Source organism: Luteibacter sp. Sphag1AF, from assembly GCF_014192715.1.
Taxonomy (GTDB): domain Bacteria; phylum Pseudomonadota; class Gammaproteobacteria; order Xanthomonadales; family Rhodanobacteraceae; genus Luteibacter.
In genome coordinates, this window is the sequence record NZ_JACHYH010000009.1 from 1 (window position 1) to 57,143 (window position 57,143).

General features: G+C 63.3%; 51 protein-coding genes, 1 tRNA gene, 1 other RNA gene and 1 riboswitch (1 of these 54 running past the window's edge). Of the genes, 18 read left to right on the forward strand and 35 right to left on the reverse strand.

Features of this window, described 5'->3' with window-relative positions; genetic code table 11:
• Positions 1–74 precede the first annotated feature (74 nt).
• The 12 genes from FHW69_RS16820 to ald form a co-directional block, all read right to left on the reverse strand.
• Positions 75–1,250 (reverse strand): DUF6538 domain-containing protein, encoded by a 1,176-nt coding sequence (locus FHW69_RS16820; RefSeq protein ID WP_183424266.1) that lies wholly within the window; start codon positions 1,248–1,250, stop codon positions 75–77.
• Between the two features lie 86 nt (positions 1,251–1,336).
• Positions 1,337–1,426: transfer RNA gene (locus FHW69_RS16825), tRNA-Ser, on the reverse strand.
• 51 nt (positions 1,427–1,477) lie between these two features.
• Positions 1,478–2,758 (reverse strand): serine--tRNA ligase, encoded by a 1,281-nt coding sequence (gene serS, locus FHW69_RS16830; protein ID WP_183424267.1) that lies wholly within the window; start codon positions 2,756–2,758, stop codon positions 1,478–1,480.
• A 90-nt stretch (positions 2,759–2,848) separates the two neighbouring features.
• Positions 2,849–3,268: an SRPBCC family protein gene (locus FHW69_RS16835; protein ID WP_183424268.1), complete on the reverse strand. Its 420-nt coding sequence runs from the start codon at positions 3,266–3,268 to the stop codon at positions 2,849–2,851.
• Between the two features lie 56 nt (positions 3,269–3,324).
• Positions 3,325–3,906, reverse strand: a complete 582-nt coding sequence (locus FHW69_RS16840) for a hypothetical protein (protein WP_183424269.1) — start codon at positions 3,904–3,906, stop codon at positions 3,325–3,327.
• A 162-nt stretch (positions 3,907–4,068) separates the two neighbouring features.
• Positions 4,069–5,403, reverse strand: a complete 1,335-nt coding sequence (locus FHW69_RS16845) for a replication-associated recombination protein A (RefSeq protein WP_183424270.1) — start codon at positions 5,401–5,403, stop codon at positions 4,069–4,071.
• Between the two features lie 114 nt (positions 5,404–5,517).
• Complete coding sequence (locus FHW69_RS16850; RefSeq protein ID WP_183424271.1) at positions 5,518–6,882, reverse strand: DUF3999 family protein; 1,365 nt, start codon at positions 6,880–6,882, stop codon at positions 5,518–5,520.
• A complete protein-coding gene (locus FHW69_RS16855; protein WP_183424272.1) occupies positions 6,872–9,604 on the reverse strand; it encodes a DUF2339 domain-containing protein in 2,733 nt (910 codons plus the stop codon). The genes FHW69_RS16850 and FHW69_RS16855 overlap by 11 nt, the downstream gene beginning before the upstream one ends.
• 76 nt (positions 9,605–9,680) lie before the next feature.
• Positions 9,681–10,331, reverse strand: coding sequence for an outer membrane lipoprotein chaperone LolA (gene lolA / locus FHW69_RS16860; RefSeq protein WP_183424273.1), 651 nt, complete (start codon positions 10,329–10,331; stop codon positions 9,681–9,683).
• A 29-nt stretch (positions 10,332–10,360) separates the two neighbouring features.
• Positions 10,361–10,789 carry a hypothetical protein gene (locus FHW69_RS16865; protein WP_183424274.1) on the reverse strand — a complete coding sequence of 143 codons (429 nt, stop codon included), beginning with the start codon at positions 10,787–10,789 and terminating at the stop codon, positions 10,361–10,363.
• A 6-nt stretch (positions 10,790–10,795) separates the two neighbouring features.
• Positions 10,796–13,123 carry a DNA translocase FtsK gene (locus tag FHW69_RS16870; RefSeq protein WP_183424275.1) on the reverse strand — a complete coding sequence of 776 codons (2,328 nt, stop codon included), beginning with the start codon at positions 13,121–13,123 and terminating at the stop codon, positions 10,796–10,798.
• A gap of 32 nt (positions 13,124–13,155) precedes the next feature.
• Positions 13,156–14,220: an alanine dehydrogenase gene (ald, locus tag FHW69_RS16875; protein WP_183424276.1), complete on the reverse strand. Its 1,065-nt coding sequence runs from the start codon at positions 14,218–14,220 to the stop codon at positions 13,156–13,158.
• 209 nt (positions 14,221–14,429) lie between these two features.
• On the opposite strand from ald, the gene trxB reads away from it, so the two are divergent.
• From trxB to aat, 3 genes are read left to right on the forward strand one after another with little or no spacing between them, the layout of a single operon-like run.
• Positions 14,430–15,389, forward strand: coding sequence for a thioredoxin-disulfide reductase (gene trxB / locus FHW69_RS16880; RefSeq protein ID WP_183424277.1), 960 nt, complete (start codon positions 14,430–14,432; stop codon positions 15,387–15,389).
• Positions 15,390–15,412: 23 nt separating this feature from the next.
• Complete coding sequence (locus tag FHW69_RS16885) at positions 15,413–16,543, forward strand: GNAT family N-acetyltransferase (RefSeq protein WP_183424278.1); 1,131 nt, start codon at positions 15,413–15,415, stop codon at positions 16,541–16,543.
• Positions 16,540–17,241, forward strand: a complete 702-nt coding sequence (gene aat, locus FHW69_RS16890; protein ID WP_183424279.1) for a leucyl/phenylalanyl-tRNA--protein transferase — start codon at positions 16,540–16,542, stop codon at positions 17,239–17,241. The genes FHW69_RS16885 and aat overlap by 4 nt, the downstream gene beginning before the upstream one ends.
• A gap of 33 nt (positions 17,242–17,274) precedes the next feature.
• Here aat and gspD read toward each other — a convergent pair whose 3' ends face one another.
• The gene (gene gspD / locus FHW69_RS16895; RefSeq protein ID WP_183424280.1) at positions 17,275–19,596 is read right to left on the reverse strand and encodes a type II secretion system secretin GspD; all 2,322 of its coding nucleotides are present in this window, start codon (positions 19,594–19,596) and stop codon (positions 17,275–17,277) included.
• Positions 19,597–19,703: 107 nt separating this feature from the next.
• Positions 19,704–21,122 (reverse strand): NADP-dependent phosphogluconate dehydrogenase, encoded by a 1,419-nt coding sequence (gndA, locus tag FHW69_RS16900; RefSeq protein WP_183424281.1) that lies wholly within the window; start codon positions 21,120–21,122, stop codon positions 19,704–19,706.
• Between the two features lie 177 nt (positions 21,123–21,299).
• Between gndA and FHW69_RS16905 the strand changes: the two genes are divergently transcribed.
• The 4 genes from FHW69_RS16905 to ykgO all read left to right on the forward strand — a co-directional run bounded on the left by FHW69_RS16905 (position 21,300) and on the right by ykgO (position 24,108).
• A complete protein-coding gene (locus FHW69_RS16905; RefSeq protein WP_183424282.1) occupies positions 21,300–22,025 on the forward strand; it encodes a CoA transferase subunit A in 726 nt (241 codons plus the stop codon).
• A gap of 22 nt (positions 22,026–22,047) precedes the next feature.
• Positions 22,048–22,689, forward strand: coding sequence for a 3-oxoacid CoA-transferase subunit B (locus FHW69_RS16910; RefSeq protein WP_183424283.1), 642 nt, complete (start codon positions 22,048–22,050; stop codon positions 22,687–22,689).
• Between the two features lie 321 nt (positions 22,690–23,010).
• Positions 23,011–23,925 (forward strand): LysR family transcriptional regulator, encoded by a 915-nt coding sequence (locus FHW69_RS16915; RefSeq protein ID WP_183424284.1) that lies wholly within the window; start codon positions 23,011–23,013, stop codon positions 23,923–23,925.
• Positions 23,926–23,982: 57 nt separating this feature from the next.
• Positions 23,983–24,108: a type B 50S ribosomal protein L36 gene (ykgO, locus tag FHW69_RS16920; RefSeq protein ID WP_029213509.1), complete on the forward strand. Its 126-nt coding sequence runs from the start codon at positions 23,983–23,985 to the stop codon at positions 24,106–24,108.
• Between the two features lie 212 nt (positions 24,109–24,320).
• On the opposite strand, the gene greA is transcribed toward ykgO, so the two are convergent.
• The 3 genes from greA to carA all read right to left on the reverse strand — a co-directional run bounded on the left by greA (position 24,321) and on the right by carA (position 29,237).
• A complete protein-coding gene (gene greA, locus FHW69_RS16925; RefSeq protein ID WP_183424370.1) occupies positions 24,321–24,782 on the reverse strand; it encodes a transcription elongation factor GreA in 462 nt (153 codons plus the stop codon).
• A gap of 14 nt (positions 24,783–24,796) precedes the next feature.
• Positions 24,797–28,024 carry a carbamoyl-phosphate synthase large subunit gene (gene carB, locus FHW69_RS16930; RefSeq protein ID WP_183424285.1) on the reverse strand — a complete coding sequence of 1,076 codons (3,228 nt, stop codon included), beginning with the start codon at positions 28,022–28,024 and terminating at the stop codon, positions 24,797–24,799.
• Between the two features lie 73 nt (positions 28,025–28,097).
• Entirely contained in the window at positions 28,098–29,237 is a 1,140-nt protein-coding gene (gene carA / locus FHW69_RS16935; RefSeq protein ID WP_183424286.1) for a glutamine-hydrolyzing carbamoyl-phosphate synthase small subunit, read from the reverse strand.
• A 229-nt stretch (positions 29,238–29,466) separates the two neighbouring features.
• Between carA and FHW69_RS16940 the strand changes: the two genes are divergently transcribed.
• Positions 29,467–30,150: a 2OG-Fe(II) oxygenase gene (locus FHW69_RS16940; RefSeq protein ID WP_183424287.1), complete on the forward strand. Its 684-nt coding sequence runs from the start codon at positions 29,467–29,469 to the stop codon at positions 30,148–30,150.
• Between the two features lie 80 nt (positions 30,151–30,230).
• Here FHW69_RS16940 and FHW69_RS16945 read toward each other — a convergent pair whose 3' ends face one another.
• The 8 genes from FHW69_RS16945 to hrcA form a co-directional block, all read right to left on the reverse strand.
• Positions 30,231–31,238: a sodium:calcium antiporter gene (locus tag FHW69_RS16945; RefSeq protein WP_183424288.1), complete on the reverse strand. Its 1,008-nt coding sequence runs from the start codon at positions 31,236–31,238 to the stop codon at positions 30,231–30,233.
• A 61-nt stretch (positions 31,239–31,299) separates the two neighbouring features.
• Positions 31,300–31,449, reverse strand: a riboswitch (yybP-ykoY riboswitch).
• A gap of 57 nt (positions 31,450–31,506) precedes the next feature.
• Positions 31,507–32,307, reverse strand: coding sequence for a 4-hydroxy-tetrahydrodipicolinate reductase (dapB, locus tag FHW69_RS16950; protein WP_183424289.1), 801 nt, complete (start codon positions 32,305–32,307; stop codon positions 31,507–31,509).
• A gap of 99 nt (positions 32,308–32,406) precedes the next feature.
• The gene (locus FHW69_RS16955; protein WP_183424290.1) at positions 32,407–34,689 is read right to left on the reverse strand and encodes a hypothetical protein; all 2,283 of its coding nucleotides are present in this window, start codon (positions 34,687–34,689) and stop codon (positions 32,407–32,409) included.
• Positions 34,690–34,708: 19 nt separating this feature from the next.
• Positions 34,709–36,553: an ATP-binding protein gene (locus FHW69_RS16960; RefSeq protein ID WP_183424291.1), complete on the reverse strand. Its 1,845-nt coding sequence runs from the start codon at positions 36,551–36,553 to the stop codon at positions 34,709–34,711.
• A gap of 287 nt (positions 36,554–36,840) precedes the next feature.
• Complete coding sequence (gene dnaJ, locus FHW69_RS16965; protein WP_183424292.1) at positions 36,841–37,968, reverse strand: molecular chaperone DnaJ; 1,128 nt, start codon at positions 37,966–37,968, stop codon at positions 36,841–36,843.
• Positions 37,969–38,077: 109 nt separating this feature from the next.
• Positions 38,078–40,006 (reverse strand): molecular chaperone DnaK, encoded by a 1,929-nt coding sequence (gene dnaK, locus FHW69_RS16970; protein WP_183424293.1) that lies wholly within the window; start codon positions 40,004–40,006, stop codon positions 38,078–38,080.
• A gap of 132 nt (positions 40,007–40,138) precedes the next feature.
• Positions 40,139–40,678 (reverse strand): nucleotide exchange factor GrpE, encoded by a 540-nt coding sequence (grpE, locus tag FHW69_RS16975; protein WP_183424294.1) that lies wholly within the window; start codon positions 40,676–40,678, stop codon positions 40,139–40,141.
• A gap of 79 nt (positions 40,679–40,757) precedes the next feature.
• Positions 40,758–41,819 (reverse strand): heat-inducible transcriptional repressor HrcA, encoded by a 1,062-nt coding sequence (gene hrcA / locus FHW69_RS16980; RefSeq protein WP_183424295.1) that lies wholly within the window; start codon positions 41,817–41,819, stop codon positions 40,758–40,760.
• 145 nt (positions 41,820–41,964) lie between these two features.
• Here hrcA and recN point away from each other — a divergent pair, with 145 nt between their 5' ends.
• Entirely contained in the window at positions 41,965–43,635 is a 1,671-nt protein-coding gene (recN, locus tag FHW69_RS16985) for a DNA repair protein RecN (RefSeq protein WP_183424296.1), read from the forward strand.
• 116 nt (positions 43,636–43,751) lie between these two features.
• Here recN and FHW69_RS16990 read toward each other — a convergent pair whose 3' ends face one another.
• Positions 43,752–44,381 (reverse strand): response regulator transcription factor, encoded by a 630-nt coding sequence (locus tag FHW69_RS16990; RefSeq protein WP_183424297.1) that lies wholly within the window; start codon positions 44,379–44,381, stop codon positions 43,752–43,754.
• Between the two features lie 86 nt (positions 44,382–44,467).
• Between FHW69_RS16990 and FHW69_RS16995 the strand changes: the two genes are divergently transcribed.
• On the forward strand, positions 44,468–46,087 hold the full coding sequence (locus FHW69_RS16995) for an MASE1 domain-containing protein (protein ID WP_183424298.1): 1,620 nt from the start codon (positions 44,468–44,470) through the stop codon (positions 46,085–46,087).
• A 365-nt stretch (positions 46,088–46,452) separates the two neighbouring features.
• Here the strand turns inward: FHW69_RS16995 and fur are convergent, their stop codons facing one another.
• On the reverse strand, positions 46,453–46,866 hold the full coding sequence (gene fur, locus FHW69_RS17000; RefSeq protein ID WP_183424299.1) for a ferric iron uptake transcriptional regulator: 414 nt from the start codon (positions 46,864–46,866) through the stop codon (positions 46,453–46,455).
• Positions 46,867–46,937: 71 nt separating this feature from the next.
• On the opposite strand from fur, the gene bamE reads away from it, so the two are divergent.
• On the forward strand, positions 46,938–47,408 hold the full coding sequence (bamE, locus tag FHW69_RS17005; protein ID WP_183424300.1) for an outer membrane protein assembly factor BamE: 471 nt from the start codon (positions 46,938–46,940) through the stop codon (positions 47,406–47,408).
• A gap of 3 nt (positions 47,409–47,411) precedes the next feature.
• On the opposite strand, the gene FHW69_RS17010 is transcribed toward bamE, so the two are convergent.
• Both FHW69_RS17010 and FHW69_RS17015 read right to left on the reverse strand, forming a co-directional pair.
• Positions 47,412–47,696 carry an RnfH family protein gene (locus tag FHW69_RS17010; protein WP_183424301.1) on the reverse strand — a complete coding sequence of 95 codons (285 nt, stop codon included), beginning with the start codon at positions 47,694–47,696 and terminating at the stop codon, positions 47,412–47,414.
• The gene (locus FHW69_RS17015) at positions 47,689–48,117 is read right to left on the reverse strand and encodes a type II toxin-antitoxin system RatA family toxin (RefSeq protein WP_183424302.1); all 429 of its coding nucleotides are present in this window, start codon (positions 48,115–48,117) and stop codon (positions 47,689–47,691) included. Before FHW69_RS17015 ends, FHW69_RS17010 begins: the two co-directional genes overlap by 8 nt.
• A gap of 87 nt (positions 48,118–48,204) precedes the next feature.
• Here FHW69_RS17015 and smpB point away from each other — a divergent pair, with 87 nt between their 5' ends.
• Positions 48,205–48,705 (forward strand): SsrA-binding protein SmpB, encoded by a 501-nt coding sequence (smpB, locus tag FHW69_RS17020; protein WP_183424303.1) that lies wholly within the window; start codon positions 48,205–48,207, stop codon positions 48,703–48,705.
• An 85-nt stretch (positions 48,706–48,790) separates the two neighbouring features.
• Positions 48,791–49,144, forward strand: a transfer-messenger RNA (tmRNA) gene (ssrA, locus tag FHW69_RS17025).
• Positions 49,145–49,448: 304 nt separating this feature from the next.
• Here the strand turns inward: ssrA and FHW69_RS17030 are convergent.
• Genes FHW69_RS17030 through FHW69_RS17045 form a run of 4 tightly spaced genes read right to left on the reverse strand, consistent with a single transcriptional unit; the run spans position 49,449 to position 52,133 of the window.
• Complete coding sequence (locus FHW69_RS17030) at positions 49,449–49,928, reverse strand: LacI family transcriptional regulator (protein ID WP_183424304.1); 480 nt, start codon at positions 49,926–49,928, stop codon at positions 49,449–49,451.
• Positions 49,925–50,296 carry a site-specific recombinase resolvase gene (locus tag FHW69_RS17035; RefSeq protein WP_182265966.1) on the reverse strand — a complete coding sequence of 124 codons (372 nt, stop codon included), beginning with the start codon at positions 50,294–50,296 and terminating at the stop codon, positions 49,925–49,927. Before FHW69_RS17035 ends, FHW69_RS17030 begins: the two co-directional genes overlap by 4 nt.
• Positions 50,296–51,684, reverse strand: a complete 1,389-nt coding sequence (locus FHW69_RS17040; RefSeq protein ID WP_183424305.1) for a recombinase family protein — start codon at positions 51,682–51,684, stop codon at positions 50,296–50,298. The genes FHW69_RS17035 and FHW69_RS17040 overlap by 1 nt, the downstream gene beginning before the upstream one ends.
• Positions 51,681–52,133, reverse strand: coding sequence for a DUF2924 domain-containing protein (locus FHW69_RS17045; protein ID WP_183424306.1), 453 nt, complete (start codon positions 52,131–52,133; stop codon positions 51,681–51,683). The genes FHW69_RS17040 and FHW69_RS17045 overlap by 4 nt, the downstream gene beginning before the upstream one ends.
• 29 nt (positions 52,134–52,162) lie before the next feature.
• On the opposite strand from FHW69_RS17045, the gene FHW69_RS17050 reads away from it, so the two are divergent.
• From FHW69_RS17050 to FHW69_RS17070, 5 genes are all read left to right on the forward strand, one after another.
• Positions 52,163–52,318 carry a hypothetical protein gene (locus FHW69_RS17050; protein WP_183424307.1) on the forward strand — a complete coding sequence of 52 codons (156 nt, stop codon included), beginning with the start codon at positions 52,163–52,165 and terminating at the stop codon, positions 52,316–52,318.
• A 76-nt stretch (positions 52,319–52,394) separates the two neighbouring features.
• On the forward strand, positions 52,395–52,685 hold the full coding sequence (locus FHW69_RS17055; protein ID WP_183424308.1) for a DUF6127 family protein: 291 nt from the start codon (positions 52,395–52,397) through the stop codon (positions 52,683–52,685).
• Positions 52,682–53,158: a hypothetical protein gene (locus tag FHW69_RS17060; RefSeq protein ID WP_183424309.1), complete on the forward strand. Its 477-nt coding sequence runs from the start codon at positions 52,682–52,684 to the stop codon at positions 53,156–53,158. The genes FHW69_RS17055 and FHW69_RS17060 overlap by 4 nt, the downstream gene beginning before the upstream one ends.
• Positions 53,155–53,619: a lysozyme gene (locus FHW69_RS17065; RefSeq protein WP_183424310.1), complete on the forward strand. Its 465-nt coding sequence runs from the start codon at positions 53,155–53,157 to the stop codon at positions 53,617–53,619. Before FHW69_RS17060 ends, FHW69_RS17065 begins: the two co-directional genes overlap by 4 nt.
• A gap of 79 nt (positions 53,620–53,698) precedes the next feature.
• Complete coding sequence (locus FHW69_RS17070; RefSeq protein WP_183424311.1) at positions 53,699–53,989, forward strand: hypothetical protein; 291 nt, start codon at positions 53,699–53,701, stop codon at positions 53,987–53,989.
• A 6-nt stretch (positions 53,990–53,995) separates the two neighbouring features.
• Here FHW69_RS17070 and FHW69_RS17075 read toward each other — a convergent pair whose 3' ends face one another.
• Both FHW69_RS17075 and FHW69_RS17080 read right to left on the reverse strand, forming a co-directional pair.
• The gene (locus tag FHW69_RS17075) at positions 53,996–54,943 is read right to left on the reverse strand and encodes a COG2958 family protein (protein ID WP_183424312.1); all 948 of its coding nucleotides are present in this window, start codon (positions 54,941–54,943) and stop codon (positions 53,996–53,998) included.
• Positions 54,944–54,971: 28 nt separating this feature from the next.
• Positions 54,972–57,143 carry the 3' portion of a type I restriction endonuclease subunit R gene (locus tag FHW69_RS17080; protein ID WP_183424313.1) on the reverse strand. The gene runs 825 nt beyond the window's last position, so only the last 2,172 of its 2,997 coding nucleotides appear in the window; its start codon lies beyond the right edge, outside the window; its stop codon occupies positions 54,972–54,974.

Below are 57,143 nucleotides of genomic sequence, written 5' to 3' on the forward strand. Positions count from 1 at the left end.
GACAGCCTCGGCGGGCTGACACCCGCCGAGTTCAGGCAGCAAAACGACCCGGCAACCTCGGGTTATGGTTGGCACTAACTAACGGGGGGTCGACACCCATCGGTTTTCACACTGGGAAACAGACGTGACTCACCTGCTTTGCGCAGTGATTCGACACGCTTGAGAAGACCGAGCTTCGCCAGCGCAGGATGGATAGGAATGGTTCGAACACTGATATCCGACTTGACTGATTGCCCCTCGGCTTCATCTGTGATGCGGATACAGGGAATACCGTCCACTTCCACGAAGTCAGCCAAGGTCACTTGCCCAACTTCTGCCACACGGGCTCCGGTATACAAACCCACCCAAGCGCCCCAGCGTGCTGATTCACTCAGTCCACCTTCCAACGCCTTGGTGTCATACAAGGCCTGGACCTGCTCCTTCGAAAAAGGCTTAAACCCCAAAGCACGACGTTGACGTTTCTCACGCATGCCGTAGATGACCTGGCCGGCTGCGGGGTTTTCATCCTTCGCAAAAGCCGGGTAGTACCCACGAGCCTTCGCCCAATCGAAAAAGCCCCTGAGGTAGCTGAGCTTGTTGACGATGGTTGGAGTTTCGAGTTTGCTGGACCTGAGCGCCATGACCCAGTTGCCAACATCGATGCGCTGAGCATCCTTCAAGGGATTCATCTCGCCATAGTGACGAGCGAACCCCTCGACCGCTGTGGTCTTTATTTTGAAGGTCTTGGTCTTGGTCTTGGTGCTGGATTTGATCTCAGCCAACCACTGCACCACAGCCTTGCCGATAGCAATGCTCGGAATGTTTGATGCGGAGGGGGTTGAAGATGAAGCGGCCGATGCAACCTGAGCGGCTCGCATGAAGTCTTGATAATAAGACTCTTGGTCTAACGGCCCGATGCGGTCGAGCGCATCCATGGCAAACCCATGGTCCTCTTCACCATTAGCCTCGATTTCAACGGTTCCATCGGGGCGACGAATCACCCGATACCGGTCACGCGTCTTCCGTTGAGTGATTTCCGAAACAGTTGGAATGCCATCCTTAGCCACACTCAGTCCCCAAACCTGTGTGAGGGTTTGAGCATACCTTTCCACGAGACACAACGCACGTTTCTGCGCTGTCAGTAAATCTCTTGTATGAAGGCTACGGGTGACTTCCGTCCGACCCGTTTTGCGTGCGTGTTGGGATGGAAACCGCTGGCGAAAATGCCACACCCCAGTTGGGGCAAATCGCAGGTAATTTGGAATGCGCATATCGGCTCACTGTGGACCGATATGTGGAGTGACGAGCCCCTCTCGGCTTCGAGAAAAACCATTATAAATCAAATACTTACAAGGACTGGCGGAGAGAGTGGGATTCGAACCCACGGTAGGCTCACACCTACGGCAGTTTTCAAGACTGCTGCCTTAAACCACTCGGCCATCTCTCCGTAAATTGTCGGGGACGCCATTGCAGCGTCCCCGGTGGGCATTGTACCCGGTCAGGCGATAGTTTCGAGGCCTGCCATGTAGGGGCGGAGGACTTCGGGGACGGTGATGTTGCCGTCTTTGTCCTGATAGTTCTCCATGACCGCTACGAGGGTGCGGCCGATGGCGAGGCCGGAGCCGTTTAGGGTGTGTACGAGTTCTGGCTTGCCCGTTTCTGGGTTGCGCCAGCGGGCGTGCATGCGGCGGGACTGGAAGTCTTCGCAGTTGCTGCACGAGGAAATTTCGCGGTAGGTGTTCTGGCTGGGCAGCCACACTTCCAGGTCGTAGGTTTTGGCTGCGCTGAAGCCCATGTCGCCCGTGCACAGCAGCACCTTGCGGTACGGCAGTTTCAGGGCCTTGAGCACGGCTTCGGCGTGGCCGACCATTTCTTCGAGCTGGTCGTAGCTTTGGCTGGCCGTGGCGATCTGCACCATTTCCACTTTTTCAAACTGGTGCTGACGGATCATGCCGCGGGTGTCGCGGCCGTAGCTGCCGGCTTCGGCGCGGAAGCACATGCTCTGCGCGGTGAGGCGCATGGGCAGTTCGCCGCTTTCCACGATGGTGTCGCGCAGGAGGTTGGTCAGTGCCACTTCTGCGGTGGGAATGAGGTAACGCTTCGCGTCGCCCACCTGGGTGGAGAAGAGGTCTTCTTCGAACTTCGGCAGCTGGCCGGTGCCCTGCATGCTGTCGGCGTTGACGATCAGCGGTACGTTGCATTCCAGGTAGCCGTGCTCGCGCGTGTGCAGGTTCAGCATGAACTGGCCCAGCGCACGATGCAGGTGCGCGAGCTGGCCGCGCATCACGGTGAAGCGGGCGCCGCTGAGCTTGGCGCCGGAATCGGCGTCCAGCCAGCCGTGGCGTTCGCCGAGTTCCACATGGTCTTTCACTTCAAAGTCGAACGGGCGCGGGTGACCCCAACGCAGAACTTCGACGTTGTCGTTTTCGTCTTTGCCGACGGGCACGGCCTCGTTGGGGATGTTGGGCAGGCCCAGCGAGATGTCGGCCAGCTTCGCCTGCACGTCGGCCAGAGCCTGCTCGTTGGCTTTCAGCTTGTCGCCGATGCCCGCCACTTCCGCCATCAGCGGAGCGACGTCTTCGCCCTTGCCCTTGGCCATGCCAATGGCCTTGGAACGGGTGTTGCGCAGGTTCTGCAGCTCCTGGGTCTCGGTAGACAGCGTCTTGCGCTCGGATTCCAGGCGCTCGATCGTGACGACGTCGAGATCAAAGTTCCGGGTGGTGCGCAGGCGTTCTGCCGTTTCGGCCAATCGGCCGCGCAGGAGGGCGGGATCCAGCATGGGTCGGTTCCATCGGGGTGAGGCGTGACTTCGGATTATCGCCGTGCATGGCCCATTGCCGCAATGTAAGCGGCGATGGGCCTGTCGGAATCAGCGGCTGAGCTGTTTTTGCAGGCCTTGCAGGGTCGCCAGCCAGCCCTTGGTCATGGCGTCTTTGTCTTCGCGCTTGACGTCGTGGCCCAGCATCAGGACGCAACCGCCGTCGACCGAGGGCTCGATCTCGATGGACACGGTCACGGTGTCCGGGCTGATCGAGGGCACAGTCAGCGTGAACCACAGCACATCCGGACGCTGCAGGCGGAGGTACGTGCCGGTGTGCAGCACGTCCTGCCCCTTGCGGCGCTCGGTGATGGAGTAATGGCCACCTTTGCGGGGGTCGATCTGCACGTCGATCATTTCGCCCTTGGGCGTGGCGAACAACCAGGTGCGAACCACTTTCGGATCAAGCCAGGCGTCAAAGACGCGCTCGGCGGTATCGCGGAAGCGGAATTCGATTTCGAGCATATCCATGGTCATTGCGGTGCTGCTTTCTTCAAAAAAGAGAGGGGAACGGTGGCGGATTCGCCCTATGAAGGCAAGCGCGCACGCAATTCTGTCCGTCCCAGCCACCATGACATGACGGCGCCGGCAATCAGCCAGCCCACCACTTGCTCCACGAGGGAGCCCAGCGTGAAGGCCACGGGGAAGCGGTACCAGTTCCAGTACGGCACGCTGATGCTCAGCCAGGTGAATACGCCGAAACCCACGGCAAGCCATGTTCGGCGGGAACGGCGGGGAGTGCACCAGATCATGCCCAGCGCCACGACAAGGGCGGCCAGGGTGCCGGCAAACCATTGAACAATCAGTTCACCGCCCATGTTCATGCCGTCCCTGCCCGTGGGCTGGTAGACGATGAAGGCGTAGGGGTTGGCCAGCGCGCGCTCACGGTAGGCGGCTTTGGACGCTGGGTCGTGGTGGGACATGTCGAACCACGGGAGCACGTAGATGCCCGGCTCTTGCGGGAGGCTGGTTTTCAGAGCCGCCATCACCGGGGCTTCGGAGGTGGGGCCACGCATGGACAATTCGCCAATGGGCAGCGCCATGTGCGCGAAAGCACCCCAGAGGAAGATGACGATGCCGCCAATCAGACCTGCGATAACGATACGCATGATGCCGGCCTCTTCGCTGGGGTTGTAGGAGACAGATTACCCCGGTGGGCGGTGGCCGGTATGGGTCGTTTGGGCTAGCTGAGGTTTGTGAGCGATTCTTTCGGAACGGCGCAATAACCCATCGCAAGCAGGCTCACTCCCACAGACGCACGTTGGGGCGGGTTATTTGTTTGTTCTTGCCGCTTTTCTTGCTGCGCGGAGTGCGTCCAGCTTTTCCCGGAGTTTCGATTCAAGGCCGCGTTCTACCGGTTCGTAGAACGTCACGTCGGCCAGTTCGTCCGGCAGGCATTGCTGGTCGAGGGCGACGCCGCCTTCCACGTCGTGGTCGTACTGGTAGCCGGTGCCGTAGCCCAGGCCTTTCATCAGTTTCGTCGGCGCGTTGCGCAGGTGCATGGGCACGTCCAGCGTACCCATCTGGCGCACGGTGGCTTTGGCCTGGTTGTAGGCCTTGTAGGCCGCGTTGCTTTTCGGGGCAATGGCCAGCCAGATGGCGAGCTGAGCCAGGCCCAGCTCGCCTTCGGGGCTGCCCAGTCGTTCGTAGGTGTCCCATGCATCCAGCGCCATGCGCCACGCGCGCGGTTCGGCCAGGCCTACATCTTCCACCGCCATGCGGGTCATGCGACGTGCGAGGTAAAGCGGGTCGCAACCGCCGTCCAGCATGCGGGTCAGCCAGTACACGGCAGCGTCGGGATCGGACGAGCGCACCGATTTATGCAGCGCGGAAATCTGGTCGTAGAACTGCTCGCCACTCTTGTCGAAACGACGCGTACGGTCGGCCAGCACCTGCGTCAGGGTGGCCTCGTCAATGCGGTTGTCCACCGCCAGTTCGGAGGCGATTTCCAGAAGCGTCAGTGCGCGGCGCACATCGCCGTCAGCTGCCGACGCAATCAGCGCCAGCGATGCATCATTGACGTCCAGCACCAGCTCGCCGAGCCCACGTTCGTGATCGTTCAACGCACGGCGCAGCGCGCCCACGATGGCGTCGGGGCTTACTGCATCCAGCACGTGCACACGGCAGCGCGAAAGAAGTGCGGAGTTCAATTCAAACGACGGGTTTTCCGTGGTGGCGCCCACGAAGATGATGACACCCCGCTCGATGTGCGGCAGGAAGGCGTCCTGCTGCGCCTTGTTGAAGCGATGGACCTCGTCCACGAACAACACGGTGCGCCGGCCTTGCGCGAAATTGCCTTCGGCTTCGGCCAGCGCTTTGCGCACATCGGGCAAGCCCGACATCACGGCGGAGATCGCGCGGAAATCAGCGTCGGCGTAACGTGCCACCAGTAGCGCGAGCGTGGTCTTGCCACACCCGGGCGGCCCCCACAGGATCATGGAATGTACCCTGCCCGCTTCCAGTGCGCGGCGCAGCGGCTTGCCCTCTTCCAGCAGACGCGGCTGCCCGACAATTTCGTCGAGCGCACGCGGACGCATGCGCTCAGCCAGGGGCTTCAGCGCTTCGGGTTCGGCAAAGAGGCCGGGTTCGCGAAACTGGGACGACATGGGATCACGCTCGGCAAAACAGGCGGCCATTATCGCCGGTTTGGCGTGATCACGGCCTGACCGCCCCGCAGCGCACCGGAGGCGGTCTTTTCACGGGCGTACCCGCAAGCGCGCTCAGGGCGCCCTGGGCTTGCGCAGCAGGCTGATAGCCATGCCGGCCACAAGGGCGGCGCCTGCGATCAGCACCACCCACAGCAGTGGCCGCGTCCAGTCATAGGGCACCTTGGGAGCTTCCAGCGCGGCCGGGCCGGACGCGTCTTCGCGGGTGCCGACCTTCGATTCGGCCGGGGTCCAGCTATCGCCATTCCTGCTGCGCAGGCTGGCGATGGCGTCATCCACCGGGTAACTGGCACGGCGCGCCATGTAGCTGCCGACCAGCAACTTGTACGGTGCCCTGCCCTCCGGCAGAAACACGAAGCGATCCGGCGTCCAGCCTACCGAAAGCTTCGGCGGCTGCCGTAGCGCCACGGGCGTACGCAGGCGAATGATCTGCGTGCGTGCGGCCTGGAAGCTGAGTTCCGGTCGCGCGTCCACACCGCCCACGCGGGTGACGGACACTTCGCCCATGGATTGCACGACGCCGCTGGCTTCATCAAAGGTGCTGACGTCGAAACGCGCCACGCTGTCACTGTCGCCCAGCGACACACGCACGCTGTCCACCGGCAACGCAGCTTTCAGCCGGAATTCGTACGTCGTGCCCGCCGTAGTGGCCAGGGGCGTGGGCGTGCTGGTGGGCACGTCCAGCCACTGACGACGCTGATCGGCCGCTGTGGTGGTGTCGAGGAACTGGCCTGTCAGCTTCACCGTGGCCGCCGCAGCGTCTGCATCGGCCCACGGTGCATCGCCCTGCGTCAGATGCACACGGTAATAGCGGGCAGGCTCGCCGCCCACGCGCACGGTGCGCTGATCGACGGAGTCATCGCCGCGCTTGAGCGAAATAACCGGCTCTTCGGCGGCGCGCAGTTCCCAGTGCTGCAAATCGTTGCTGGCTTCCACGTTCACCGTGATGCTGGCATCGCTGCTTTGCGGCGCGAATTCCAGTGCGTCCAGCGTGATGGACCGTTTGGCATCCAGCAGCCAGTCGCGCGGACCTGCCTGCGCGCTGGCTTTGCCCGGGTCGATCACGATGTCGCCATTGGCGTTGCGTTGAATGCGCGCACCGGGTGCGCCATCGGCCACCGCAGGCACGGGCAGCAGGCGTGCGCTGACTTCCACGGGCGTGGGCGACGGCGGCGCATCGGTGTAGCGGCCAAAAGGCACGTCACGGCCATCCGCATCCACCACGCTGATGTCGGCCAGCGACGCATCGCGACGCGCCCACGTGTAGGCATCGGCGGGCAGATCGACCAGATAGGCCGGCGCGCCAGGCACCACTGTCAGCGGATACGCATACGCGTAGTCGCCCGGGGTGCCGGCTGCATGCACACCGCTGGCGACGGTCAGAAGGCCGATGCAGCACACAAGCAGGTTACGACGCATGGGGCGACTCCGGATCAAGGTTGGCTGCCGGGCGCGGTGGCGCCGGCGCGAAATAGCCGATGACGGTGCACAGCAGGCCATAGGCAATGAAAGAGGCAATACCGAACAGGTTGCCGAGCTGCGCGCGGTCCACCAGCAGCAGTTTGGCGAGGACCACGGCCATGGTGACCGCACCGGCCGTCCACAGCGCACGCTGTCCGCGCTTTGAGCCCACCACCCAGGCGACCACGCCGATGACGCTCCACACCACGGTCAGCGACAGCTGCGCCAGATGAGAGGAGAAAATCGCATCGCCCCACGGCGCACCGCCCATTTGGGCGACGGCGCGCAAGGTCGCGCTGGTGACGAAGGCAAACATTGCCGCCCACAGCACGGCCGGCCGTGCTGCACGCACGGGCGGCGGCGCATCCGCGTCGCCCATGGCGCGCGCCAGCAGCAACAACGCGCCCATGAGGAACAGTTCGATGGGGTTGAGCAGCGGCATGAACGGCAACGGCCCCGCACTGCCCTGGATAAACAGGGCATACAGCGCGCAGATGGCCACCACAAAGCCCGACGACAGCAACAGCAGGCTGCGCGTCAGCGGCTCAATGGCGGACAACGGCAACGCGAGGCGACGCGGCCACACACTGCTTGCCACCATCAGCGCCACCACAGGCAACGCAGGCAATACGAACTGCCAGCCTTCGTGCAGCCAGTACGACCGATAGAACGCCAGCGCGATACCCACCACCGCCAGCGCGACCCAGCGCCACCACCAGAGCACGTGGTTGGCAACGGCCACAAATGCCGTTGCCGGCCGCAGGCGCAGCGTGCGCCATCCGGTTATCACCGCCACGACGATGGCCATGAGCCACCACCCCGCGAACGGCTGCACCAGCGCGGTAAACGTGGTGCCCACCGCCACAATGCTGGCAGCGATCAGCGCGGACACGCTCCAGTCCACCACGCCGCGCGCAAGCGGCTGCGTGATGCAGCGGGCGAACTCCGCTGCCATCCACGCCGTCACCGCAAACAGCACGAACACCAGCGGAATTTCATGCAGCGCACTGAAGGTGAACCAGTTGATTTCATACAGCGTGCCGCTCAGCCACCACAGCAACGCCCACGCATACATCAGCACAGACACGGCACGCGCAAACCATGTGCGGCCATGACGATCAAACAGCCATGCACTGGTCGCGCCCGCCAGCACCAGCAGCACCACACCCACATAGGCCGCGTTGAGCACGGGCGTGGAAGCGTGTCCGTGGAACGCGGTCCAGAACGCCCACGACAAGGCCGCAAACAGTTGCAGGCCCACACCGCTCCAAAGCGGCAGTCGACGTCCCTGACGGAAGCCCAGCCAGATCAGGCCCGCACCTTCCAGCGCGAACACGCTGGCCGTGACCGTGGCGCTCAATGCCAGCGGCACCGCCAGCGTAGCGAACGCCACGGCGAGTACCGCCCACGTGTCGCGCAATGCGGCCATGTCGTCGCGGCTGCGAATAACCCATGCAATGGCGACGTAGATCGCGGCCACGGCCAGCGCAGAAAGCGCCAGCGGCGTGCCCTGCCAATCCAGCAACGCGCCTTGCAGCAGCAGACTGACCAACGGGTTGCCGAACATCAGGCAACCATCCAGCACGGCGCGATTCCGCTGCGGCGAACGCAGCACGTGCAGCCACGGGATGGCCAGATAGAAAAGGAAATTGAGGATCAGGAACGGCTCGGTGCTGGCAAACAGCGACGAGTCGTACTTCAGCACGCCCCACGCGGTGCCAACACCGAAGGTGGCGATGAAGCCCAGCACATTGAGGATGCGCCATGCGCGCTTCCACGCGATGCCGAGAATGGCGACGTTGAGCACGGCGTAATAAGAGAACAGCGCCACATGATTGCCGCTGCCGGTGGACACGAGAATCGGCGTGGCGAACCCCGCGATCAGCCCCAGCACGGCCAGCGCCACGGCATCCTGCAAGACGGCCAGCACACCAATGCCAGCCACCATCACCACCAGCAGCACGAAAGCGGCCAGCGGCGGAATCATGCCGTAGAGGTGATACGCCGAAAAAATGGTCATCAGCAGTACGCCTATGGAACCGCCCTGCAATGACAGGGAGAAGCTGCGCCGCGTTTCGCGATGCCGCCAGGCGAACGCCACGCCGCCGATGGCGGCCAGCGCAATGGCTGCAAGCCGCACCGACACGGGCAGCACGAACAGCCCCTGATCCGATGCGTATTTCAACGATGCCGCGATGCCTGCGAACAACACGAGCATGCCGATCTTGACCGGCACGTTGCCTTCGGTGAACCAGCGTTTGATGCTGCCAAACGCTCGCTCGATGACCGACGGCCCTGCGGGTTCGCGCGGCATCGGCGGCGGCATCGGCGGCGGCACGGGCGGCTGCGCAGGATGGGAGAACACCGGGATGGGCGGAGCCACCGGACGCGGCACATCCACCACGGGCGGAACGACCACCGGCGGGGGTACGGCTTGCGCTTGCGGCGATGGAACGGGCGCCTGTGGCCACGCTACAGGAGGCGCTTCGGCGGGCACCACAATGGTGGGTGCGGCTGTGCGCAGTTCGGCAATCTGTCGCCGTACGTTGTCCAGATCGCGGCTCAGGCCGCCGAGTCGTCCCCATACAAGGCCGATGGCGAAACCTGCTGCTGCGCCCTCGTAGCCTTGCCCGATAAGGCCACCCACGATGGCCCCGACAATCGCCCACACGATAACCATGCGTCCCGTTGACTCCCTGTACGGCACCCCGCCGCCGCGTGCAGTCTTGCACGCGGGTTGTTAAGCGGGAAGAAGGTCAGTTCCTGACCGGCTGGGTCATCAGCACGGGCGCGTCGCCGATCACGTCGGTGCCTGCGGGAGGCGTGAAGGTGAACGTGCCTTCGGGCAAGGTGGCGTTGCGCTGCCAGCCGGCAAAACGGATGACCGTGCTGTTGCCCAGCTGATCGCGAATTTCCATGCGGGCCAGGCCCGTGGCGTCGAAACCGAGGTCGGCATAGGCGAACTGCGGGTCCTTGCCGGTGGAGGTCAGGCGCAGCCACACCAGACCATCGCGCGCGGGCTGTTCGGCCACTTTGAAGTCGCGATCCAGCTGGCTGATGTCGGTCAGCACGGTGAGCGGGCTCTGCGATTCCTCGGTGCTCTGCTTGCGGACGGAAACCTGTTCCAGGTCCGGATCGTAGATCCACACGCGGCTGCCATCAGCGACGATGGTCTGCTTCGACGGGCTGAGCACTTCCCAGCGGAACTGGCGCGGCGCTTCCAGCGCCAGCGTGCCGGTGCTGGTCTTGCCTGCATCGCCATTGGGCGAGGACAGCGTCTGGCTGAAACGGCCGGACAGCGAGTGCAGCCCCTTGGCGAAGGTGTCCAGTCGCTCGCGCGCGGCACCGGCCGCCACGGCGGAAAAACTGCACACAGACAGGGCGAGCGTCAGGGCCAGACGTTTCATGGTGAGGATTCCGTGGGATGTCGGCGCGATCATGCGCGGTCGCTCTCGAACAATGCCTTAAGCATGTCGATAGCTTCCGCCGGAGAAATTTTGCCCGCCTGCATCTGGGCATTGATGTCGGCGATAGCCTTGCCATCGCGATGCCAGAACGGCGCATCGTGGGTGGCCACATGCGCGGCGCGGGCTTCGCTGCCATAGATGTGCACTTCGGCAATTTCCGGCTGCTCGGCAAAGATCACCTGAAGCGCATCGTCGATGCCACTGGTGTGGCCGCTGGGGTAGTCACGCACCACCGTGCACCACTTGCCGTCGCCGCGCAGCTCCACCCCGGGGATAGCCGGGTTGAGCTCGAAGATGGTGGTGATTTCTTCCAGCACTTCGCCCGAGGGCTCCAGGTCGCCGGAAACAAGCAGGCTCCACGGGCGCCTGCGGGGCACACCAGGAATAATGGGTTGCATGGTCGATCAATCCTTCGGAGGCGGGGGCGCGAGAACTTCGCGGTTGCCGTTGTGCTGGGGTGCCGAGACGATGCCGTCGTTCTCCATCTGCTCCACCAGTCGCGCAGCACGGTTGTAACCGATGCGCAGGTGGCGCTGGACGCCGGAGATCGAGGCACGCCGGGTTTCTGTCACCACACGCACCGCGCGGTCGTACAGCGCGTTGTCACTGTCGCTGTCACCGTCGGCGTCCTGCGGCAGGCCGGAGTCGTTGATGATCTTGCCATCGGAGGTGGACTGCACTTCTTCCAGCACACCCTCGATGTAGTTGGGTGCACCTTGCGCGCGCAGCCATTCCACCACGTTGTGAACTTCGTGGTCGTCCACGAACGCGCCATGCACGCGCTCGGGCGTGGCCGTGCCGGGCGGAAGGTAGAGCATGTCGCCGTGGCCCAGCAGCGCTTCGGCGCCGGACTGGTCGAGGATCGTGCGTGAGTCGATCTTGGAGGACACCTGGAACGCGATGCGCGTGGGGATGTTCGCCTTGATCAGGCCGGTGATGACGTCCACGGACGGTCGCTGCGTGGCCAGGATCAGATGCACACCGGCCGCACGGGCTTTCTGGGCCAGGCGTGCGATAAGCTCTTCGACCTTCTTGCCGACGATCATCATCATGTCGGCGAATTCGTCGATGATGATGACGATGTGCGGCAACGGTTCCAGCGGCTCGGCGGCCATGCCCGGCATGTCCGGGTTGGCGCGGAACAGCGGGTCCAGCAACGGCTGGCCAGCAGCCTCGGCGTCACGCACCTTCTTGTTGAAGCCGCCAAGGTTGCGCACGCCCACGGCAGCCATCAGCTTGTAGCGGCGCTCCATTTCGGCAACGCACCAACGCAACGCGTTGGCCGCTTCCTTCATGTCGGTGACCACGGGAGCCAGCAGATGCGGGATGCCTTCGTAGACCGAAAGCTCCAGCATCTTCGGGTCGATCATGATCATGCGCACGTCTTTGGCGCTGGACTTGTACAGCAGGCTCAGCACCATGGCATTCACCGCCACGGACTTGCCCGAGCCGGTGGTGCCTGCCACCAGAAGGTGGGGCATTTTGGCCAGATCGGTGACAACCGCCTTGCCGCCGATGTCCTTGCCCAGGGCAAGCGCCAGCGGCGACTTCATCTGGTCGTACTTTTCAGAGCGCAGAATTTCGGACAGATACACGATCTGCTTGCGGGTGTTCGGAATTTCCAGGCCGATGACGTTCTTGCCCGGAATCACATCCACCACGCGCACGCTGACCACGGAAAGGCCGCGCGCGATGTCCTTGTCGAGGCTGGACACCTGGCTGCCGCGCACACCCGCCGCGGGTTCAAGCTCGAAGCGGGTGATGACCGGGCCGGGATAGACGCCGACCACCTTGGCCTCGATGCGGAAATCCTTGAGTTTCAGTTCCACCTGGCGCGACAGCACTTCCAGGGTTTCTTCCGAGTACCCCGGACCTTGCGGCGGCGCTTCGTCCAGCAGCGACAGCGGCGGCACTTCGCCTTCGGTTGCCGGGCCGGTGAACAGGGGAATCTGGTTTTCGCGCGACGCGCGCTCGCTTTTCACCACCGCGGCCGGTGGGGTCTCGATGCGCACGGGTTCGCGCCTGGCCTGTTTCACGGCCTCCGCTTTCTTGACCACCTCGCGCTCGGCACGCGCATTGCGCGCTGCCATCACGTCCGGCGCCTTGCGCATCTTGCCGCCGAACCAGCCGCCAAGACGCACCACGCCCTGCCCGGTCACGTCCATCAGGCGGAACCAGGACAGGCCGGTGGCCAGCGTCACGGCAATAAGAAAAATGGCCAGCAGCAACAGGGGCGCGCCGGTATCACCGAACGCCCGCAGCACGCCGCTGCCCACCCACTTGCCCACGATGCCGCCAGGACCTTCCGGCAGCACGGGGAAATGCAGGTTCAGATACACCAGCGCGGGGCCGGTGATGAAGAAGAACACGAATCCGATAAGGCGCAGCGACGGCTCCCACGGAGCCACGTTGCGCTCACCGCGATGCCGCAGCACCTGCACGCCAAGAGCGAGCAGGAGCAGCGGGAAGCAGTACGAGACCAGCCCGAAGATGTAGCGCAGCAGGTTGGCAATGTTGGCGCCGACCGCGCCACCGAAATTGGTGGCGCGCTCGGCCTGGCCCATGTGCCCCCAGCTGGGATCCTGATCGTTGTAGCTGATCAGGCAGACAAGGAGGTACAGGGCAAGCGGCAATACCAGCAGCGCCCCGGCTTCGCGCAGGCGCCGTTTCAGCTCGTCGCTGAGACCGGCACCCTTGCTTTGTTTCTTGACGACCTTCGCGCTGCGCGCCACGTATCAACCAGCCTCGTTCTGCGGACGGGGCATCATGCCATGCCCTGAAGGGCCGGGTGAACGAGCTTGCCGCCTTCGATGTTGATGCCCGCAGCCAGCGGGGCGTAGTCGCGCCATTCGTTGCCGGCAGCCAGACGCTGCACGTACGGGAGGATGGCCGCCGAAATGGCCTGCGAGGAGGTCTGCGGCACGGCGCCCGGCATGTTGGTGACGCAGAAGTGCGTCACGCCGTGCACGTCGTACGTCGGCGACTTCCAGGTGGTGGGACGCGAGGTCTCGAAGCAGCCGCCCTGGTCAATGGAGATGTCGATGAGCACGCTGCCCTTCTCCATGGTCTTGACCATCTCTTCAGTGACGACGCGCGGCGCCTTGGCGCTGGGGATCAGCACGGCACCGACGACGATGTCGGCGTTGCGGACTTCTTCAGCCACCGAGGACTCATAGGCGTACAGCGCGGTGACGTTGGGACCCAGGGCCATCATTTCGGCCATGCGATCCGGACGCTTGTCGAACACCACCACGTTGGCACCGGCCGAAGCGGCCAGCGCAGCAGCGTTGCCACCGGCAGCGCCCGCGCCCAGCACAACCACCTTGCCGCGCGGCGTGGAAGCCATGCCGCCCAGCAGCTTGCCCTTGCCGCCGTTCGGCTGATGCAGGAGCGTGGTGCCGATCTGCGTGGCAATGCGGCCAGCGATGACGGACATCGGCAGCAGCAGCGGCAGGGCGCCGTTCTCATCGACCGACTCGAACGCGACGCCGGTCAGGCCGATGTCGAGCAGCGATCTGGTCAGTTCCGGCTCCGCTGCCAGGTGCAGGTAGCAGAACAGCAGGTGGTGCTTCTTGAGCAGCTTCAGGTCGCCCTCGATGGGCTCCTTCACCTTGACGATCAGCTCGCCCTGCTCGTACAGCGCGGCAGCGTCTGCCACGACCTTCACGCCAACGTTGGCGTAATCGGCGTCGCTGAAACCGCTCTTGGAGCCGGCGCCAGCCTGGATGAAGACATCGTGGCCGCGACGGACGAGGTCGGCAGCAGCGGCGGGAACGAGGGCAACACGGCCTTCGAGGGTCTTGGTTTCGGAGGGGATACCGATACGCATCGTGACGATCCTGAAAATACTGAGAAAACCGCCCCCATGAGTGGGCATGGAGGCACCGTGATAAGCAGATGTCTTGAATCGAACGCCTGTCTTCCCCATTCTTCCGGGTCGACAATGTCTCGCGATACCTCGACACGGCTTCAACTTCCTGCCGCAAGAGGCCAGCGGTTCAACTGAAACACGCCGCCAGTAAACCTTAAGGATTATACATGAGCACCCCCAAGCACAGCCGCCTGCTCATTCTCGGCTCCGGCCCGGCAGGCTACACCGCCGCCGTCTATGCGGCACGCGCCAATCTCAAGCCGACGATGATCACCGGCCTGGCCCAGGGTGGGCAGCTGATGACCACCACCGAGGTGGACAACTGGCCGGGCGACGAAAAAGGTGTTCAGGGTCCTGAACTGATGCGCCGCATGGCAGAGCACGCCGAGCGCTTCGAAACGGAGATGGTGTTCGACCACGTTCACAGCGTGGACCTGCAGACCCGCCCGTTCCGCCTGAAGGGTGATGCCGGCGAGTACACCGCCGACGCCCTGATCGTGACGACCGGCGCCACGGCCAAGTACCTGGGCATCGCCTCGGAAGAAAAGTTCAAGGGTCGCGGCGTGTCCGCCTGCGCCACCTGCGACGGCTTCTTCTTCCGCGATCAGGACGTGGTGGTGGTCGGCGGTGGCAACACGGCCGTGGAAGAAGCGCTTTACCTGTCGAACATCTGCCGCAAGGTTTATCTGGTGCATCGCCGCGACAAGCTGCGCGCCGAGAAGATCATGCAGGACAAGCTGTTTGCGAAGGCTGAAGCCGGCAAGATCGAGCTGCTGTGGAACCACGCCATCGACGAAGTGCTGGGCGACGACTCCGGCGTCAACGGCGTGCGCGTGAAAGACGTGAACACCAACGAAAAGCGCGACCTGGATGTATCCGGCTTCTTCGTGGCCATCGGTCACACGCCGGCCACGGGCATCTTCGAAGGCCAGCTGGACATGCGCGACGGCTATATCAAGATCCGCTCCGGCCTGGAAGGCATGGCCACCATGACCTCGGTGGAAGGTGTGTTCGCCGCCGGCGACGTGGCTGACCATGTTTACCGTCAGGCCGTGACGTCAGCCGGCTTCGGCTGCATGGCGGCTCTGGACGCCGAGCGCTGGCTCGATCAGCAGAGCCTGATCTGAACCGGCCCTCCCGGCCCGTCGACATGGACATCCGCTTCCTCGACGGGCTGGGAACCATCGTTGCCGACGACTGGAACGCGCTGGTGCCGGACGGCAATCCGTTCGTCTCCCACGCGTTCCTGCACGGCATGGAAAGCAAGGGCTGCCTGCGCGAAGACTATGGCTGGAAGCCTCATCACCTCGCCGTGTATGAAGGCAACCGTCTCGCCGCTGCCGCGCCGATGTACCTGAAGGGCAATTCGCACGGCGAGTTCGTTTTCGACTGGAGCTGGGCGGCCGCATGGGAGCGTGCAGGCGGCGACTATTATCCGAAGCTGCTGGTCGCCTCCCCCTACTCCCCCGTACCCGGGCCGCGCCTCCTGGTGCCCGACAGCCCGTACGCGGAGGTGCTGCGTAATCAGCTCACTGCCGCGATGGTGGACGAAGCCGACCGCCTGGGCCTGTCGTCCATCCACGCCAATTTCCTTGTCGAGCGCGATCTGGATGCATTCGATGATCGCTGGCTCCCGCGCTCTGACTGGCAGTTCCACTGGCACAACCGTGGCTATGCAGACTTCGCCGGGTTTCTTGCAACGCTGACCTCAAAGAAGCGGAAGAACATTCGCCACGAGCGCACCCACGCATTCGCGTCAGGCCTGCGCATCGGCATGCACGGCGGCGACGAACTGGACGACCATGCATGGCGCCAGATCCACGCCCTGTACGAATCGACGTTCGACATGAAGGGCAATCATGCCGCCATGACGCTGCGCTTCTTCCAGTATCTGGGGCGCACGATGGGCCCGGGTGTACAGGTGGCTACGGCGCATCATGGTGATCGCATGGTCGCGATGGCGCTGTTTCTGCGTGGTGGCGACGCGCTGTATGGGCGTTACTGGGGCGCCAGCGTGGATGTGTCGGGGCTGCATTTCGAGCTTTGCTATTACCAGGGCATCGACTACTGCATCCGCGAGGGCATCGCGCGTTTTGAGCCCGGAGCGCAGGGTGAGCACAAGCTGGCGCGCGGCTTCCTGCCCACACAGACCCACTCCAGGCATTACATTGCACACGAAGGTTTTCGACGGGCGGTACGCGACGCGCTGCTGCATGAGGCGGCGGCGAAAGAAGCGTATCGTGACGAACTGATGCAGCATTCGCCCTATGCCGAACGATGATCCAGCTACCGCGCCTGCACCCTGCCCTCCCGAACGTCTTCCCCGACCCGACCAGCGCGCTGGCCGAGCCTAACGGCTTGCTCGCGTTTGGTGGCGACCTGTCGGTGGAGCGACTGGTCGCGGCGTATTCGCAGGGCGTGTTTCCCTGGTTCAACGACGATGAACCGATCCTCTGGTGGTCACCTGATCCGCGCTGCATCTTTCGCACCGATCAGCTCCACGTCAGTCGCAGTCTGCGCAGGCAACTGCGTCGCGATGGCTGGACGGTGACCTTTGATCGCGCCTTTGGTGCCGTGATGCGCGCGTGCGCTGCGCCGCGTGCGGATCAGCCGGGCACGTGGATTGGTGAGGACATGATCCGCGCGTACAACGATCTGCACGCGCGCGGGTTTGCGCACAGCGTCGAGGTCTGGTCAGAGGAAGGCCTGGTGGGTGGCCTTTATGGTGTGGCCATCGGCCGGCTGTTCTGCGGCGAATCCATGTTCAGCATTCGCACTGGCGGCTCGAAAGCGGCGCTGGTGGGTTTGTGCGACTTGCTTCAGGCGTGGGAATTTCCGCTACTGGATGCGCAGGTGACCAACGATCACCTGCTACGCATGGGGGCTATCGAAATTCCCCGCGCAAGCTTCATCCGCCAGGCAAGACACCTGAGTGCCCTGCCTGGCAGGCCCGGCAGCTGGGCGAACGCATCGCGCTGAAAGCGGAGCCTGAAGCCCTTCCCGCACAGCCCGTCAGGGCCGCACAGGAATCGTCTGCACTCCACCATTCATCGGCGCCGCCGATGCCGCCGGCAACAACGGTCGCAGCGATTCAAACTTGCGCTGGTACTCGTCCGTCACCGTCTTGGCTTCTTCGCCATTGGTAATCACACGCGGCGTAATCAGCACAATCAGCTCCGTGCGATTGCGGCTGCGCGTCGTCGTTCCGAACAGGCGGCCAATGATCGGCATGCGGTTCAAGCCTGGAATTCCCGTATCCGACTGGCTTTCGTCCTGCTTGATAAGGCCACCCAGCAACACCGTCTGCCCGCTTTGCACCGCAACCTGCGTGCTGACTTCGCGCTGCTTGATCGGGTAATTGTCGGTGCCCGCATCCTTCACGCCGGGAGCGCTGACTACCTGATTGATGTTCAGGTACACCAGGCCGCCCGGATTGACGCGCGGCCGCACGTTGAGGATCACGCCGGTATTGAGATACGACACCTGGCCGATCGTGTTGTCGGTACTACCCGTGGTGTTGACATAGGTCTGCTGGACCGGAATCTGATCGCCGACCTGGATATGCGCTTTCTGATTGTTCAGCACGACGAGTGACGGCGCGGAAAGAATCTTCGCGTTGCCGCTGGTTTCCACCGCACGCACGGCCACGGCCAGATTGTTGTTGGTGAACGAGTAGAAGAAGCTGTCGGTGCCATTGAAGGTGTTGCCGCCGTTACCCAGCGCCCACTGCTGCTTGTTGCCCGGCTGGCCGACCGAACCATTCTTGCCGCCGACCAGGCCTTCCAGGTACCACTGCACGCCGAACTCAAACTCGCCGGTCAGCGCCACTTCCAGAATTCGCGTTTCGATCTGCACCTGCAACGGCACGGCATCGAGGCGCTTGATGGCCTGCTCGATCTCCGCCCACTGCGCCGGTCGCGCACGCACCATCAGCTGATTGTTGGAATCGACCGATGTGATCCTGACGCCATCTTCGGTGGTGCTGCCGCCCGAGCGATGGCGCGACGTGTTGCTGTCGCCCATGCCATCGTCGCTGCTGCCCAGGCTGCTACCGGACGAGCCCAGGCTACCGCTGCTCATGCTGTTGGACGTGGACCCAAGGCTGTTGCTGCCCGTACTGGAATAGCTGCCCGTCGAGCTGCCGAAGCTGCCTGTGGTGCTGCCCAGGCCGGAACCGCCGCGGTTGGCCGAGTCGCTGTCCGAACCGCCACTCATCGTGCCCGACGACAGACCCGGGGCCACCTTGCCGCCACGGTCGGAGCTGCCGCCCGAGCCACCGCCATAGATGTCGCTGAGGTATTCAGCGAGATCTGACGCCTGCACGTTGCGCACGTCGTACACGAACAGCTGCGGCTCGTTGCCGCCGCCACGGTCAATGCGGTCGATCCAGCCACGCACTTCTTCCAGGTATTCAGACTGCGGGCTGATGACCACCAGCGCATTGGTACGCTCGATGGGAATGAAGCGCAGCATGCCGGCCATGGGCGTATTGCCCTTGTCGCCGAAAATCTTGTCCAGCGCGGGCATCAGTTCTTTGACGTCGGCGCGCTGAAGCGTAAACACGCCAACGGACATGCCACGCAACCAATCAACGTCGAACGTCTTGACCGTACGCTGGTAATTCTCCAGCTCGGCAGGCGTGCCAGCCATCACGATCACGTTGCGGGTGGGATCAGCCAGCAGCACGGCATCGGCACGGGCAAACGGCTTCACCAGCTTCTGCATTTCCGTGGCGGAAATGTAGTGCAGCGGGAACAGGCGCGCCTGCAAGCCACCTGCGGGCGCCACGGCACCCAGGCTGGGAACCAGGTTGCCGGCCGCAGCATCCTTCGCAGGCATCACCACGTAGCGGCCACTGGTATGCACCAGCGCATTGCCGGTCCATGAAAGCAGAGTTTCGAGGATCGGCAGCGCCTGATCGGCGGTCACGGGCTGGGACGTCGAGAAGGACACATTGCCCTGCACGCCGGGCGTGATCGAATAATTCTCATGCAGCAGGTCGCCGAGGATGGCCTTGACCACCGACTCGACCGGCTGATTCTCAAAGTTGAAAGTGACACTTCCCTCGCCGGCAGCCACCGGGCGCGGCTTCGCCAGGCCCTGCGGTTTCACGAACTGACCCGTACCGGTCGAGATTTCAGGCGGCAGATGGGTCGACGACACGGACGGCGGAGCCCCCGCCGGGGCGACAATCTGCGGCCGCGGAGCGGCTTTCTCCGTACCAGCGATGGCTTCGCGCTGCAAAGCACCATCGTCACGGGGCTGCGGAAGGGTCGAGCATCCGGCTAGTACGACCGCAAGCGCCGTAGCGCCGATCAGAGAACTTCTGGGCATGGAACAACGTACTCCCTCGTTGGTCGGCGGCGCGCTAGCCTCCCAGGCGGCGCACCGATCTTCCAACTCTACTGTAGGAGTATGACTTTGTGGGAGCGGGATTATTCCTACAATGTGTCAGACCATTCCTCGTGGAAACTTCCGCTCTTGTCCACGCGCTCGAAAGTGTGGGCGCCGAAAAAGTCCCGCTGGGCCTGAATCAGGTTGGCCGGAAGCCGCTCTGCGCGGTAGCTGTCGAAGTACGCCACGGCCGCACAAAAGCCCGGAACAGGCACACCTGCGCGTACCGCAGCCGTCACCACCTCGCGCAACGCGCCCTGATATTCGTGAGCTATGTCACGAAAATAAGGGGCCAGCAGCAGGTTCTTGAGGGCGCCATCCGCCGCATAGGCGTCGGTGATTTTCTGGAGGAAACCGGCGCGGATGATGCAGCCAGCGCGGAAGATCTTCGCGATGGTGCCATAGTCCAGCGACCAATGATTCTCATCGGATGCCGCAAGCAGCTGGGCGAAACCCTGGGCGTAGGAGATGATCTTGCTCATGAACAGGGCGCGGCGGACTGACTCGATGAAGGCCTTGCGGTCGCCCTCGAAAGGCGACACGTCCGGTCCTTTCAGGGTTTTGCTGGCTGCCACGCGCTCGTCCTTCATGGATGACAGCACGCGGGCGAACACAGACTCCGTAATCAGCGTGAGCGGCACGCCCAGATCCAGCGCGCTCTGACTGGTCCATTTACCCGTGCCCTTCTGCGCGGCGCGATCAAGGATGGCGTCGACCAGGGCTTTCCCCGTATGACCGTCTTTGTGACGGAATATCTTCGCGGTGATCTCAATCAGGTAGCTGTCCAGCTCACCCTCGTTCCAGTCGGTATAAACCTCCGCCAGCTCGTCGTTGCTCAGGCCCACCACATGCTTGAGCACGGCGTAGCTCTCGGCGATGAGCTGCATGTCGCCGTATTCGATGCCGTTGTGGACCATTTTGACGTAATGACCCGCGCCATCGGGGCCCATGTAGGCAACGCAGGGCTCGCCATCGGGCGCCCTTGCCGCAATCTGGGTCAGTATCGGCGCCACCAGGTCGTAGGCGTCGCGCGGACCACCGGGCATGATCGACGGGCCCTTCAGGGCGCCCTCTTCACCACCGGATACGCCCGTGCCGATGAAGTGCAGGCCGCTCTTTGCCAGGTCTTCGCCACGACGGATCGTGTCTTTGTAGAAGGTATTGCCGCCGTCGATCAGCACATCGCCCTTGTCCAGCAAGGGGCGTAGCGATGCGATGGTGGCATCGGTGGCCTCGCCCGCCTTCACCATCAGGAGAATACGGCGCGGCTTCTCAAGCGACTCGACGAACTCTTCCAGCGAATAGGTCGGCACCAGCTTCTTGCCGGGACTTTCGCTCATCACCTCGTCAGTCTTTTCACGGCTGCGATTGAAGATGGATACCGCGTGGCCGCGGCTCTCAATGTTCCAGGCCAGGTTCCGACCCATGACGGCCATGCCGATGACGCCGATCTTCTGCTTGCTCACGAGGGTGACTCCCTGGGATGCGTGCGAATAAGTGCGGCGGCCAGTATGAGCCGCCTGTTGTCGACGCGGGTTGAAGCCCTTCCTTCCACCGGGGTCACGCTGCACCGCACAGAAGGTCAGGCAATACCCTCGGCTATGATGGGCGGTGAACAGACGCCGGACTCCAAGGAACTACAGATGGCATCGAACGACGTAAAGAAGAATGCACGGGACAAGCGCTACCCGTCTGCACACGAAGCACTGGCGGGCCTTGTTGCCGACGGCCAGACCATCGCCGTGGGCGGCTTCGGCCTGTGCGGCATTCCGGAACTGCTGATCGAGGCGTTGCGCGACTCGGGCGTACGCGAACTGACCGCTGTGTCGAACAACGCGGGCATCGACGGCGCGGGCCTGGGCCTGCTGCTGGAAACTCGCCAGATTCGCAAAATGGTGTCGTCCTACGTCGGCGAAAACAAGGAATTCGAGCGCCAGTACCTCGCCGGCGAGTTGGAAGTGGAATTCACGCCCCAGGGCACGCTGGCGGAAAAGCTCCGTGCAGGCGGCGCGGGCATCCCCGCGTTCTTCACCCGCACCGGCTATGGCACGCAGGTGGCCGAGGGCAAGGAAACGCGCGAATTCGACGGCCACATGTACGTGATGGAACACTCCATCCGGGCCGACGTCGCACTCGTCAAGGCGTGGAAGGCCGACCCGTCGGGCAACCTGGTGTTCCGCAAGACGGCCCGCAACTTCAACCCCATGGCCGCCACGGCGGGCAAGGTGTGCATCGCGGAAGTGGAAATCATGGTGGAGATAGGCGAACTCGATCCTGACCAGGTGCATACGCCGGGCATCTATGTGGACCGCATCGTCCACAACCCGAACCCGAGCAAGCGCATCGAACAGCGCACCGTGCGCGCCTGACCCACTGAAGGATACGAACACCATGGCCTGGACCCGTGAACAGATGGCGCAGCGCGCCGCCCTTGAACTCTCCGATGGCGATTACGTCAACTTAGGCATCGGCCTGCCCACCCTGGTGGCCAACCACCTGCCTGAGGGCGTGGATGTCTGGCTTCAGTCGGAAAATGGCCTGCTGGGTATTGGCCCCTTCCCCACGGAGGACGAAGTGGATGCCGACCTGATCAACGCCGGCAAGCAGACGGTCACCGCGCGCGCTGGCGCGTCGTTCTTCAGCAGCGCCGACTCGTTCGCCATGATTCGTGGCGGACATATCGACATCTCCATCCTCGGCGCCATGCAGGTCACCTGCGAAGGTGATATCGCCAACTGGATGGTGCCCGGCAAGATGGTCAAGGGCATGGGCGGCGCCATGGACCTTGTAGCCGGCGTGAAGCGCGTGGTCGTGGTCATGGAGCACACGGCCAAAGACGGCTCGCACAAGATCCTGACCGAATGCACCCTGCCGCTTACGGGCAAGGGCGTGGTCAACCGCATCATTACCGAACTGTGCGTCTTCGACGTTGATCGCGATGGACTCACGCTGGTTGAACTGGCGCCGGGCGTGGACGAAGCGGCCATCCGCACGGCCACGGGCTGTGAGTTCAGGACGGCTCTGGCGGCGTAATCGGGCGCTTTCTGGCGAAGTCCCCCGGTAGCAGACCGGGGGACTTGCTGGCCCCCACCTGCCCTGGAGGGCGGCGGTTATCGTGCTCGGGGGGCTTGGCGCGAGATTCTCAAACGCCGGAAATAAAGTCGCCCCGCAGAGGACGCGTCAACATCGGCTTCGGGGGGGAGGATAGCCGGATGTTGCGGATTAGCGTCGATGCGGGGCGAGGGACCTACCGACCCAGGGGGAGGGGTTGGTGGTAGGCCGAGAAGAATAATATCCTCGATCTATACGACGATCCAATATATATTTCGACCGATACTTATTCGGCTTGCGACTATGTTCGATTTGCGCCAGCTGCGCTATTTCGTGGAAGTGGCCGATACCCTGAGCTTCACTCAGGCCGCCCAGCGTCTGCATATCTCCCAGCCACCGCTTTCCCAGCAGATTCTGTCGCTGGAGGCGGACCTTGGCGTGCGTCTGTTCGACCGCACGAAGCGTCGGGTGGCGCTGACTGAGCCGGGGCGCATCTTTCTTATTGAGGCCCGGGCAATCCTTTCGCGTGCCGACGCGGCCAGGACCATCGTAAGCGAGGCCGCCGCCGGGTTTACCGGCCACCTTCGGCTGGCGTATTCCGTTTCCGTATCATTCCATCCCGCCCTTCCGGAAACGTTGCTCCGGTTCACACAAGCAGCGCCGGGCGTCAGCGTGCAGCTGGGCGAGATGTATACGGGGCCCCAGTACGATGCCCTCCTGAGCGGACAGATCGACGTGGGCCTGCTTCGTGCGGAGCCTTCGGGCATCGGCAACGCCCGGCAGCTGAACGTGGAAGTCATCGACCGCGAGCCTCTGGTGGTAGCCATGCCCGCCGGTCACCGGCTGGCCCAGCGCCCCAGCCTGCGCATGTCGGAACTGGCCGGCGAGCGCTTCGTGGCCCAGCCGCGCAGCCTCGCCGCCACCCTCTACGACCGCCTGATGCTACTGACCAGCAAGGCACGCTTCCGCCCGAATATTCGTCAGGAAGCCCAGCAGGTCACCTCCCTGCTCCCGCTTGTCGCTGCCGGGCTGGGCCTGGCACTGGTGCCCGGCTCGTTGCGCGCCGTACATCTGGCGGGCGTTGCCTTCGTGCCCGTGGACGACCCTGACGCAAACCTCTTGCTTGCGGTGGCCAGTCGCGTGGACAATACGTCCCCTGTTCTGGAGAGCTTTCTCCGAACCGTCCGGGAATCGCGCGCGTCATTGGGCTTGTGCTAAGCCGATGCCTCCGCTAGAATTCCGGTTTTCCCTCGTTCGTAGTTTTAGGAGCTGGCCGTGAAGGTGCTTTCCTCTTTGAAGTCCGCGAAGTCGCGTCACCGTGACTGCAAAGTCGTACGCCGTCGCGGCAAAGTGTTCGTAATCTGCAAGAGCAACCCGCGTTTCAAGGCTCGTCAGCGCTAATTTAGCAGCGACGTGCTTTACGAAAAGAGGCCGCGAAAGCGGCCTTTTTTTGTGCTTGCTGCGGGAGCGTGATTCGTGGGGGGGCGGATGGGTCCAATGCACGGCGACTGCCCCGTCATGAGCAGGCTCACTCCCGCAGATATCATCCACACCGTTCATCAGACACAAAAAAGGCCGCTTTCGCGGCCTTTTCCGTTTGCTCCACCCGACAATCAGGTGTAACGCACACCCGTGATCTCGTAGTTCTTCACGCCATTGGGCGCCTTGAACTCGAAGCTGTCGCCTTCGCTCTTGCCGATGAGGGCGCGCGCGATGGGTGAGGAAATGGCAATCAGGAACTTCTTGATGTCCGCTTCCAGGTCACCGACGATCTGGTAGGTGACCTTGTCCCCACTGTCCTCGTCTTCCAGATCCACGATAGCGCCGAACACGATGCGCGTACCCGCACCAAGGCGCTCGGTGTCGATGATCTCGGAGTTGGACAGTGCCGCCTCCAGCTCGTTGATGCGGCCTTCGTTGAAGCCGTGCTCTTCGCGGGCGGCGTGGTACTCGGCGTTCTCCTTCAGGTCGCCGTGGGCGCGCGCTTCTGCGACGGCCGCGATGATCTTCTGGCGCTTCGGACCTTTCAGGAATTCCAGCTCCTCGCGAAGACGCTCGGAACCTTTCTTGGTCATGGGGGGACGGCTGCTCACGAATGAAGCTCCTTGTGCAGTTCCTGCAGGCTGTTGACCTCGCCATTGGCGTGGAAATCGAGCGAATGCACGAGTGCACGCGCGCCTGCGACGGTCGTGGAATAGGTGACGCGCTGCTGCAGCGCTTCGCGACGGATGGAGAAGGAGTCGGAAATCGCCTGCTTGCCTTCCGTCGTGTTCACAATATAGACCACGTCGCCATTCTTGATCAGGTCGACGATGTGCGGGCGGCCTTCCAGCACCTTGTTGATGCGCACGCACGGCACGTCGTGCTTCGCCAGGAACGCAGCCGTGCCCTCGGTGGCCACCAGCTGGTAGCCGCGGCGAGCCACGTCCTGCGCGATGGGCAGCAGGCGATCCTTGTCCGAATCACGCACCGACAGGAACACCTTGCCCTTCGGCGGAGCCTTGATGCCGGCCGCCTCGTGACCGCGCGCAAACGCGGCACCGAAGGTGCGGCCCACACCCATCACCTCACCCGTGGAACGCATTTCGGGGCCGAGGATCGGATCGACGTTCTGGAACTTCAGGAACGGGAAGATCGCTTCCTTGACCGAGTAGTACGACGGGATGACTTCCTTCGTAGCGCCCTGGTCGGCCAGCGAGCGACCCGCCATGGCACGCGCGGCCACCTTGGCCAGCGACACCCCCGTGGCCTTGCACACGAACGGCACCGTACGCGAGGCGCGCGGGTTCACTTCAAGAATGAACACCTCGTCGCCCTGGATGGCGAACTGGGTATTCATCAGGCCAACCACCTTCAGCTCACGCGCAAGCAACGTGACCTGACGACGCATTTCGTCCTGCACCTCGGCAGACAGCGAGTACGGCGGCAGCGAGCAGGACGAATCGCCCGAGTGCACGCCTGCCTCTTCGATGTGCTCCATGATGCCGCCCACCAGCACCTGGCCGGTGGCGTCGGCAACGATGTCCACGTCCACTTCCACGGCGTGGTCGAGGAAGCGGTCCAGCAGCACCGGAGAATCATTGGACACCTGCACGGCATCGCGGATGTAGCGCGACAGGTCGGCGTTGTCGTAGACGATTTCCATGGCGCGGCCGCCCAGCACATAGCTGGGACGCACGACCAGCGGATAGCCGATCTCGCCCGCCATCGCCAGCGCTTCTTCCGCGTTGCGGGCGGTGCGGTTCGGCGGCTGCTTCAGCTGCACGCGCTCGATCAGCTGCTGGAAGCGCTCGCGATCTTCGGCCAGGTCGATGGAGTCGGCACTGGTGCCGATGACCGGCACGCCGGCAGCCTCAAGCGCACGCGCAAGCTTCAACGGCGTCTGGCCGCCGTACTGCACGATCACGCCCTTCGGCTTTTCGAGGTCGACGATTTCCAGCACGTCTTCCAGCGTCAGCGGCTCGAAGAACAGGCGGTCGGAGGTGTCGTAGTCGGTGGAAACGGTTTCCGGGTTGCAGTTGACCATGATGGTTTCAAAACCATCCTCGCGCAGGGCGAGCGCTGCGTGCACGCAGCAGTAGTCGAACTCGATACCCTGCCCGATGCGGTTCGGGCCACCACCCAGCACGATGATCTTGTCGCGGTTGGTCGGATTGGCCTCGCACTCTTCCTCGTACGTGGAATACATGTACGCGGTGGTAGTGGCGAACTCGGCGGCGCAGGAGTCCACGCGCTTGTACACCGGGCGCACACCCAGGCCATGACGCAGGGCGCGAAGCGCGGATTCGTCGGTGCCGGCCAACTCGGCAAGGCGGGCGTCGGAGAAGCCCATGCGCTTGAGTTCGCGCATGCGCGGCTCGTCCAGCGCGGACACGCCCTGACGCTGCACTTCGCCTTCGGTCATCACGATGTCTTCGAACGCGGCAAGGAACCACGGATCAATGCGCGTGAGGTCGAATACTTCCTGCAGGCTGAGGCCGGCGCGGAAAGCGTCAGCCACATGGAACACGCGATCCGGACGCGGCTCGCGCAGTTCGCGCTTCAGCGTCTGGAAGCCTTCCTCGCTACCGATGTCCAGGCCGGTCGGGTTGAGGCCGGTCTTGCCGATTTCCAGGCCACGCAGTGCTTTGTGCATCGACTCGGTGAACGTGCGGCCCATGGCCATCACTTCACCTACCGACTTCATCTGCGTGGTGAGGCGCGCATCAGCGGCCGGGAATTTCTCGAAGGCGAAGCGCGGGATCTTGGTGACGACATAGTCGATGGACGGCTCGAACGACGCGGGCGTGAGGCCGCCGGTGATGTCGTTGCGCAGTTCGTCCAGCGTGTAACCCACTGCAAGCTTGGCGGCGACCTTGGCGATGGGGAAGCCCGTGGCCTTGGAGGCCAGCGCCGAGGAGCGCGACACGCGCGGATTCATTTCGATGACCACCACGCGACCGTCTTCGGCATTGATGCCGAACTGTACGTTGGAGCCGCCGGTATCAACGCCGATCTTGCGCAGCACCGCGATGGATGCGTTGCGCAGGCGCTGATATTCCTTGTCGGTCAGCGTCTGTGCCGGCGCGACAGTGATGGAGTCGCCCGTATGGACGCCCATCGGATCGAAGTTTTCAATCGAGCACACGATGATGCAGTTGTCCGCCTTGTCGCGGACCACTTCCATCTCGAATTCCTTCCAGCCGAGCACCGACTCTTCCACCAGCACTTCGTGCACAGGGGAAAGCTCAAGGCCGCGGCCGATGATCTCGACGAACTCTTCCTTGTTGTACGCAATGCCGCCACCGGAACCACCCAGCGTGAAGCTGGGGCGGATGATGGTCGGGTAGCCGACGGTGGCCTGGATTTCCAGCGCCTGCTCCATGGAGCGGGCAACGCCCGCCTTCGGGCATTCCAGGCCGATGTCGGCCATGGCCTTGCGGAACAGGTCGCGGTCTTCGGCCATGCGGATGGCTTCGCGCGATGCACCGATCAGTTCGACGTTGTACTTGTCGAGCACGCCGTTGTCGGCCAGATCAAGCGCGCAGTTGAGGCCGGTCTGGCCACCCATCGTGGGAAGCACCGCATCCGGGCGCTCCTTCTCGATGATGCGCTCCACCGTCTGCCAGTTGATCGGCTCGATGTACACCGCATCGGCGGTGTCCGGGTCGGTCATGATGGTCGCCGGGTTGGAATTGACCAGGACGACGCGGTAACCCTCTTCGCGCAGGGCCTTGCAGGCCTGGGCGCCGGAGTAGTCGAACTCGCAGGCCTGACCGATGACAATCGGGCCAGCACCAATGACGAGGATGGTTTTCAGATCTGAGCGCTTGGGCATGGGTTTCTCGCTTTCGCAGGCGTTGAGGTCAGCAGGCGGCCGGTGAAGGCCGCCACTTGGGGCAAGGCGGCGGTTACGCCTTCGTCTTGCCGTGCTGTTCCATCGAGGCAATGAACTGGTCGAACAGGTAGTCCAGATCCTGCGGACCCGGGCTGGCTTCCGGATGGCCCTGGAAACAGAAGGCCGGTCGGTCGCTGAGCGCGAAGCCCTGCAGGGAACCGTCAAACAGCGAGGTGTGCGTCACCCGTGCATTCGCCGGCAGCGTGGAGGCATCCACGGCGAAACCGTGGTTCTGCGAGCTGATCAGCACGCGGCCGTTGTCGTGATCCTTCACCGGATGGTTGGCACCGTGGTGACCAAACTTCATCTTCAGCGTCTTCGCACCGATGGCCAGCGCCATGATCTGGTGACCCAGGCAGATGCCGAACAGCGGCAGGCGCGTGTCCAGAATCTCGCGGGTGGCCTCGATGGCGTAGTCGCACGCCGCCGGGTCGCCCGGGCCGTTGGCGAGGAACACGCCATCCGGATTCATCGCCAGTACGTCTTTTGCGGGCGTCTGCGCGGGCACCACCGTGATGTCGCAGCCACGACCGGCCAGCAGGCGCAGGATGTTCTGCTTCACGCCGAAGTCGTAAGCCACCACGCGGAAGCGCTTGGGTGAGTTGTAGAAGGCCGTCTTGTCCAGGTCGTATACGCCCTCGGACCACTGGTAGGTCTTCGTGGTGCTGACAACCTTGGCCAGGTCCATGCCATTGAGGCCTTCGAAGCCGCGTGCTTTCGCGATGGCGGCGTCAGCGTCGATGGCATCACCGGCAACGATGCAGCCGGACAGCGCGCCCTTCTCGCGAAGGATGCGGGTCAGGCGACGGGTGTCGATGCCGGCGATGGCGACGATGTTCTGGCGCTCAAGGTAGGCGGGCAGCGGTTCAACGCTGCGCCAGTTGCTGGCCAGGCGCGGCACATCGCGGACGATGAGACCGGCCGCGTGCACGCGGTCGGATTCGACGTCCACCGGGTTGGTGCCCGTGTTGCCGATGTGCGGATAGGTAAGGGTAACGATCTGTCGCGAATAGGAGGGGTCCGTGAGGATCTCCTGGTAGCCCGTCATGGCAGTGTTGAACACTACCTCGCCAACGGTTTCACCGCGGGCACCGACCGCATGGCCGTGGAACAGGCTGCCATCTTCGAGGGCAAGCAGAGCGGGAGTACGCATGGGAAAGGCCGCCTTTCAGGTGCAGCAAGGTCCGCAAGCCACCGCAGAGCGGCTCGTGGACCTTGGGGATAAGGATCGTGGGCGGGACAGAATGATAGGTGCACAGCGCCTTTCTGTCCACCGTTACCGTTGCATTGCAGCAGGAATTCTAAACGCTTTGGCGGCCACGGATGTTCCGTTATAACAAGGTTACAATCCCCTTAACCTACCGGCCCGAAGATAACGCCCCATGTTGCTCGATCCTGCCCGCCTGGACCGCTCCGACACCGACGTCCACCTCGAGCCTTTCCCGTTCATGATTGCCCATGGGCAGCTCCCGGACGAGGCGCGCAGCGATCTGGAGCGCGATTTCCCGCAGTACGCCAGTGCGGGTTTCTTCCCGTACGACGCCAGCGATTGCGGGCCGTCCGTGAACGACCTGGTTGAGCAGATGAGCTCGCCCGCCTTTGCCGCAGCCATCGGCCGACAGCTGGGTATCGACAATCTGGGCCAGTACCCCACCCTCATCACCCTGTGCCGGTTGCTGAACCGACGCCACGGCACGATTCACACCGATAGCAAGTCGAAAGTGGCTACGGCGCTCATTTACCTGAATCAGCAATGGCCCGATACCAGCGACGGTTGTCTGCGCTTCCTGCGCAGCATCGACAACATCGACGACACGGTGGCGCCCGAGCTGAAGCCGCTTTTCGGCGAATTTGCCGTTTTCCGCCGCACCGAGAACTCGTTTCACGGCCACCTGCCCTATGAGGGCGAGCGCCGGGTCATCCAGGTCGCCTGGCTCACCAGCGAAGAGGAAAAGCTGCGCAAGACCAAGCGCGGCAAGTTCTCCCGGGTGTTCAAGAAGATTTTTGGCAAGTGGGATCGGCAGCTTGGCGCGGGGCGGGATCGTAGCGCCTCGCATCGGGACTGACTTTCCTGAAACGCTAACGCCCGGTCATCGCGAGCAAGCCCGCCACCACAGGTGGGGCGAGCTTGCTGCGACAGGTGGCCTCAGCGAGAGAAGTGCCACGCTACGTAGGCGGCAAACACGCCGTACAGCAGGCCAATCGGCATCAGCCAGCGGGCGTTGACGGCGCCACGGCGGAACATGACCCAAAGCGCAACCACCGCGATGCTGGTGATGACGCCCGCGACGATCAGCGGCGCATCAAACAGCCACGGCGTGGCGAACAGGGCCAGTGAGCTGGGAATGGTGGCCTGAATCATCATGGCGCCGGAGATGTTGGCCAGGGCCAGCCGCTCTTTGCCCTGACGCACCCAGATCAGCGCATTCACGGTCTCGGGCAGCTCGGTCGCCACAGGACTGAGCACCAGGGCCACGAGGTGCGGCGACAGCGAGAATGCCTCGCCGATGGCCTCCAGCTGGCCCACGAAAATGCGCGACGCAATGGCGATCACCACCAATGCCAGCAGGGTCTGCGTGGCCACCCAGCTCATGCTGGGATCAAGCACGTTCGGGCGGAATTTAAGCGGCTCCAGGTCCTCCTCATCGTCCGGTGCGCTGTCGTCATCGCGCATTTCGCGCCACACGTACAGGGCGTACGAAGCGAGGAACAGCACGCCGAGCCAGGGCTTCCACGCGAAGGCCACGAGGCCGAGGCCCACTTTCACGATGAAGATGCCAAGGAACCAGGACTGATCGCGAGCCAGGCGGCGATGATCGACGCGGATGCGGTCATCCACACGATGCAGGCGCCGACGGTTGAGGAACAAGGCGAAACCCACCACCGCGTAGGCGATGGTCGCCAGCACCAGCGGGCCACCCAGCGCCGCGCCGACGCCGATGTCTTTGGCTTCGGGAGACTTGCCGAACATCACGGCGACGAAAGTCACCGCGCTTTCTGGCAATGCCGTGCCGAAGGCGGCCAGCACGGTACCGGTGGCGGTCGCGCCCAGACTCAACTTGCGACCGAACCACTCCACACCATTTACGAAGTATTCGCAGGCGAAATAGATCGCGCCTGCGGAAACCAGGAATAAAAACGCAGTCAGCAGCATGGGATCAACTGAGCCGGGCGAGCAAATACCGATGGCGCAACGACACGGCTCGCCCGGCCCGGGTGAGCGTGTCGATGGCCAAAGGTCTCGCCGGGCACACCGCCACCGAAGGTGACGGTTACCGTTCGCGCCATGGGGCACAAGGCCGCCAAGTCTGTTGACGCGAACTCCTCAGGGGGAACGAGGATGGCTACTCCCCAATGACATCGGGGCGGAGTTTAGCATGTCACGTTCATGTGGGAACCGGCTTGCGGAAGACGACGGGAGTTCAGACCTTCGCGGCAATCACGTCGTCGATGGTCCACGCCCCCGATGCCCGACCCGCAATCCACGCCGCGGATTCCAGCGCGCCGCGGGCAAAAATGCTGCGATCCGTCGCCCGGTGCGTCAGCTCGACACGCTCGCCCTGCCCCATCAGCATCGCGGTGTGCTCACCCACAATGTCCCCGCCGCGCACCACGGCAAACCCGATGGTGCCGGCCTTGCGTGCCCCCGGACGCCCCTCCCGCGCATACACCGCCAGTTCCTCCAGCGTGGCACCACGAGCGGCAGCCGCAGCCTCACCCAGCGCCAGCGCCGTGCCCGAAGGCGCATCTTCCTTGCGCGAGTGATGGGCCTCGACGATGTCCAGGTCCCACGTATCCAGCGCCGCAGCGGCCTCTTTCAACAGGCGGCTGAGAACGGCAACGCCAAGGCTGAAATTGGCAGCGCGCAGCACGGCAATGCGCTGCGCGGCATCTTTCAGGCGCTGCTCCATGGTGGCATCCAGGCCAGTGGTGCCGGTGACGACGGCAATGCCGTGCGCCTGAGCATGATCCAGTACAGCAGCAAGGCCGGCCGGACCACTGAAGTCGATAATGGCGTCGATGGTCGGCGCGCCTGCCCAATCGGTCGCGAAGCGCAACGTCTGCACCTCGTCGCGATACACCGGCTTGCCGGCGTGTGCAGACCCCGGGCTCACCGTGGCATGCACGAGTTCAAAGCGCGCGTCGTCACGAACGAGCGACAACAGCGCCGCACCCATGCGACCGGAAGCGCCACTGATGGCAAGACGAAAAGCGCGGGTCATCACATACCTCGACATGCAGGGCTATCAGAAGCCCTGCACTGTGCCGCCAGTGGCGCGCCACGGCAAGCGCGGCGACCACTGGCGACCTTTCCTGGCGCGTTACAGCCCGTACTTCTCCGCGATGCGCTCGTGCACCGAAGTGTCGACGCCCGCTGCCTCAGCGAGGCGATACCAGCACATGGGATGTTCCCAATGGCCGGTCAGTTCCTTCAAGCGACGATCCACTTCGATGGCCGATACGCCCGGCGGCGATGCCAGGAAGAAATACCAGCCTTCAAGGCCCTCGCCATTCGGCTTGGCCGGATCGTCAATCACGTACTCATCGCCACTGGTAACCCACATCGCCCAGCGATCCGCCTGCAACGCAGCGCGAAACGCATCGGCGTGCTCTTCGCCCGGATGCGCACCGTCCACGAACCACGCGCGATAGTCGGCGCTATGCGTCGTGTGCACCACGCGATACGGAACGAGGAACCGGCGACGCTCTTCCTCATCTTCGGGCATGGGCTCAAGCGCGGCCGCATCGAACACGACGGTATCGTGCACATGCTGCGGACGCCCCGGGGGTGCAATGCCCGTCACTTCCGCCGTCACCGGGCCCGTGCGCCGGGCGAAATACTCGTTGACCTCGCCATCTTCGTCGTAGCGAAGACGAATCCAGCCCCAGTCTTCCTGCACCGGGCCCGATTCACTGGAAAGCTGCATGCCGATGCGCGCCGCCGAGAAGCGCACGGCATCCCAGTCGCCGCCCGCGCTGGCGGCCGTCATCAGGTCCCAGTCGTCATCCGTCGCCGTATCCGACATCTGCACCAGTTCGCGGCGAAGGCGAACCGCCGTGGCGAAATCGTGCGCCGACATGGCGGCATTGGCCCAGAGACGACGCGCGCCAGCTGCATCGGGCGCCAGCTCAAGCAGCGCCGTGATGTGCGTGCCGACGTCAGCCCATCGCTCACGCGCAAACGCCAGGCGGGCGCGCGACCAGTGCGCGAACACCGGGTTGACCGATTCGATCTGGACGGCGAAGCGCTCCACCGCGGAGTCATCGTCTTCGTCCAGCAGCAGGTCAAGCAGACGTCCAAGCGGGAGCGCTTCATCATCGAGATGGGTGCGCACGAAATCCTGAAGGAAGTTGATCGCTTCGGTAGTGGCGCCGCAGGCAACCATCGCCGATGCCGTAAGGTCGGCCAGCTGGGCGTCATCCGGACGCTCCTGCCCGGCGATCAACAGCAGATCAATATCACGTTCGGGGCTGGAATTTTCGTCATTCTGGATGTGTTCGCACAGAGCTTCCGCAGGCACGGGAAGCGTTCGCGCTGCGCTTCCGGCTGCGGCCACTACAGCGGCCTGCGCATTGATCCGCGCCGCCGCGCCACCATCCACGCGCAGCAGCGGAAGGTGACGCTTCGCCACTTCCAGCGCACGACGCGCCGTCCAGAACGCGCCGCGATCCACCGCCAGATGCGCATGCAGCAGGGCTTGCTCGATGGCCTTGCGATGCGAGCCCACGCGGTCCATGTGGTTGACCATCGTTTCGAGCAAGCGACCGAGGCGCCAGTCGTTGCGTTCCGGATCGCCGTGCACGATGAGCGATACCGCTTCGGACCAATTGCCGTAAAGGCCCGGCACGATCTGCGAACTGAAAGGCGGCAGCGCTTCCCACGCTTCGTCCAGGCGGCCTGCGCGGGCCAGCAGCTGCGCGCGCAGCGTGGCACGCGAAAGACGGTCGCCTTCGTCGCCGCCCTCTTCGTCCAGCTCAGCCAGCATGTCCAGCGCCTTGTCCAGGTCGCCGGCGTAACCATGGGCCTGCGCCTGGATTTCGCGATATGCCTCGCCCGGCTCACCGCCGTCATCGAGGATGTTCTTTGCCTGCGACTCCAGGTATTCGGCGGCCTCGCGGCTACGACCATCGTCCATCAGCGCCAGCGCATATTCGCGGGAAATGCAGTCGTAGCACGGACGGCTGGGCTCGATGCGGGCGAGCGTTTCGGCGCAGACCTCCAGACGCTCCGGCACCCAGCCGCGACCGTCCACGTTGCCGTAGCAGATGGCGATATCCTGAGTGGTGCAAACGGCCTGCGGGCATTCGCGCGTGTCGTCGCGGTGCGCAAATTCAAGCAGCGCAGCAGCCTCGGGCAATGCCTTTTCGCCTTCGTAAAGATTGCGCAGGCGGTTCTGCAAACCCCAGTGCCGGAAGAACACTTCCAGCCACGGATTGCGCATGGCGCGCGCGGCCGCAATGGCCTCGGGAAGCAGAGCTTCCACGCGTTCCGGGCGATTTTCGTGCAATTCCGAGGGAATCAGATCCATCAGGTCGGCGACACGATGTTGCCCCTCCCTGCGCAGCGCTTCACCCGTATCGTTGACCCACTTCCAGATATCCATTCCAACTCCTGATCGTTCGTTATTGGTCTGCGTCGATCGTTGCGGGACGCAGCAAAGCCAGCACGCTATGGCCCACATCGCCAAGCGCCGCATTCAGATCAAGCGAGCCATCCTGTTCGGTGCCCGCTGCCATCAACACCTTCATCGCCTTCAACAGCCGCAGCGCCGCGCGCGTATCGCCACCGGTCGCGTGGGTGTCCAGCAACGCCTTGACGGCGGGGTTGTCCAGGTTCACGTAGAGCCGGGCGCGCACGGAACCGTCGATGCCTGCGGTAAAACCCCGGACCAGACGCAGCGCGGACATCGAGATGCGCTTGTCCGCGGCGTCGTCTTCCAGCACCCGCTTGAGTTCGGCATCACGATCCGGAACGACCACAAGGGGAAGCTCTGCCGGAGCGAATCGCGCGGGCACCACGGTTTCGTTGTCGGCAAGACCCGCCTGCAACCACGTGAGCACATCAGCAGGCACGGGCGCGTCGGAGAACAGCTGGCGGTTGCCCTGCTCCGTACCGATCTCGATGAGCCGGCCACCGTGACGCTTCACCCATTCGCGCAGGAACGGCAGCACGGCATAGCGATCACCACGCGCAACGGGCACGCGCAGCGCGCGGAACAGCATTTCTTCAAACCCGCCTTCGCCGCCCAGACTGACGTGCACACCCTTGTTGCTGGCGAGTGCCGAAGCCTTCATGTCACCGTGCGAGGTGGGAATGCGAACGTCGTCGGCAACCAGGTCGAACAGGCGTGCATCGGACAGTGCGGCGCCGAGCAGCGCTTCGTTATGACGGCGCAGCACACGGCGCCATGCGTCCGGCTGCGTACGCGGCAATGCGGCCAGACCTTCCACCAGCGCTTCGGCGAGGGCGCGCTGCGCATGACGGTACGCGTCGTCGCGCTGAAGGTCTTCGCGGCTGGCGGTGGGCGTAAGCCCATCGGACTCGATCACGCCACCGATGTAGCCGGCCCATGCAGGCAACAGGTCGCGTGCATCGTCGTCAAGCAACATGCCGCGGACGAAAACGGAAAGGTTGCGATTGTCCGAATGGCCGTAAGTGCCGCCATCCTGAATCCAGAGCATGCCGCGCACGTCGCTTTTCTCGGCGCCGCCCACGGGGATGCAGCAGATGGGCTCGAAGTCGGTTTCGAAGCGGGCCGCGAAAGCCAGGTCGCGCTTGCGCGCGGCCACCGGATGTTCGATGGGCGCGCCTTCTACGTGCCGCCACGGCGGCGCGATGGCGTTCACCGGTTCGTCCGACGTACCGATGTGGATGGGTTCGCGCAGCAATGCGCAATAGCGCATGAGCACGCGAGACAGATAGCCTTCGCCTGCCAGCTGGGAATAGGCGTCACGTAGTTCAAGTTCCACCACGGTGCCAACTTCGCGCGCGGGGACTTCGGTCAGCGTGTACTTCTCGCCCGTGCTGGACTGATAGCGCCAGCCGCGATCCGGCTGTTGATAGGACGTGGTGGTGACGGTCACCCGCTCGGCCAGTACGAAAGCCGACAGGAAGCCGAGACCGAACATGCCGATCAGGCCTTCCGCATCGTGCCCACCCTGACGAAGCTGGCGGGTATAGCCCACACCGACCGTGGCCAGGTAACGATGGACTTCGTCCTCCGTGAGGCCTGCGCCGGTGTCGGTGACCCGCACGATATTGGCCTTGAGGTCCGCACTGACGGTGATGCGGGAAGCGCCAGCCCAATCCGGGTCTTCGATGCGGCGACGGGTGATGGAGTCGTGCGCGTTCTGCACGAGTTCGCGAAGCGCCACGAACGGCGTGGAATACAGGTGGCGTCCCAACACGGTCATCAGACCGCCCAGGTCAACGCCAGCCGTGCGCAGCTGCGCCAGTGAGTCGGTCATGCCCCTTCCTTTGCCGTGAACTCAACCTTTCGAGTGTACGTTCTCGATTGGCAAACGTCTCCTGCCTCACAATACAAACGTGCTATGGCTCACAGTTTGAGGAGGCACTCGTCGCAACCACGAACCCGGCCTCGGAGTGAGCGTGCTTACAAATGGGGGTTTGCCGGCCGCCTCACGCGTTGCGCTTCGCAGGGATCGCACGCAAGCACGCCCCCCCACAACGTTTCAAAGGAGCGCCGCATAAAAAAGGCACCCGGAGGTGCCTTTTTATCTGCTGCATGGGCCAATCAGGACGTCACGCGTGACCAGAACTGCTTGACGCCATCAATGAACGTGGTGGAACGCGGCGTGTGCTTGCCGGCTTCCGCGCCATCAAACGTGGCTTCCAGCTGCTGGAGAAGCTCGCGCTGCTCCTTGGTCAGGCGCACGGGTGTTTCCACAACCACGGTGCAGATGAGGTCGCCCGTACGGCCACCGCGCACCGACTTCACACCGCGACCGCGCAGGCGGAACTGGTGACCGGTCTGTGTTTCGGGCGGAACGTTGATCGACACATCGCCTTCCAGGGTAGGCACTTTGAGGTCCGTGCCGAGCGCGGCCTGCGCGAAGCGAATGGGAACCTCGCAATACAGGTCGCTGCCGTCACGCTGGAAGATGTCGTGCTCTCGCACGCGCACTTCCACGTACAGATCACCAGCCGGCGAACCTGCCGGACCCGCTTCGCCCTGACCGGTAAGACGAATGCGGTCTCCGTTATCGACGCCTGCCGGGATGCGGACGGACAGCGTACGCGATTCCTCAAGACGGCCTTCGCCATGGCATTTCTTGCACGGCTTGTCGACCGACTGGCCGCTGCCGTGGCACGTGGGGCACGCCTGCTGGATGGAGAAGATGCCATTCTGCATGCGCACACGGCCGTGACCGTGACAGGTGGTACACGTGCTGACCTTGCCGTCTTCCGAGCCCGTGCCATTGCAATGCTGGCAATTGACCTGAGTGGGAATGTCGATCTTCTTCTCGACGCCAAACACGGCTTCTTCGAGATCCAGATCCATCATGTAGCGGAGGTCAGAGCCGCGACGTGCACGCTGGCGACCGCCGCCACCGCCGAAGATATCGCCAAAAATGTCACCGAAGATGTCGCCGACGTCGCCAAAACCGGCGCCACCGCCACGACCGAAGCCACCGCCTTCAAACGCGGCATGGCCGTACTGATCGTAGGCTGCGCGCTTCTGCGCGTCTGCCAGGATCTCGTAGGCCTCCTTGGCTTCCTTGAATTTTTCCTGCGCAGCCGGATCGTCCGGGCAGCGGTCAGGGTGGCATTTCATCGCGATGCGACGAAACGACTTTTTGAGCTCGGCATCAGACACCGTGCGCTCGACACCCAGAATTTCGTAGTAGTCCCGCTTGCTCATACTTTCATCAACCAGTCGCAATGCGACATCCCTTGCCTCCAAAAAACCGCGCGGACCGATGTGAGTCCGCGCGGATTCTACTCATTGCGTACGGTTCACGCCCGACGACTTACTTCTTGTCGTCTTTGACTTCCGTGAACTCGGCATCGACCACGTCGTCCGGCTGGGCCGAACCGCCACCCGGAGCCGACTGGTGGCCCGCGTCACCGGCGTCCGCGCTGCCGGCGCTGGCTGCCGAATTGAGTGCCTGGGCAACTTCTTCCAGCTTGGCGATCTTGGCTTCAATGACCGACTTGTCGTCGCCGTCCTTGGCCTTCTCAAGATCAGACACCGCCGCGTCGATGGCAGCCAGCTGATCAGCCGGAATCTTGCCACCGTGCTCCTTGAGCTGGCTGCGGGTGCCGTGGATCATCTGGTCGGCCTTGTTACGCGTGGTGACAAGCTCCTGGAACTTCTTGTCTTCTTCGCGGTGCGCTTCGGCATCCGCCACCATGCGTGCCACTTCCTCGTCGGTCAGGCCCGAGCCGGACTTGATTTCGACCTTCTGCTCCTTGCCGGTCTTCTTGTCCTTGGCCGACACGTGGATGATGCCATTGGCATCAATGTCGAATGCCACTTCAATCTGCGGCATGCCGCGCGGCGCAGCTTCAATGCCGCTGAGGTCGAACTTGCCCAGCGTCTTGTTGAACTTGGCCTGGTCGCGCTCACCCTGCAGCACGTGCACGGTGACGGCGGTCTGGTTGTCATCAGCGGTGGAGAAGACCTGCGATGCCTTGGTCGGCACGGTGGTGTTCTTCTCGATCAGCTTGGTGAACACGCCACCCATCGTCTCGATACCCAGCGACAGCGGGGTCACGTCCAGCAGCAGCACGTCCTTGACGGTACCGCCCAGCACGCCGCCCTGAATGGCTGCGCCCACGGCGACAGCTTCGTCCGGGTTCACGTCCTTGCGCGGCTCCTTGCCGAAGAAGTCTTTCACCGACTCCTGCACCTTGGGCATGCGGGTCTGTCCACCCACCAGCAGCACTTCGTCGATATCCGACACGCGCAGGCCGGCGTCGTTCAGCGCCGTGCGGCACGGATCAATGGTGCCCTTGACCAGGTCTTCCACCAGCGACTCCAGCTTGGCGCGGGTCAGCTTGATGTTCATGTGCTTCGGGCCGCTGGCATCAGCGGTCACGTACGGCAGGTTCACGTCAGTCTGGTGCGTGGAGGACAGCTCGATCTTCGCGCGCTCGGCGGCGTCCTTCAGGCGCTGAAGGGCAAGGGCGTCCTTGCGCAGGTCAATGCCCTGCTCCTTCTTGAACTCTTCCACCAGATAGTCGATGACGCGGGCGTCGAAATCTTCGCCACCCAGGAACGTGTTGCCGTTGGTGGCCAGCACTTCGAACTGCTTCTCGCCATCGACTTCAGCGATTTCGATGATGGAAACGTCGAACGTGCCGCCGCCCAGATCGTAGACCGCGATCTTGCGATCACCGCCCTTCTTGTCGATGCCGTAAGCCAGCGCAGCAGCGGTCGGCTCGTTGATGATGCGCTTGACGTCCAGGCCCGCGATCTTGCCGGCGTCCTTGGTGGCCTGGCGCTGGCTGTCGTTGAAGTACGCCGGCACCGTGACCACGGCCTCGGTGACCGTCTCGCCCAGGTAGGCTTCGGCCGTCGTCTTCATCTTCATCAGAACCTTGGCCGAAATTTCTGCCGGCGCCATCTTCTTGCCGTCGGAGGTTTCAACCCACGCGTCGCCGTTGTCGTGCGCCACGATCTTGTAAGGAACAATGCTGATGTCTTTCTGCACTTCTGCGTCAGTGAACTTGCGGCCGATGAGGCGCTTCACTGCGTAGAGGGTGTTCTTGGCGTTGGTCACGCCCTGGCGCTTGGCCGGTGCGCCAACCAGGACTTCCCCATCCTTGGTGTAGGCGATGATGGACGGCGTGGTGCGATCACCTTCCGCATTTTCGATGACGCGGGCGGTCGTACCTTCCATCACTGCGACGCAGGAGTTGGTCGTGCCCAGATCGATACCGATGATTTTGCCCATGTGACGTTGCTCCGAAAAATTTTTAAGCGACCCCCGCGGCCGCGACTGATTGCTAGGTGGGGCTCAGCCCCTTGGATTCAATGCTTTTTGGTGCGTTTTGGCGCCGCATTCGACACGCGCGCCGGGGTTCGTTCAGTCGGCGTCCCGCGCCACCACGACCAGGGCCGGGCGCAGCAGGCGATCGTTCAGAACGAAGCCCTTCTGAAGCACGCTTACCACGGTACCAGGCGGGTGTTCGTTGGAATCAATGGCCTGGATCGCCTGGTGGTGCTCCGGGTTGAACGCCTCGTGGATCGGATTGATCACTTTCAGGCCGTGATTGTCGGCGACCTTGTCCAGCGACTGAAGAGTCAGCTCGATGCCGTGGCGCATTTTTTCAAGATCGCTGTTTTCGACCGCCAGGCCACTGTAGAGCGCGTCGTAAACCGGCAGCAGCTCGCCGAGAAGCTTCTCATTGGCGAAGCGGCGGGCCTGATCGAGGTCGCGCTGAAGGCGGCGACGCTGATTCTCGATTTCCGCATGCTCACGCAAAACGCTTTCACGCATCTGGGCCAGCTCGGCTTCGGCCTTTGCGAGCTTCGCATTCAGCGAATCAAGCTCGGCAGATACGTCGTCGGTGGCCACGGTGTCGTCCTGCGCCGGATCGGGCACGTGGTTATCGTTGTTGCTCATGTTGACTCCAAATGTCAGCTACAGGGCCCGATCGACGACCGGGCCACACATTCGCGGAAAATCCGCCTCCCGAGGCGGGTTATGAGGTCGCTGCCGCGCGATTCAAGGCGTCGCTGAGCAGTCCGGCCGTGGCTTGTACCACGGGGATGACCCGCTCATATGCCATACGCGTCGGTCCAATAACTCCGATCGCGCCGAGCATGCGGCCGCCGGCGCCGTACGGCGCGGTGACGATGCTGCAGCCATCCAGGGCAGAAAAACCCGATTCCTCGCCAATAAACAGGCGTACACCAGGTGCCTTGACGCACATCTCCATCAGCTGGAGAAGATCGCGTTTTTGCTGGAAAGCATCAAAAAGGTCGCGCAGGCGCTCGATGTCGGCCAGCTCTGAATAGCCCATCAGGTTCGTCTGACCGCTGACCAGGACGTCATCGCCCTCCCCATCGGGCGCGAACGACGCAGCGGCCAGCTCCACGGCGCTGGACAGAAGACGATTGAGCTCGCTGCCGGCTTCGCGGAGCTCGCTCATCAGATGGGTGCGGATATCCGCGAGGCGGAACCCCACAAACTGGCTGTTGAGATAATTGGCAGCCTGTTCCAGCTCGCCCGATTCCAGTGGCTTGGCCAGCTGGACTACGCGGTTCTGAACCTGGTTGTCGGAAAACACCAGAATCACGAGCACGCGGGCATCGGGCAAACTGACAAAATCAATATGTCGCAGCGGAAAATCCGCCTGACGAGGCACGGACACCACGCCAGCGAAGCGCGTCATCGCCGACAACAGGTTGGACACGTTGCCGAGCAAATCTCGGGTCGTCGTCTGGTGAGGCGGCAATTCGCGCTGAAGAAATGCCATGTCCTCGCGGGCCAGCGGTTTCAGCTCCAGCAGGCTGTCCACGAACAGGCGCAGGCCGCGCGGCGTGGGAATGCGCCCCGCCGAGGTGTGCGGCGAAGCCACAAGGCCCGCATCCTCCAGGTCCGCCATGATGTTGCGGATGGTGGCCGGGCTGACCTCAAGGCCCGACGAACGGGCAAGGGTGCGCGAACCTACGGGCTCACCGTCGGACAGGTACTGGGCGATCAGCGTTCGCAGAAGTCGCCGCGCGCGAGCGTCAATGTCGTGACCTTGAAACGGATTCATGCGCGTTGGGGGCCGATGGGCTGTCCTGTTATGTCGCTATGAATAAGGTCTGCCAAGGCAGGTTGCAAGTCCATCGGGTGCTGTCGCGATTCCTGCGACTGGCTGCGGCTACAATCGCCGGCGTCTCGTCGCGCTCATGGTCCCCATGCTCACCTCGCTGTACGTCCGCCAGTTTGCCGTTGTCGAAGAAGCCGAAATCGCTTTTGGTCCCGGGCTTACCGTGGTCAGCGGCGAAACAGGTGCAGGTAAGTCGTTGCTTGTGGACGCATTGATGCTCCTGGCTGGCGCACGCGCCGACTCGGGCATGGTGCGTTCCGGCAGCGACCGCGCCGAGCTTGCCGCGGAATTCGACCTCAAGGGCCTGCCTGAGGCAGGGGAATGGCTGCGCCAGGAAGAGCTGGACGACGGCGACACCTGCCGGCTTCGCCGTGTGATCCGAGTGGAGGGCAGCTCCAAAGGCTGGATCAACGGTCGCCCGGCCAGCCTCGCCCAGATGTCCGCCCTGGCCTCGCTGATCGTGGAAATCCACGGACAGCATGAGCATCAGGCCCTGCTGTCGCGTCAGCATCAGATGGCTCTGCTGGATGCCTACGCCGGCAACGATGCGCGCGTGGCCCAGGTGCGTGACCTGGCCCGCGCGTGGCGCGATGCCACAGCGCGCATCCGCACGCTGTCCGGCGGGGATGATCGCGAGCGTCAGATTGAACTGCTCACCCACGAACTTGAAGATCTGGACCGCTGGGCTCTCACGCCCGCCGCCCTGGAAGAGCTGGAAGCACAGCATCGCCGTCTCGCCAATGCGGGCCGGCTGGCGGAAGGCGCCAATGGCGTGGTGGAACTGCTGGACGGTGAAAGCGAGTTTTCCATCGGGCGCGCCCTGTTGCGTGCGCAAGCCGAGTTGTCGCGCCTTGCAGAACTGGACAGCACGCTCGCCCCTGCGCTTGAGCTTCTGGACAGCGCCCAGATTCAGGTCGGTGAAGCCGTCGATGGCCTCGGCCGGTACGCACAGGATGTAGAGCTGGACCCTGAGCGCCTCGCCGAGGTGGACACTCATCTGACTCACCTTCACGACCTCGCCCGTCGTTATCGGGTGCCGGTCGCCGAACTGACCATGAAGGCCGAAGAGCTGCGCGAACGACTCAACGAGCTGGAAGGCGCGGGTGACGCGCTGGACCGGCTGGGTCGCGAGCGTGACCGCCTGGCCAACGACTACACCGCGGCAGCAAGCGCCCTCAGCGCCAGCCGCAGTGAAGCCGCCTCCCGCCTGGGCGACGCGGTTGGCGGATTGATGGGCGAACTGGGCATGACGGGCGGCCGCCTGGTTGTGCAGCTTGAGGCCGCTGACGGCACCGATCCGGACCCGCAAGGGCGGGAACGCTGCGAACTGCTGGTCAGCGCCAATCCGGGCCAGTCCCCGCGTCCGCTGCGCAAGGTCGCTTCGGGCGGCGAACTGGCCCGCATCAGCCTGGCCATCGAAGTCGCCACCCTCGGCAACGACCAGATCGGCTGCATGATTTTCGACGAAGTCGACACAGGCATCGGTGGCGCGGTGGCCGAAGTTGTGGGCCAGAAGCTACGGGCGCTGGGCGAACGCTGCCAAGTGCTGTGCGTCACCCACCTGCCCCAGGTCGCGGCACAGGGCCACTCGCATTTGCGGGTATCCAAGCAGAGCGACGGTGAGTCGACCCACACCCGCATCCAGACGCTGGACGCCAACGGCCGGCGAGACGAACTGTCGCGGATGCTGGGCGGCGTGGAAATCACCCGCGAGACGCGGGCTCACGCAAAGAAGATGCTGGACAGCGCGCAGAGCTGACTCAGCCCGGGCAGTCCGTGAGCGAGCCTGAGGAACCGGGCTCGCTCACGATGGGGAGCTGGCAACAACCGTCACCACGGTGCTTCCACCGGAAGCTCCCGCAGAAGCGCCACTGGTCAGGCCCGGATCAGTCCGCGCTCTGACGCCATGCGGTACAGGTCCAGTTCCGAGCCAGCGCCCAGCTTGTTCATCACCGCCGCGCGATGGATATAAATCGTCTTCTGCCCGATGCCGAGCTCCGCTGCCACCTGCTTCGGAGCGCGCCCTGCCGCCAGCAACAGAAAAACCTCTCGCTCACGCGCGGTAAGCCGATTGACCGGGTCCAGGTCAATGCTGGGCCGCTCTGACCGGCGCTGGCGCAAGTCAGAACTCAAATACTGCTCGCCGCCCATCACCGAGCGCAGGGCTTCCACCAGCTCTTCAGGCGCCACGCCCTTGGTGACATATCCGCTTGCCCCACGCCGAAGTGCCTCGGAAACGTAGGGTTCACCGTCGTGCATGCTCAGCACCACGATGCGCATGTCCGGAGCGATGCTGGCCAGATGCTCGATCAATGGCAGGCCGCTGCCATCAGGCAACGACAAGTCGACCGCGACAAGGTCCGGTCGTTGCTGCGTTACGGCTTCAACGGCCTCGTCGGCATTGCGGCACTCCGCAACGACGTCGAGGTCCGGCTCCATCTCAATGAGCCGCTTGAAACCTTCACGCACGATGGCGTGATCATCCACGAGTACGATTCTCAGCATGGGCCGACTGTAGCAGGCGAACCGTACGCATGGGGATGGGGTTTCCCGGGCATCGGAAAGGAACAGTCGCCATGTAACATTCCGTCATGCGCCCTCACGTCCTTCACCGTTACGCCGGCCCACTGCTTGGCCTTGGCTATTTCGCCCTCTGGGTAGTCCTCTGGCCTACCGAGCAACCCTACTGGGTGCTTCCGTTTGGCCTGCGCTTCGGCGCGCTGCTGCTCATGCGCACGCGCGACTGGGGCTGGATTCTGGGCGCGGAAATCGCCGGCAGTGCCGTCTGCGAATGGCGTAGCGGCATGCCTATCGGCGGCGCGGGATTCCTTCTGGGCGACGTACCCGAACCCCTGATGGCAGCCATCTGCATCTGGCTGCTTCGCCGCGCGCACCTCCACGCCAGCCTGGGCACGCCTGAAGACGTAGCCCGCCTGCTGCTGTCGGCCATGGTCACCGCGACGGTCGCCACCGCAGGCAACGCCGCCATGATGGCGTCGCTGCATCCTGCGGCTCCGGTGGAAATGCTTGGCAGCACCTTCGGCAGCGACCTCCTGGGCAATTACCTCGGCGTGCTGCTGGTCGTGCCCGTGCTGGTGCTGATCGCCCGCGAACGCCCCTCGCAAACCGCCCTGGCCGAGCTGTTGCTGGATGGTCTTCTGGTCATGCTGCCGTCGCTGGCCATTCTGGTGACGCTGTCTGAGTACTCGCCGCAGCCGCAGTTCGCCCGCGTGCTGTCGCTGGCCCCGGTGCTGTTCTTCGCCTTCCGTCACGGCTGGCGAGGTGCGGGTCTGGCCATGCTGATCACCAGCGTGGGCCTGAACGTCACGGACGACATGGTGGGGCGAGGCTCACCCACCGCCGCCGCCCACCTCTTTCTGGCCGTGGCCGGCACCGGCACCCTGATGCTGGGGGCGGCCACCGATGCCCTGCGTCGCAGCAGCGAGCGGGTGGCCCAGCAGAACGTGCACCTTGCCGCCGTCAACCAGCGCCTGGATCAACTGGCCCGTCAGTTGCGTGACGCCGCCCGAGGCAATCTTCAGGCCGAAGAAAGCCAGCGCCGGCACATGGCAGCGGAGCTTCACGACGAACTGGGCCAGAACCTCACCGCCATCCAGACCCATATCAAGCTGGCACAGGGCCGCCTGGGTCAGGCCGGGCTGGAAGACATCGGCACGTCGATCAACGGCATCCTGGCCCACATGCGCCGCGCCCTGCATCGCATGCTGGACAGCCTGCGGCCTTCAGTGCTGGATGAATTCGGCCTGCTTCGCGCGCTGGAAGAAGGCCCCCTGCGCGACATGCTGGCGGCGGCCGGCATCCACTATCACACCGATCTGGTAGGCGACCCGCGCCTGCTCGATGACGACACGCTTACCGCCATTTACCGCGTGGTGCAGGAGAGCGCGACCAATGCCGTGCGCCACTCCGGTGGCAGCGAGTTCCGGTTGCGCTTGCGTATCGGGCTGCGTGGGGACATTCCGGTCGCCATTCTGGACATTCGGGACAACGGCGTCGGCCTTCCGCCCAACCCCGCGCCCGTCCGCCACGACGGTGGCGGACGCGGCCTGCAAGGCATGAGCGACCGTATTACCGCGCTGGGCGGCATCTTCCGCGTCCGCCCCGCAACGCAAGGCCTTCACCTTCGCGTTTTATTGCGCAGCGCTGCACTGGGCGAGCCCTACCTCACAAACGTGAACTTGCGGTCATAGGAAATTTTCCGATACCGGGATCGTGAACGCTTCGTTACGATTCTTTCATCGATGTGGGGGAGCCGCCGTCGAGAGACGGCGAGCCCAGGTCGGTCGTGGGGACGACTGACCTGATGAGGTGACAGGATGTCAGCCTCGCCGGTGTACTGAGGTGTACCGGAGATTCCGCGAGCAATTCGCGATCTCCGATCCTTAAGGAAAGCCGGATCAGCCGCTGGTGGACAGGAGTCCATCAGCGGCGTTTTTATTTGGGGCATCGGAAATTCAAGAAAACGCCCCCTGCCCCGGATTCTTCACCCAGGGACCCATCATTTCTTGCACGAAACACGCGGCAGGCGCTGGGCGCCCACGGGCCGGACTGGCGGTTACTTGCGCTTTTTGGGGCGGACGTACAGCACCAGGCTGTGGTCTTCGATGACATACCCGTGACGGTCGGCGATCTGGTGCTGGAGACGCTCGATCTCCTCGCTGATGAACTCGATCACTTTTCCGCTGTCCACATCGATCATGTGGTCATGGTGCTTGCCACGGTCCAGTTCATAAACGGCCTGCCCGCCCTCGAAGTTGTGCTTCATCACGATGCCGGCAGCTTCGAACTGGGTCAGGACGCGGTAAACCGTGGCCAGCCCGATGTCTTCCTGGTTGGCAAGCAGACGCTTGTAGATATCTTCGGCGGTCAGGTGCCTTTCGTCGGCCTCCTCGAAGATCTGCAGGATCCGCATGCGCGGGTGCGTGACTTTCAGGCCCGCCTTGCGGAGCTCTTTCGTTTCCTGATCCATAAGAACCCCTCGCAGTGCCGTAAGGCGCTTAGTGTATCATCGACAGCTTCACGATCCGGACGTAACTACGCATGCAAAAGTTCATCCGCACGCTGGGTTTGGCCATGATGGCAATTGCCATCGCGGGCTGTGGCCTCGTCTATACCCCTGACGTGCAGCAGGGCAACCTGCTCGACAAGAAAGACGTCGACCAGCTCCAGCCTGGCATGACCAAGCGCCAGGTCCTTGTCCTGCTTGGATCGCCCTCCGTCAGCACTCCGTTCGACCAGAACCGCTGGGACTACGTGTCCACGTTCTCCCGTCGTGGCGGCCCGCTGACCCGGCGCACCCTGACCCTCACCTTCAATAACGACACACTGGTGCGCACCGAGGGCGACTTCTTCGCCGGCGACGCTACCCAGCAGCTGAAGGACGCCAAGAAGTTCAATGCGAACTACCCGGTGGACGAGACCCAGGGCGACAAGTCCAAGACCAAGGACGACGACAAGGACTCCGGCGGTTTTGGCCAGGGCAAGTCGTCGGACGACTCCAGCAACAAGTGACGATCAGGCGCCGCCTTTCGCGCGGCGCCTTCTCGCATCCATCGGGTCGATCGTCAGCGGACGGTAGATTTCGACCCGATCCCCCTGCTCCACCGGGCGCGCCGCGTCCACTCGCCGGGAAAACACGCCCAGCCGGTCAGGCTGCGCTGACACACCCGCAGGCAAGCCCGACTTACAGGCGAGTTCCGCCGCCTCACCCACCGTGGTGCCGGCCGGCACGGTCAGCGGGATGACCACCTGCCCTTCCGGGCCGGCATAGATCACTTCAATAGTGAGCGTGTCAGCCATAGGTGCGGCGGGCCTCATCGCAGAAATCGTCGACCATGCGGTTGGCCAGCGCCTGAAAGCCCAGCTTCAGCACCGAGCCGCCGAGGCCCGAATATTCAAAGTCCAGCGCCAGCGACACTTTGCACCCCGTGTCGCCCAGGGCCTGAAAACCGAAGACCCCGTCCAGGCTCTTGAACGGACCTTCCACAAACTTCATGGTCAGCTTCTCGGGCCGCCGCGGGGTGTTACGGGTGGTGAAGCTCTGGCGCAAACCGGCAAATTTCAGGTCCAGCCGGGCCACCAGCACGTCGTCGTTCTGCTCGATCACATGAGCGGCGTCACACCAGGGAAAGCGCTTTGGGTATGCTTCCACATCGTTGACCAGGTCGAACATCTGCGCCGGCGTGTACGGCACCAGTGCGCTGCGGCGAATTTCGATCACGGCCTACCTCGTCATTTAGCGTCAATCATCCGGCCAATGGACTGACCGGCCTTGTATCAAGGACTTGATCCCCCGATTTTAACGGACATGGCAAAAGCTAAAGCAAAGGACACAGAAAAGGACGGCGGCGGCACCATCGCGCTGAACAAACGCGCACGCCACGAATATCACATCGACCAGCGCTACGAGGCCGGAATCGCCCTCCAGGGCTGGGAACTGAAGGCCCTGCGCGCAGGACGCATCAACTTCGGCGACGGCTGCTACGCCATCGTGCTTCACGGGGAAATCTTCCTCGTCGGCGCATCCATCCCGCCGCTGATCAGCGCGTCCACGCACGTGATCGCCGAAGACCGCCGCACGCGCAAGCTGCTGCTGCACCGCGAAGAGATCGACCGCCTGGTAGGCGCCGTCGAGCGCAAGGGCTACACCCTCGTGCCCACGGCCATGTACTGGAAGAACAACAAGGTCAAAGTCGAAATCGGCCTGGCCCGCGGCAAGCAGGACCACGACAAGCGCGATGCAGAAAAAGAGCGCGAGTGGAGCCGCGACAAGCAGCGCGTGATGCGCGCACACAACAAGCTGGGCTGATGGCGGCGGGTAGCGCGACAAATGCCCATTGGCTATCGCGCTACCGACCCCATATACTGTTGCAGGCTTTCATAGCTTTCTCCTCGGGGGTGTTCTGGCTTCGACGGGGGTAGTGCGATTGCTTGGTGCATGCCGAGGGGGCAGCTTTCCTCGTTAATCCAGCAGCAAACTTATAGTTGCCAACGACGACAACTACGCTCTCGCCGCTTAAGGCGTAAGCCCCGAACCCACTTGTGCTCGTGCTCGTGGATGTAGGGTCACTATCACGGGATCGTCAATGACTGTCGCCTCTCAGTCTACGACTAGAACTAACAGGCTGGTTTGTCGGCGCGCTTAGCACGCCGTGCTGTCGACAAACGAGATCCAACGGTGAGCTAAGCATGTAGATCCGGGGATTAAACGCCTTCGGACGCGGGTTCGACTCCCGCCACCTCCACCATAATGTGAAATCCCAACCCTTATCCGGTTGGGATTTTTTTTGCCTGTTCCCCCTGTGTTGGCGCGGTTTCCACCTCTTGCCTCTTGAGCACAGCCCTCCGGAAGTCGCCGTTCCAGGCGCGCATTCCGCCGTTTTTCTCTCTCTGTTCTCTGTTGCCCTCTTGAGCATTCAAGGCCCGAAGTCGTGGATTGACGCGGGTTTGCGGGCCGTCGGTTTGCTTCTTCGCTTGCTCTGGCGGGCGCGACCGAGACAGCGAAAGACACAAAAAAACCGCCTTGCGGCGGCGGGTCGGTCGGCACGGATGTCAGCGCGAGCCTGCCACCAGCGCCTCACGTTGCGCCAGCCAGGACGCCGACAACTTGCCGCGCAGCAACTGGCTGACACCCACCTCGAGGCGTCCCAAAGCAATGGCGTCGATCAGGTCGGGGGCCAGTTGTGCCAGTCGGCTCATCTTGCTCGCTTGGCCGAGGTCGATGCCCTCGGCCGCCGCGATCTCGGTCATCGAACTGAACCGTCCTTCGTCCAGCAGGCGCTGCCAGTGGTGCGCGAGGCCGAGCGCCCGCATCAAGGGGGTGTCCTGCGCCATCTCACGAACCAGTCGTTCGCGGCGGGCCTCGTCCAGGAACTCCTGCGGTGCGTCCAGCGGCGTGATGACCTGCTTCTTCAAACCCCGGCGCACCAGCGTCCAGGGCAGGAAGGTTTCCATCTGCACGCCGCCAGCAGGCAGCGGCGTCTGATACGTCACTGGGTCGCCCTTGGCGTGGCCACGATGCTTCTTGCTCATACGTCCTCCTCGAAGGTGGCCATGAGCTGGCGCTGGGCGTGCCAGTCGACCATCAGGCGGTTTCGCTGAAACCACATCAGCGTCAGCCGCCGTGGCTGCTTGCCCGCCATGAACTGCTCGATGATGTCTGGGGCCAGCAGGGTCAGGCGCAGCAGTTCGTTGACCACCGAGTGGTGCAGCTTCTCGGCGCGGGCGATGGCCGACCCGCTCTGCATCGCGCCGGTGTCCAGTAGGTGCTGCCAGTAGAAGGCGCGTGCGACACCGTCGAGCAGGGTCACGTCGTGGACGCTGCGCTCGTCGGTGGCCACGCGCTGGACGCCTCGGCGTCGGAACGTCAGGGGCACAAAGGTTTCCATCGACTCGTCCATCAGGCTTCGACCTCCAGCAGCTCGGCACCGATGCTGTCCGGGGCGAACTCCGCGATAAGCGCATTCCAACCCACCTCACGCCACTTCACCTTGATCCCCTGCACCTCGCCCGCGTGGACGAGGTCGATGCGCTCGATCATCAGATTGGCGATGCGGTGGCGCTCGACCGGGAACAGTTGATCCCACACGTTGTTGAGCCGTCCCATCGCCATCACGGTGGTGGCCTCGTCGATCTGGGCCCCGTTGCGTTGGATGTGGCGCACCACCGACGCCACGGTCTCCGGACTGGTCAGCACCGTTCGGATCTGGGCCACCACCGCCCCCTCGATCTCCGGCGCGGGCAGGCGCTCGTAGCCCTTGCCCGGCGCGCCGAACCGCGCTTCCGACTTGGACAGGTAGTAGTGGTACTTGCGCCCGTTCTTGCGCGAGTAGGTCGGGTACATCCGCTCGCCTGAGGGTGCGTACAGCAGGCCGCGCAGCAAGGCGTCGGTGCGCGACCTGATCTTGGTTTCCACCGACCGGGTGTGACCGTCCTTGGCCAGCACCTCGTGAACTCGGCCCCACAGCCCGGGATCGATGATGGCTTGATGCACGCCCGGGTACCAACTGCCCTTGTGCGACAACTCCCCGAGGTAGATGCGGTTGCGCAGCAGCTTGTGCAGGTACTTCTTGTCGATGCGTGTGCCCGCCCGCGTCTGGCCGTCCTGTGTCGTCCACGCCTTGGTCGTGATGCCATCCAGCGTCAGGTTGGCGGCAATCTGGGTGGGCGAGCCGATGGTCAGCATCTCCTCAAAGATGCGCCGCACCACCGCCGCCTCCGCGTCGTTGATGACCAGCAGACGGTTCTCGACGTCGAAGCCGAGCGGCGGCACGCCACCCATCCACATGCCTTTGCGCTTGCTGGCGGCGATCTTGTCGCGGATGCGCTCGCCGGTGACCTCGCGCTCGAATTGGGCGAAGGACAGCAGCACGTTGAGCATCAACCGCCCCATCGAGGTGGTGGTGTTGAACTGCTGCGTGACTGACACGAACGACACGCCGTGGCGCTCAAACACCTCGACCATCTTGGAGAAGTCGGCAAGGCTGCGCGTCAGGCGGTCAATCTTGTAGACCACCACGATGTCGATCTGGCCGCGCTCGATGTCGGCCATCAGGCGTTTCAGCCCGGGACGATCCGTGTTGCCGCCGGAGAAGCCGGGGTCGTCGTAGTCGTCGGCCACCGGAATCCATCCTTCTGCGCGCTGGCTGGCGACGTAGGCGTGGCCAGCCTCCTTCTGCGCGTCGATGGAGTTGAACTCCTGGTCAAGGCGTTCGTCCGAGGACACCCGGCAGTAGACCGCGCAGCGTTTGCGCGCCTTGGGAGAGGCGATTTGGGTGGCGTCGCTCATTGCGCACCTGCCTTGCCGGTCAGGCCGAAGAACAGTGGCCCCGACCAGTGCGTGCCGGTGATCTGCCGGGCCACGGCTGTCAGGCTCTTGAAGGTGCTGCCCTCGTACTCGAACAGACCTTCGGCGGTGACCGCCACCTTGTGCTCGCGGTCGCCCCATTCGCGCAGCAGCACGGTGCCGGGCGCGAAGTTGGTGTCGCGCGGGCGAGCCCGCAGCTTGATCTTGGAATGCTTGGCACCGATGGCCTGCAGGCGCTGGCGCGTGTTGTGCGCCAGACCGCCAAAGACCTCCTCCTGCATCTTGTAGGCGATGCGCGACTCGATGAAGACGCGGTTGGGGTTGATGGGGCGGCTGCTGAAGTACCGATCCCACACTGGCCACAGCTCGGCGATGGGCAGGCTCGACAGCTCTGCGATCCGCGCGGCGACGGATGCTTGTTTCTCGTTCATCACAACTTCTCCTGTTGATAGGGGGTTGTATGAACGCGCTGGTCGGGCAGGAAGCCAAGGCCAACTTCTCTCTGTTTTGGCGCTTCTGCGACGACGGTTCGGACGATGGCCAGAAGGTGTTCGTCCGAGACGACGCCATCGAAGGCATCGCCCGCAGCCTGACGCTGGAAATCATCGAAATCTGAAACCCAACTAGTTCAACCCTGAGACCCGCCCTGATGCTCGCGCATCGGGCGGGTTTCGCATTTCTGGAGCACGCAAATGAACGCACCGACTGTGACAGGGGGCATGGTGACCATGCCCAAGGACGAATTCGAAGAACTGCTGGAGCGCGTCGCCGAACGCGGCGCTCGCCACGCGCTGGCTGACGTGGGCCTCGATGGCGAAGACGCGGCCAGCGACATCCGAGAGCTGCGGGGCCTGCTGGAGGCCTTCAACACGGCCAAGTACACCGCGTGGCAGACGGTGGTCAAGGTGATCACCACCGGCTTCCTGCTGGCGCTGGTCGCAGGCGCAATCATCAAGCTCAAGGTGTTCGGAGGTGGCCAATGATCGAGACCTTGCTGGGTGGCCTCCTTGGAGGGGCCTTCCGTCTCGCGCCCGAACTGCTTAAGTGGCTCGACCGCCAAGGCGAGCGTGGTCACGAATTGGCGATGCAGGACAAGGCGCTGGAGTTCGAGAAGCTGCGCGGCGCGCAGCGGATGGCCGAAATCGGCGCAAGCGCTGATGCGGCGTGGAACGTCGGAGCCATTGATACGCTGCGCGACGCCGTCCGCACCCAAGGTGAGAAGTCCGGTGTGCGCTGGGCCGACGCGCTCTCAACCAGCGTGCGTCCGGTGATCACCTACTGGTTCATGGCCCTGTACTGCGCGGCCAAGACGGCGGCATTTGTGGCTGCCGTGACCGCTGGAGCTGGCTGGGGCACGGCCATCCTGCACGCCTGGACGGAAGCCGATCAGGCGCTGTGGGCCGGGGTACTGAATTTCTGGTTCCTCGGGCGCGTGTTCGACCGGGTGCGTTCGTGAGCGAAGTGCCGAAAACGGCCATCGAGCTGGCCAAGCGATTCGAGGGGTTCCACCGCGTGCCGAAGGCCGATCCTGGACGCGCACACCCGTACATCTGTCCTGCAGGGTACTGGACGATTGGCTATGGCCACCTCTGTGATCCGAAGCACCTGCCGATCACCGAGACCGAGGCCGAGATCTATCTGGCGCGCGACCTGCAGACGGCGCTCGCCGCGACGCTGCGTTACTGCCCGGTGCTCGCCGCCGAAACCGAAGGGCGACTTTCGGCCATCGTGGACTTCACCTTCAACCTTGGCGCAGGGCGTCTGCAGACGTCGACGCTACGGCGGCGAGTCAATCAGCGTGACTGGGTTGCGGCCAGGCAGGAGCTGCGCCGATGGGTTTATGGCGGCGGGAAAGTGCTGCCGGGACTCGTCACACGGCGGGAGGCTGAGGCCGCTTGGCTGCTTCGCAACGCCTGATCCAGAACCGCGCGGAAGAGCTTGGCTTTACCGCTGAACAGCGCGTTCATGTCATCCACGCCAATTCGGAGCACAAGCAATGAGCAATCAATTCAAAAAGGCAGTCATCGACGACGTGTCCTGCCGCAGCATCGACGAAACCTTGCAGGCAAGCCTGCTGGATTTGTTTGAGTACGCCATGAAAACGGCCGCGACGACGCTTGTCCGTGAGGCTAAGTTCGATACGTCTGATTTCGCTACCGCCAAGGAACGAAACTGTGAGGGCTTTGCGCTGCTCGTGAGCCGAGCACGCGCCGACTCACGCAACGAATGGTTTGGGGCGTTTCAGCGGGGCGAGCAGCGCCTCGATGTCATCGGCCACCTCGAGTAGCCTTCTTCAGTCCGTCGTCTCGGGAACATCCCAATCAGCCAGCCTCGCTTCGCCGGTTTGGTAGAACTGCTTCACCAGTTTCACGTAGTCCAGAAAATCCCGGTTTTCGGTTGCCAGCCGGTTGGCCATGTCCCAATCAATCTCGTCCCGTTCACGAGCTGGAATCAAGACCTGGCTCTCTGCCGGGTTGTCGGCATCCAGTTTGATCAGGCCGATGCCGTGGGCGGCGAACAGCATTCGCAGCTCCTTGAGCGTGTCCTGGCCCTCGATCTCCGCAGCGACCAGATATCCAAAATTGGCCCATGACGAGTTTGAAACCGCCTGGAAAAAGCATTCACGCACGTTCGATCGGTTGATCAGCAACTTGGCCTCGAACGACCAAAGCTTGGTGCGCTTGTCGGAATACTGATTCACGCAGTCCCGCACCTCCTGGTGCCACTCAGCGCCCAAGTCCTCCATCCCGACCACGTCCGGGTACAGCCAACGGTTGCCGTTCGGCCCTCGCTTGTTCGATGAGCGCTTCTCGTCAATGCGCTTCGAGTAGACCCCGAACTCTTCCCACAGATACAGCGCGAGCAGCGGGTACATCGCGTGTTCACCCAGTGTCTTGCCATCGGTGCTTACGGTGGTGCTAGTGGCCGTACTCTCAGCCGCAGCAACTTCTGCGACGTCTGATTTTTCCGTGTAGTAGTACTTGCGCGGCCTACCCTCGGTAGTCTTCAACTCCGGATGCCTTTTTTGCAAGCTGGGACGCCGTGAGCCAATTTCCGCGACCAGCTGCTGCACCAAGTCGCCGTCGGTTTTGATGTACCCGCCTTGACTGTTGGATTTCTTCTCCTGGCACTCCATGGGATAGGTACCAAATATCCACTCAGCGATCTGTCGAGCCGTCAGCTTTTCCTCGGGTCGTGCTTTCAAGCAATCCAGAACAGCTTTCGCTAGATTCAATGCCATAGGCACCCCCTTTGTGCACTGGTATCGCTCACGCCGACGCTCCCGTCTGTGGCGGTGCCTTCGGCGTCACCGAGCCCGGGTGGTAGGTCGAGTCGAAGACCATATCCGTCAGCCAGCGTTTGAAACTCGGGTTGTCACTGAACTGCTTGAACAGCTCCGTGTGGTCGGAGATCAGCTCCAGTACCACGCGATTGAGCGCCTTGTCGTGCTCCAGCTTGGCGTTCTGCTTGTCGGAGTTGGCCTGCGCGTTTTGGTAGGCCTTGTCCTGCGCCACACGGGCCGGAATCTCCTCGGTGATGACCTTGCGGATCTTGTCGCCGTCCTTCCATTCGATGTTGCCGAACATGTCGTTGAAGGCTCTGATGATGTTCGACAACTTGTCGATTTCCGGCGTACCGCCACCGCCGCCGCCGCCGGGCGGGGGCGGTTCGATGAAGGCGTCGGCATCGTCCATCGACATCTTCAGTGACGCCTGCGCTTCTACCCGATAGCTGTCCATGTCGATGGCTTCCAGCACGCCCTTGGAGAGGTCTTCCTCCTTCGGGGCCGGTAGCTTCGGGATCAGGAAGTTCAGGAAGATCGACAGCTTTTCCCAAGCCGGGTGGCCGTAGGTCAGGATCGCAGCAAGAAAGCCGTAGCTGCGCACGAAAGCCTTGGCCTTGCCCTTGAACTCGACTTGACCATCTTCGTCCAGGTTGTCGATGTACTCGGCCACACAGGTATCGAGAATGGGGTCGAGCTTGTCGCGGTCTGCGCCGGTGACATAGAGCGCAACCAAATCTTCAACCTGTTGCCAGCTGTACACCTGTTTGGCATCGAGGTCGTTCTTCAAGTCGTGCAGCTTGTTGGGGTCGGTTTCGCCGACCTGCACCGTCGCGCGGTAATAGTCCTGAAATGCGGCTTTCACGGCCTCGGCGTTGTCGGCAAAGTCCAGCACGAAGGTATCGCGCTTTTGCGGGTGAGCTCGGTTTAGTCGAGACAGCGTTTGAACCGCCATCACGCCACCCAGTGGTTTGTCCACGTACATCGTGTGCAGCAGCGGCTCGTCAAAGCCGGTGACGAACTTGTTGGCGACGATCAGGAAGCGATACGGGTCTTGCTTAAGCTTGGACGGAATGTCCTTGCTCGGGAATTCGTTGAGATCGGCTTCGGTCTTCCTCACCCCGCCAATTTCAAAGTCGCCCGAGTACGCCACGATGGCCTTGAAGGGGCTCTTGATTGAGGCGAGGTAATCCGACACCTCACGGTAGTAGTCGATGGCCCGTGCGATGCCGTTGCAAACGATCATCGCCCGCGCCTTGCCACCGATCTTTTGCTTCCCCGCCACCTGCGCTACGAAGTGGTCAACCATGATCTCGGCCTTCTTGCGGATGGCCTTGTCGTGGGATTCGACGTAGTGACGAATCTTCTTCAGCGCCTTCACCTTGTCAAAGTCGGGATCTTCCTCGACTGTCTTGGCGACGTGATAGAAGCTGTCCACCGACGTGTAGTTCGCAATCACGTCGAGGATGAAACCCTCTTGAATGGCCTGCTTGGTGGTGTAGGTCAGTTCCTCCGGCGAGCGGTAACGCGCCTCACTGCCCTCGATGAACCGCTCCCCGAACAACTCCAGCGTCCTGTTTTTCGGCGTGGCCGTGAACGCGAAGTAGCTGGCGTTCGACAGCATCTTGCGCGATTCGATCAGTTTGTTGACGGCGTCCTCGACCGATTCCTCATCGTCCTCGTCGTCACCAGGAGCGCCTGACAAGGCCATATGCATCTTGGCCGTCGTCTTACCGCCCTGGCTGGAATGCGCCTCGTCGATCAGCAACGCGAACTTCTTGCCGCCGAGGTCTACCAGCTCATCGAGGATGAACGGAAACTTCTGCACCGTCGTGACGATGATCTTCTTGCCTTTGCGCAGGAAGGTGCGCAGCTCGGCGGCATCCTCGGAATGGCCGAAGATCGATGCAACGTGGTCGTAGCTCTTGATGGTGCGGGCGATCTGGGTATCAAGCGCGCGTCGGTCGGTGATGACGATCACCGAGTCGAACTGAGCCAACATCGCATCGGCGGCCGTTTTGAGTTCGACCAACTGGTGAGCCAACCACGCGATGGTGTTGCTCTTGCCGCTGCCTGCCGAGTGCTGAATGAGATAGCGCTTGCCAACCCCATCCTCGCGGGAGCGGCGCAGCAAGGCACGGACAGTACGCAGTTGGTG

Bases quoted from the DNA above. Each gene is read 5' to 3' on its own strand.
- FHW69_RS16820 (WP_183424266.1), bottom strand. From the start codon at position 1,250: ATGCGCATTCCAAATTACCTGCGATTTGCCCCAACTGGGGTGTGGCAT.
- serS (WP_183424267.1), bottom strand. From the start codon at position 2,758: ATGCTGGATCCCGCCCTCCTGCGCGGCCGATTGGCCGAAACGGCAGAA.
- FHW69_RS16835 (WP_183424268.1), bottom strand. From the start codon at position 3,268: ATGGATATGCTCGAAATCGAATTCCGCTTCCGCGATACCGCCGAGCGC.
- FHW69_RS16840 (WP_183424269.1), bottom strand. From the start codon at position 3,906: ATGCGTATCGTTATCGCAGGTCTGATTGGCGGCATCGTCATCTTCCTC.
- FHW69_RS16845 (WP_183424270.1), bottom strand. From the start codon at position 5,403: ATGTCGTCCCAGTTTCGCGAACCCGGCCTCTTTGCCGAACCCGAAGCG.
- FHW69_RS16850 (WP_183424271.1), bottom strand. From the start codon at position 6,882: ATGCGTCGTAACCTGCTTGTGTGCTGCATCGGCCTTCTGACCGTCGCC.
- FHW69_RS16855 (WP_183424272.1), bottom strand. From the start codon at position 9,604: ATGGTTATCGTGTGGGCGATTGTCGGGGCCATCGTGGGTGGCCTTATC.
- lolA (WP_183424273.1), bottom strand. From the start codon at position 10,331: ATGAAACGTCTGGCCCTGACGCTCGCCCTGTCTGTGTGCAGTTTTTCC.
- FHW69_RS16865 (WP_183424274.1), bottom strand. From the start codon at position 10,789: ATGCAACCCATTATTCCTGGTGTGCCCCGCAGGCGCCCGTGGAGCCTG.
- ald (WP_183424276.1), bottom strand. From the start codon at position 14,220: ATGCGTATCGGTATCCCCTCCGAAACCAAGACCCTCGAAGGCCGTGTT.
- trxB (WP_183424277.1), top strand. From the start codon at position 14,430: ATGAGCACCCCCAAGCACAGCCGCCTGCTCATTCTCGGCTCCGGCCCG.
- FHW69_RS16885 (WP_183424278.1), top strand. From the start codon at position 15,413: ATGGACATCCGCTTCCTCGACGGGCTGGGAACCATCGTTGCCGACGAC.
- aat (WP_183424279.1), top strand. From the start codon at position 16,540: ATGATCCAGCTACCGCGCCTGCACCCTGCCCTCCCGAACGTCTTCCCC.
- gspD (WP_183424280.1), bottom strand. From the start codon at position 19,596: ATGCCCAGAAGTTCTCTGATCGGCGCTACGGCGCTTGCGGTCGTACTA.
- FHW69_RS16905 (WP_183424282.1), top strand. From the start codon at position 21,300: ATGGCATCGAACGACGTAAAGAAGAATGCACGGGACAAGCGCTACCCG.
- FHW69_RS16910 (WP_183424283.1), top strand. From the start codon at position 22,048: ATGGCCTGGACCCGTGAACAGATGGCGCAGCGCGCCGCCCTTGAACTC.
- FHW69_RS16915 (WP_183424284.1), top strand. From the start codon at position 23,011: ATGTTCGATTTGCGCCAGCTGCGCTATTTCGTGGAAGTGGCCGATACC.
- greA (WP_183424370.1), bottom strand. From the start codon at position 24,782: ATGACCAAGAAAGGTTCCGAGCGTCTTCGCGAGGAGCTGGAATTCCTG.
- carB (WP_183424285.1), bottom strand. From the start codon at position 28,024: ATGCCCAAGCGCTCAGATCTGAAAACCATCCTCGTCATTGGTGCTGGC.
- carA (WP_183424286.1), bottom strand. From the start codon at position 29,237: ATGCGTACTCCCGCTCTGCTTGCCCTCGAAGATGGCAGCCTGTTCCAC.
- FHW69_RS16940 (WP_183424287.1), top strand. From the start codon at position 29,467: ATGTTGCTCGATCCTGCCCGCCTGGACCGCTCCGACACCGACGTCCAC.
- FHW69_RS16945 (WP_183424288.1), bottom strand. From the start codon at position 31,238: ATGCTGCTGACTGCGTTTTTATTCCTGGTTTCCGCAGGCGCGATCTAT.
- dapB (WP_183424289.1), bottom strand. From the start codon at position 32,307: ATGACCCGCGCTTTTCGTCTTGCCATCAGTGGCGCTTCCGGTCGCATG.
- FHW69_RS16955 (WP_183424290.1), bottom strand. From the start codon at position 34,689: ATGGATATCTGGAAGTGGGTCAACGATACGGGTGAAGCGCTGCGCAGG.
- FHW69_RS16960 (WP_183424291.1), bottom strand. From the start codon at position 36,553: ATGACCGACTCACTGGCGCAGCTGCGCACGGCTGGCGTTGACCTGGGC.
- dnaJ (WP_183424292.1), bottom strand. From the start codon at position 37,968: ATGAGCAAGCGGGACTACTACGAAATTCTGGGTGTCGAGCGCACGGTG.
- dnaK (WP_183424293.1), bottom strand. From the start codon at position 40,006: ATGGGCAAAATCATCGGTATCGATCTGGGCACGACCAACTCCTGCGTC.
- grpE (WP_183424294.1), bottom strand. From the start codon at position 40,678: ATGAGCAACAACGATAACCACGTGCCCGATCCGGCGCAGGACGACACC.
- hrcA (WP_183424295.1), bottom strand. From the start codon at position 41,819: ATGAATCCGTTTCAAGGTCACGACATTGACGCTCGCGCGCGGCGACTT.
- recN (WP_183424296.1), top strand. From the start codon at position 41,965: ATGCTCACCTCGCTGTACGTCCGCCAGTTTGCCGTTGTCGAAGAAGCC.
- FHW69_RS16990 (WP_183424297.1), bottom strand. From the start codon at position 44,381: ATGCTGAGAATCGTACTCGTGGATGATCACGCCATCGTGCGTGAAGGT.
- FHW69_RS16995 (WP_183424298.1), top strand. From the start codon at position 44,468: ATGCGCCCTCACGTCCTTCACCGTTACGCCGGCCCACTGCTTGGCCTT.
- fur (WP_183424299.1), bottom strand. From the start codon at position 46,866: ATGGATCAGGAAACGAAAGAGCTCCGCAAGGCGGGCCTGAAAGTCACG.
- bamE (WP_183424300.1), top strand. From the start codon at position 46,938: ATGCAAAAGTTCATCCGCACGCTGGGTTTGGCCATGATGGCAATTGCC.
- FHW69_RS17010 (WP_183424301.1), bottom strand. From the start codon at position 47,696: ATGGCTGACACGCTCACTATTGAAGTGATCTATGCCGGCCCGGAAGGG.
- smpB (WP_183424303.1), top strand. From the start codon at position 48,205: ATGGCAAAAGCTAAAGCAAAGGACACAGAAAAGGACGGCGGCGGCACC.
- FHW69_RS17030 (WP_183424304.1), bottom strand. From the start codon at position 49,928: ATGAGCAAGAAGCATCGTGGCCACGCCAAGGGCGACCCAGTGACGTAT.
- FHW69_RS17035 (WP_182265966.1), bottom strand. From the start codon at position 50,296: ATGGACGAGTCGATGGAAACCTTTGTGCCCCTGACGTTCCGACGCCGA.
- FHW69_RS17040 (WP_183424305.1), bottom strand. From the start codon at position 51,684: ATGAGCGACGCCACCCAAATCGCCTCTCCCAAGGCGCGCAAACGCTGC.
- FHW69_RS17045 (WP_183424306.1), bottom strand. From the start codon at position 52,133: ATGAACGAGAAACAAGCATCCGTCGCCGCGCGGATCGCAGAGCTGTCG.
- FHW69_RS17050 (WP_183424307.1), top strand. From the start codon at position 52,163: ATGAACGCGCTGGTCGGGCAGGAAGCCAAGGCCAACTTCTCTCTGTTT.
- FHW69_RS17055 (WP_183424308.1), top strand. From the start codon at position 52,395: ATGAACGCACCGACTGTGACAGGGGGCATGGTGACCATGCCCAAGGAC.
- FHW69_RS17060 (WP_183424309.1), top strand. From the start codon at position 52,682: ATGATCGAGACCTTGCTGGGTGGCCTCCTTGGAGGGGCCTTCCGTCTC.
- FHW69_RS17070 (WP_183424311.1), top strand. From the start codon at position 53,699: ATGAGCAATCAATTCAAAAAGGCAGTCATCGACGACGTGTCCTGCCGC.
- FHW69_RS17075 (WP_183424312.1), bottom strand. From the start codon at position 54,943: ATGGCATTGAATCTAGCGAAAGCTGTTCTGGATTGCTTGAAAGCACGA.